46 protein-coding genes and 4 tRNA genes (2 of these 50 only partly in view) are annotated in these 57,671 nt (G+C 63.0%); 22 read left to right on the plus strand and 28 right to left on the minus strand.

What is annotated here, in order from left to right; genetic code table 11:
* The 5 genes from ACGYLO_RS13460 to ACGYLO_RS13480 all read left to right on the plus strand — a co-directional run.
* On the plus strand, positions 1–81 hold the 3' portion of the coding sequence (locus tag ACGYLO_RS13460) for a hypothetical protein (protein WP_067262476.1). It extends 477 nt beyond the left edge of the window; 81 of the gene's 558 nt are visible here — the last part of the coding sequence; its start codon lies off the left edge, out of view; the stop codon is at positions 79–81.
* A 15-nt stretch (positions 82–96) separates the two neighbouring features.
* Positions 97–3,081 (plus strand): helicase-related protein, encoded by a 2,985-nt coding sequence (locus ACGYLO_RS13465; protein ID WP_271689607.1) that lies wholly within the window; start codon positions 97–99, stop codon positions 3,079–3,081.
* A complete protein-coding gene (locus ACGYLO_RS13470; protein ID WP_271689608.1) occupies positions 3,082–3,465 on the plus strand; it encodes an RNA-binding S4 domain-containing protein in 384 nt (127 codons plus the stop codon).
* A gap of 51 nt (positions 3,466–3,516) precedes the next feature.
* A complete protein-coding gene (gene fdxA, locus ACGYLO_RS13475) occupies positions 3,517–3,852 on the plus strand; it encodes a ferredoxin FdxA (protein ID WP_067262482.1) in 336 nt (111 codons plus the stop codon).
* Between the two features lie 313 nt (positions 3,853–4,165).
* Entirely contained in the window at positions 4,166–4,678 is a 513-nt protein-coding gene (locus tag ACGYLO_RS13480) for a CarD family transcriptional regulator (RefSeq protein ID WP_007120274.1), read from the plus strand.
* Positions 4,679–4,729: 51 nt separating this feature from the next.
* Here the strand turns inward: ACGYLO_RS13480 and cobS are convergent, their stop codons facing one another.
* Positions 4,730–5,536, minus strand: a complete 807-nt coding sequence (gene cobS / locus ACGYLO_RS13485) for an adenosylcobinamide-GDP ribazoletransferase (protein WP_271689609.1) — start codon at positions 5,534–5,536, stop codon at positions 4,730–4,732.
* A gap of 79 nt (positions 5,537–5,615) precedes the next feature.
* On the opposite strand from cobS, the gene cobT reads away from it, so the two are divergent.
* A complete protein-coding gene (gene cobT / locus ACGYLO_RS13490) occupies positions 5,616–6,629 on the plus strand; it encodes a nicotinate-nucleotide--dimethylbenzimidazole phosphoribosyltransferase (RefSeq protein ID WP_271689610.1) in 1,014 nt (337 codons plus the stop codon).
* Between the two features lie 37 nt (positions 6,630–6,666).
* Here cobT and ACGYLO_RS13495 read toward each other — a convergent pair whose 3' ends face one another.
* Both ACGYLO_RS13495 and ACGYLO_RS13500 read right to left on the minus strand, forming a co-directional pair.
* Positions 6,667–8,580 (minus strand): monovalent cation:proton antiporter-2 (CPA2) family protein, encoded by a 1,914-nt coding sequence (locus ACGYLO_RS13495; protein WP_271689611.1) that lies wholly within the window; start codon positions 8,578–8,580, stop codon positions 6,667–6,669.
* Between the two features lie 18 nt (positions 8,581–8,598).
* Positions 8,599–9,054 carry an Lrp/AsnC family transcriptional regulator gene (locus ACGYLO_RS13500; protein WP_271689612.1) on the minus strand — a complete coding sequence of 152 codons (456 nt, stop codon included), beginning with the start codon at positions 9,052–9,054 and terminating at the stop codon, positions 8,599–8,601.
* Between the two features lie 137 nt (positions 9,055–9,191).
* Here ACGYLO_RS13500 and hppD point away from each other — a divergent pair, with 137 nt between their 5' ends.
* The gene (gene hppD, locus ACGYLO_RS13505) at positions 9,192–10,286 is read left to right on the plus strand and encodes a 4-hydroxyphenylpyruvate dioxygenase (RefSeq protein WP_271689613.1); all 1,095 of its coding nucleotides are present in this window, start codon (positions 9,192–9,194) and stop codon (positions 10,284–10,286) included.
* A gap of 62 nt (positions 10,287–10,348) precedes the next feature.
* Here the strand turns inward: hppD and ACGYLO_RS13510 are convergent, their stop codons facing one another.
* Positions 10,349–13,156, minus strand: a complete 2,808-nt coding sequence (locus ACGYLO_RS13510; protein WP_271689614.1) for a hypothetical protein — start codon at positions 13,154–13,156, stop codon at positions 10,349–10,351.
* A 151-nt stretch (positions 13,157–13,307) separates the two neighbouring features.
* Between ACGYLO_RS13510 and ACGYLO_RS13515 the strand changes: the two genes are divergently transcribed.
* Entirely contained in the window at positions 13,308–14,009 is a 702-nt protein-coding gene (locus ACGYLO_RS13515) for an SIMPL domain-containing protein (protein WP_271689615.1), read from the plus strand.
* Positions 14,010–14,060: 51 nt separating this feature from the next.
* Here the strand turns inward: ACGYLO_RS13515 and ACGYLO_RS13520 are convergent, their stop codons facing one another.
* Entirely contained in the window at positions 14,061–15,353 is a 1,293-nt protein-coding gene (locus ACGYLO_RS13520) for an O-acetylhomoserine aminocarboxypropyltransferase/cysteine synthase family protein (protein ID WP_271689616.1), read from the minus strand.
* A 76-nt stretch (positions 15,354–15,429) separates the two neighbouring features.
* Entirely contained in the window at positions 15,430–16,434 is a 1,005-nt protein-coding gene (locus ACGYLO_RS13525) for a hypothetical protein (RefSeq protein ID WP_276154439.1), read from the minus strand.
* Positions 16,435–16,526: 92 nt separating this feature from the next.
* Between ACGYLO_RS13525 and ACGYLO_RS13530 the strand changes: the two genes are divergently transcribed.
* Entirely contained in the window at positions 16,527–17,102 is a 576-nt protein-coding gene (locus ACGYLO_RS13530; protein WP_271689618.1) for a hypothetical protein, read from the plus strand.
* 242 nt (positions 17,103–17,344) lie between these two features.
* Here the strand turns inward: ACGYLO_RS13530 and ACGYLO_RS13535 are convergent.
* Positions 17,345–17,428: transfer RNA gene (locus ACGYLO_RS13535), tRNA-Tyr, on the minus strand.
* A 113-nt stretch (positions 17,429–17,541) separates the two neighbouring features.
* Between ACGYLO_RS13535 and rlmB the strand changes: the two genes are divergently transcribed.
* Positions 17,542–18,318, plus strand: coding sequence for a 23S rRNA (guanosine(2251)-2'-O)-methyltransferase RlmB (gene rlmB / locus ACGYLO_RS13540; protein WP_271689619.1), 777 nt, complete (start codon positions 17,542–17,544; stop codon positions 18,316–18,318).
* A gap of 250 nt (positions 18,319–18,568) precedes the next feature.
* Here rlmB and ACGYLO_RS13545 read toward each other — a convergent pair.
* The 5 genes from ACGYLO_RS13545 to ACGYLO_RS13565 form a co-directional block, all read right to left on the minus strand.
* Positions 18,569–18,643 (minus strand) — tRNA-Gly (locus ACGYLO_RS13545).
* A 155-nt stretch (positions 18,644–18,798) separates the two neighbouring features.
* Positions 18,799–18,873 (minus strand) — tRNA-Gly (locus ACGYLO_RS13550).
* A gap of 219 nt (positions 18,874–19,092) precedes the next feature.
* Positions 19,093–20,766 (minus strand): cytochrome c oxidase subunit I, encoded by a 1,674-nt coding sequence (gene ctaD / locus ACGYLO_RS13555; protein ID WP_067261244.1) that lies wholly within the window; start codon positions 20,764–20,766, stop codon positions 19,093–19,095.
* A 186-nt stretch (positions 20,767–20,952) separates the two neighbouring features.
* The gene (lipB, locus tag ACGYLO_RS13560) at positions 20,953–21,633 is read right to left on the minus strand and encodes a lipoyl(octanoyl) transferase LipB (protein WP_271689620.1); all 681 of its coding nucleotides are present in this window, start codon (positions 21,631–21,633) and stop codon (positions 20,953–20,955) included.
* A gap of 46 nt (positions 21,634–21,679) precedes the next feature.
* Entirely contained in the window at positions 21,680–22,360 is a 681-nt protein-coding gene (locus ACGYLO_RS13565) for a DsbA family oxidoreductase (RefSeq protein WP_271689621.1), read from the minus strand.
* Between the two features lie 220 nt (positions 22,361–22,580).
* Between ACGYLO_RS13565 and ACGYLO_RS13570 the strand changes: the two genes are divergently transcribed.
* The 3 genes from ACGYLO_RS13570 (at position 22,581) to ACGYLO_RS13580 (ending at position 29,111) form a co-directional block, all read left to right on the plus strand.
* Positions 22,581–22,666: transfer RNA gene (locus tag ACGYLO_RS13570), tRNA-Leu, on the plus strand.
* Between the two features lie 290 nt (positions 22,667–22,956).
* Positions 22,957–24,771 carry an autotransporter assembly complex family protein gene (locus ACGYLO_RS13575; protein WP_271689622.1) on the plus strand — a complete coding sequence of 605 codons (1,815 nt, stop codon included), beginning with the start codon at positions 22,957–22,959 and terminating at the stop codon, positions 24,769–24,771.
* Positions 24,771–29,111: a translocation/assembly module TamB domain-containing protein gene (locus tag ACGYLO_RS13580; RefSeq protein ID WP_271689623.1), complete on the plus strand. Its 4,341-nt coding sequence runs from the start codon at positions 24,771–24,773 to the stop codon at positions 29,109–29,111. The genes ACGYLO_RS13575 and ACGYLO_RS13580 overlap by 1 nt, the downstream gene beginning before the upstream one ends.
* 32 nt (positions 29,112–29,143) lie before the next feature.
* On the opposite strand, the gene ACGYLO_RS13585 is transcribed toward ACGYLO_RS13580, so the two are convergent.
* Entirely contained in the window at positions 29,144–29,680 is a 537-nt protein-coding gene (locus ACGYLO_RS13585) for a flavin reductase family protein (protein ID WP_394374201.1), read from the minus strand.
* A gap of 260 nt (positions 29,681–29,940) precedes the next feature.
* On the opposite strand from ACGYLO_RS13585, the gene ACGYLO_RS13590 reads away from it, so the two are divergent.
* Positions 29,941–30,447 carry a DUF992 domain-containing protein gene (locus ACGYLO_RS13590; protein ID WP_271689624.1) on the plus strand — a complete coding sequence of 169 codons (507 nt, stop codon included), beginning with the start codon at positions 29,941–29,943 and terminating at the stop codon, positions 30,445–30,447.
* Positions 30,448–30,519: 72 nt separating this feature from the next.
* Here ACGYLO_RS13590 and ACGYLO_RS13595 read toward each other — a convergent pair whose 3' ends face one another.
* On the minus strand, positions 30,520–31,092 hold the full coding sequence (locus ACGYLO_RS13595) for an MOSC domain-containing protein (protein ID WP_271689625.1): 573 nt from the start codon (positions 31,090–31,092) through the stop codon (positions 30,520–30,522).
* 60 nt (positions 31,093–31,152) lie between these two features.
* On the minus strand, positions 31,153–33,108 hold the full coding sequence (gene acs, locus ACGYLO_RS13600; RefSeq protein ID WP_271689626.1) for an acetate--CoA ligase: 1,956 nt from the start codon (positions 33,106–33,108) through the stop codon (positions 31,153–31,155).
* 349 nt (positions 33,109–33,457) lie between these two features.
* On the opposite strand from acs, the gene ACGYLO_RS13605 reads away from it, so the two are divergent.
* From ACGYLO_RS13605 to ACGYLO_RS13615, 3 genes are all read left to right on the plus strand, one after another.
* Entirely contained in the window at positions 33,458–34,474 is a 1,017-nt protein-coding gene (locus tag ACGYLO_RS13605) for a C4-dicarboxylate TRAP transporter substrate-binding protein (RefSeq protein WP_271689627.1), read from the plus strand.
* Positions 34,475–34,571: 97 nt separating this feature from the next.
* The gene (locus tag ACGYLO_RS13610; protein ID WP_067260512.1) at positions 34,572–35,201 is read left to right on the plus strand and encodes a TRAP transporter small permease subunit; all 630 of its coding nucleotides are present in this window, start codon (positions 34,572–34,574) and stop codon (positions 35,199–35,201) included.
* Positions 35,201–36,601: a TRAP transporter large permease gene (locus ACGYLO_RS13615; protein ID WP_209218615.1), complete on the plus strand. Its 1,401-nt coding sequence runs from the start codon at positions 35,201–35,203 to the stop codon at positions 36,599–36,601. The genes ACGYLO_RS13610 and ACGYLO_RS13615 overlap by 1 nt, the downstream gene beginning before the upstream one ends.
* A gap of 6 nt (positions 36,602–36,607) precedes the next feature.
* Here ACGYLO_RS13615 and ACGYLO_RS13620 read toward each other — a convergent pair whose 3' ends face one another.
* The 3 genes from ACGYLO_RS13620 to ACGYLO_RS13630 form a co-directional block, all read right to left on the minus strand.
* On the minus strand, positions 36,608–37,714 hold the full coding sequence (locus tag ACGYLO_RS13620; protein WP_271689628.1) for an AI-2E family transporter: 1,107 nt from the start codon (positions 37,712–37,714) through the stop codon (positions 36,608–36,610).
* 72 nt (positions 37,715–37,786) lie between these two features.
* Complete coding sequence (locus ACGYLO_RS13625; RefSeq protein WP_271689629.1) at positions 37,787–40,387, minus strand: chromosome segregation protein SMC; 2,601 nt, start codon at positions 40,385–40,387, stop codon at positions 37,787–37,789.
* Positions 40,384–41,514 carry a DNA repair exonuclease gene (locus ACGYLO_RS13630; protein WP_271689630.1) on the minus strand — a complete coding sequence of 377 codons (1,131 nt, stop codon included), beginning with the start codon at positions 41,512–41,514 and terminating at the stop codon, positions 40,384–40,386. Before ACGYLO_RS13630 ends, ACGYLO_RS13625 begins: the two co-directional genes overlap by 4 nt.
* Positions 41,515–41,886: 372 nt before the next feature.
* Here ACGYLO_RS13630 and ACGYLO_RS13635 point away from each other — a divergent pair, with 372 nt between their 5' ends.
* The 4 genes from ACGYLO_RS13635 (at position 41,887) to istB (ending at position 48,131) form a co-directional block, all read left to right on the plus strand.
* The gene (locus ACGYLO_RS13635; RefSeq protein ID WP_271689631.1) at positions 41,887–44,766 is read left to right on the plus strand and encodes a response regulator; all 2,880 of its coding nucleotides are present in this window, start codon (positions 41,887–41,889) and stop codon (positions 44,764–44,766) included.
* 854 nt (positions 44,767–45,620) lie between these two features.
* Positions 45,621–45,830, plus strand: a complete 210-nt coding sequence (locus ACGYLO_RS13640; protein ID WP_271689632.1) for a hypothetical protein — start codon at positions 45,621–45,623, stop codon at positions 45,828–45,830.
* Positions 45,831–45,840: 10 nt separating this feature from the next.
* Positions 45,841–47,403 (plus strand): IS21 family transposase, encoded by a 1,563-nt coding sequence (istA, locus tag ACGYLO_RS13645; RefSeq protein ID WP_271689633.1) that lies wholly within the window; start codon positions 45,841–45,843, stop codon positions 47,401–47,403.
* Positions 47,400–48,131: an IS21-like element helper ATPase IstB gene (gene istB, locus ACGYLO_RS13650; RefSeq protein ID WP_394376860.1), complete on the plus strand. Its 732-nt coding sequence runs from the start codon at positions 47,400–47,402 to the stop codon at positions 48,129–48,131. Before istA ends, istB begins: the two co-directional genes overlap by 4 nt.
* Here the strand turns inward: istB and ACGYLO_RS13655 are convergent.
* From ACGYLO_RS13655 to ACGYLO_RS13695, 9 genes are all read right to left on the minus strand, one after another.
* Positions 48,092–48,928 (minus strand): ATP-binding protein, encoded by an 837-nt coding sequence (locus tag ACGYLO_RS13655; RefSeq protein ID WP_331619041.1) that lies wholly within the window; start codon positions 48,926–48,928, stop codon positions 48,092–48,094. The genes istB and ACGYLO_RS13655 overlap by 40 nt on opposite strands.
* A 79-nt stretch (positions 48,929–49,007) precedes the next feature.
* On the minus strand, positions 49,008–49,358 hold the full coding sequence (locus ACGYLO_RS13660) for a helix-turn-helix transcriptional regulator (RefSeq protein WP_271689635.1): 351 nt from the start codon (positions 49,356–49,358) through the stop codon (positions 49,008–49,010).
* Positions 49,355–50,152, minus strand: a complete 798-nt coding sequence (locus tag ACGYLO_RS13665) for an AraC family transcriptional regulator ligand-binding domain-containing protein (RefSeq protein WP_271689636.1) — start codon at positions 50,150–50,152, stop codon at positions 49,355–49,357. Before ACGYLO_RS13665 ends, ACGYLO_RS13660 begins: the two co-directional genes overlap by 4 nt.
* Before the next feature lie 215 nt (positions 50,153–50,367).
* Positions 50,368–50,832, minus strand: a complete 465-nt coding sequence (locus ACGYLO_RS13670; RefSeq protein WP_271689637.1) for an HAD family acid phosphatase — start codon at positions 50,830–50,832, stop codon at positions 50,368–50,370.
* Positions 50,829–51,374 (minus strand): histidine phosphatase family protein, encoded by a 546-nt coding sequence (locus ACGYLO_RS13675; protein ID WP_271689638.1) that lies wholly within the window; start codon positions 51,372–51,374, stop codon positions 50,829–50,831. The genes ACGYLO_RS13670 and ACGYLO_RS13675 overlap by 4 nt, the downstream gene beginning before the upstream one ends.
* A complete protein-coding gene (locus ACGYLO_RS13680) occupies positions 51,371–52,387 on the minus strand; it encodes an MBL fold metallo-hydrolase (RefSeq protein WP_271689639.1) in 1,017 nt (338 codons plus the stop codon). The genes ACGYLO_RS13675 and ACGYLO_RS13680 overlap by 4 nt, the downstream gene beginning before the upstream one ends.
* 51 nt (positions 52,388–52,438) lie before the next feature.
* Entirely contained in the window at positions 52,439–53,488 is a 1,050-nt protein-coding gene (locus ACGYLO_RS13685; RefSeq protein ID WP_271689640.1) for an ABC transporter ATP-binding protein, read from the minus strand.
* Positions 53,476–55,179 (minus strand): iron ABC transporter permease, encoded by a 1,704-nt coding sequence (locus tag ACGYLO_RS13690; RefSeq protein WP_271689641.1) that lies wholly within the window; start codon positions 55,177–55,179, stop codon positions 53,476–53,478. The genes ACGYLO_RS13685 and ACGYLO_RS13690 overlap by 13 nt, the downstream gene beginning before the upstream one ends.
* A complete protein-coding gene (locus ACGYLO_RS13695; protein WP_271689642.1) occupies positions 55,179–56,147 on the minus strand; it encodes an ABC transporter substrate-binding protein in 969 nt (322 codons plus the stop codon). The genes ACGYLO_RS13690 and ACGYLO_RS13695 overlap by 1 nt, the downstream gene beginning before the upstream one ends.
* A gap of 170 nt (positions 56,148–56,317) precedes the next feature.
* On the opposite strand from ACGYLO_RS13695, the gene ACGYLO_RS13700 reads away from it, so the two are divergent.
* A complete protein-coding gene (locus tag ACGYLO_RS13700; protein WP_271689643.1) occupies positions 56,318–57,082 on the plus strand; it encodes a DeoR/GlpR family DNA-binding transcription regulator in 765 nt (254 codons plus the stop codon).
* Between the two features lie 244 nt (positions 57,083–57,326).
* Here the strand turns inward: ACGYLO_RS13700 and ACGYLO_RS13705 are convergent, their stop codons facing one another.
* Positions 57,327–57,671, minus strand: the final stretch of a protein-coding gene (locus tag ACGYLO_RS13705) for a hypothetical protein (RefSeq protein ID WP_271689644.1). 543 nt of this gene lie beyond the right edge of the window; only the last 345 of its 888 coding nucleotides appear in the window; its start codon lies beyond the right edge, outside the window; it ends in the stop codon at positions 57,327–57,329.

A 57,671-nucleotide genomic window follows, 5' to 3' on the forward strand; every position in this document is an offset into this window, starting at 1 on the left:
CTCGCCCTCAACCCGCATCACGAGGACGCCCGCGCGGCCCTTGAAGGGCTGCGCCGGGACGGCATCGGGCGCGAGCTTTAATTCAAGGATAGACAGGTGGCAGGCAACAAGCGCGTCGTGGCCGTTCTCGGCCCGACAAATACCGGCAAGACGACCTATGCAATCGAACGGATGCTGGCCCATCGGACCGGGGTGATCGGCCTGCCGCTGCGGCTTTTGGCGCGTGAGGTCTATGACCGGATCGTCAAGGCGCGCGGGCCCTCGGTGGTGGCGCTGGTCACGGGCGAAGAGCGGATCGTGCCGCCGCGCACGCAGTATTGGGTGTGCACTGTCGAGGCGATGCCGCAGGAGATGGGCGCGGATTTCGTAGCCATCGACGAGATCCAGCTTTGCGCCGATCCCGAGCGCGGCCATGTCTTTACCGACCGTCTGCTGCGCGCGCGGGGCCTGCATGAGACGCTGTTCATGGGGGCCGACACCATGCGCGGCACCATCGCGGCGCTGGTTCCGGGGGTCGATTTCATGCGCCGCGACCGGATGAGCGAATTGATCTATGCAGGTCAGAAAAAGATAAGCCGAATGAAGCCCCGCAGCGCAATCGTCGGCTTTTCTGTTGAGAATGTATATGCCATCGCCGAGCTGATCCGCCGCCAGAAGGGCGGTGCGGCGGTGGTGATGGGCGCACTCTCTCCGCGCACGCGCAATGCGCAGGTGGCGATGTATCAGAACGGAGAGGTCGACTATCTGGTTGCCACCGATGCCATCGGCATGGGGTTGAACCTCGATGTCGATCATGTGGCCTTCTCGGCGCTCAGCAAATTTGACGGGCGGCGGATGCGGCCCTTGGCCCCGAATGAACTGGCGCAGATCGCGGGGCGGGCAGGGCGCGGGTTCAAATCTGGCACCTTTGGCACCACCGGGGACGCGCCTGCGCTGGACGATCACCTTGCCCGCGCGATCATGGATCACAACTTTACCCCGCAGAACAAGATCAACTGGCGCAATCACGCTTTGCAATTCGGCAGCATTGACCGCCTGATCAAGACCTTGGAAATGCCGCCCGAAGACGAGCGGCTGGTCAGGGCGCGGGAATCCGACGATCTGCGCGCGCTCAAGGCGCTGGCGCAGGTGGATGAGGTTTTTGCCCGGGCCACGGATGGCGCTTCGGTGCGGCTCCTGTGGGATGTGTGCCGGATTCCCGATTTCCGCGGCATCAGCCATGCGGAACATGCGGGGCTCTTGGAGACCATTTTCAACGATTTGCACCAGCGCGGATATATCCCCGATGATTGGCTCGCACGACAAATCAAACGAATTGATCGAACCGATGGCGACATTGATGCGTTGTCCAAACGACTCGCGTTTATTCGCACATGGACCTACGTTGCGCAGCGCAAGGGCTGGACAAAGGACGAAAGCCATTGGCGCGACACGACGCGTGTCGTAGAAGACCGCTTGTCGGACGCTCTGCACGAGCGTTTGACTCAAAGATTTGTAGATCGGCGCACGAGTGTATTGCTGCGCCGGCTTGGACAGAAGGAAGCCATGGTGGCCGATGTAAACGAGACCGGTGAAGTCACCGTTGAAGGTGAATTTGTAGGCAAGCTGGACGGGTTCCGCTTTCGGGTGGACAAGGGCGCGGGTGCGGCTGAAGACAAAACGGTGAAAACCGCCGCATTGCAGGCCTTGGCTCCGCAGTTCCATCTGCGCGCCGACCGGTTCTACAACGCCCCGGACACCGAGATTGATTTCACCGAACAGGGCGGCCTCATGTGGGGCAGCGCCGCGGTGGGCAAACTGACCGCTGGCAGCGACGCGCTGAAGCCGCAGGTCGAAGTCTTTGTCGACGATATCGCCGGGCCTGAAGTGGCCGAGAAGGTGAAACGCCGCCTTCAGCACTTCATCGACCGCAAGGTCGCGGCCCTGTTCGAGCCGCTTTTGGGGCTGAGCAAGGACGACACGTTGACCGGCCTGGCCCGTGGCTTTGCTTTCCAACTGGTTGAGAATTTCGGCATTCTGCCCCGCGCCCAAGTGGCCGAGGATGTGAAGGCGCTGGATCAAGATGCTCGCGGTGCGCTGCGCAAACATGGCATTCGTTTTGGCCAGTTCACCATCTTCATGCCGCTGATGCTCAAACCCGCGCCGACACGTCTGCGTCTGGTGCTCTGGTCGCTGGCCAAAGGGCTGAACGAATTCCCAGAATCCCCCCCGCCCGGTCTGGTGACCATCCCGGTCGAAGCCGAAGCGCCTGCTGGGGCCGACACCATGTCGGGCTACCGCAACGCCGGCAAACGCGCGATCCGCATCGACATGCTGGAACGTCTCGCCGATATGCTGCGTGCCGAAGATTCGCGCGGCGGGTTCGAGGCCAAGCCTGACATGCTGTCGATCACCGGCATGACGCTTGAGCAATTCGCCGACCTGATGGAAGGTCTGGGCTACAAGGCCGAAAAGGACGAGCGGACCAAGGTGAAACCCGTCGATGTGGTGATGCCCAAAGACGGCAGCCATGACGCGATGGACCCTTCCGCCGATACCGTGGTGCCAGAGAAACTCGACAGCGATCTGCCCGGTGACGACGCAGCCGACAAGCCGATCATGGATGTCGCCGCCGAGGAACCTGCAGGCGGTATCATCGAAACCCCTTCGGATGAGACTAACCCCGATGACCGCCCTGCGGATGTGGCGCAGATGCCCGACGATGGCATCGCCCCCATGGCCGATGTGGCCGCCGAAGAGCCTGAGGTCGACACCAACATCCCCGAAGTGCCAGCGGAAGAAATCCCGCAGGGCACTGCGCCCGACGCGGATGTCGCCGGGCCGGAGATGGAGACCTATTACATCTTCACATGGGCCCGCAGCCCGCGCGGCAATGGCGGTGGCAACCGTCGCGGCGGGGATCGCAATCAAGGGCAGGGCAAGCCGCGTGGCAAACCTGCCAAGGGCAAGGGGCGCAAGCCCGGCGGTGACAAAGGCGGCAAGTCGCAGAACTTCTCTGCCCGTCCTCCGCGCAAGGAAAAGCAGATCGACCCTGACAACCCCTTTGCCGCCGCGCTGATGGGGCTGAAGGACGACAAGTAAGTGGAGGCGGGCGCGAAACTGCGGCTGGACAAATGGCTGTGGCACGCCCGCTTTTTCAAAACCCGTTCGCTCGCTGCCGCGCAGGTGGCGGGCGGCGCGGTTCGGATCAACGGCACGCCGACGCAGAAACGCGCCAGCAGTGTCGGCCCCGGCGATGTGCTGACTTTTTCGCAAGGCGACCATGTGCGGGTGATCCGCATCGAGGCGATCGGCCATCGCCGCGGCCCGGCCCCCGAAGCGCAGACGCTCTACACCGATCTGTCCCCGCCGCAGCCCAAATCAAAGGACAGACAGCCCGAGAATCCCGGTTTTGAGGGAAAGGGCCGCCCGACCAAGCGCGACCGCAGGCAGCTTGATCTTTCTAAGGCGCGCCACCTTGAATGATCCCGCGCCCCAGTTTAGCTAGTCCCTCACATATCCAGCCAGAGTTTCCGCATGACCTATATCGTGAATGACGCCTGCATCGCTTGCAAATACACCGACTGTGTCGAAGTCTGCCCGGTGGACTGCTTCTATGAAGGCGAGAACATGCTGGTGATCCACCCCGATGAATGCATCGATTGCGGCGTTTGCGAGCCTGAGTGCCCCGCCGATGCAATCCGCCCGGACACCGAACCGGACATGGAAAAATGGGTGGAGTTCAACCGCAAGTATTCCGAACTTTGGCCCGTCATCATCACCAAGAAAGACCCGTTGCCCGAAGCAGAGGAGATGGATGGCAAAGAGGGCAAGATGGAGCTCTTCTCCGAAAAACCGGGCGAGGGCGGCTAAGGCACGGCGATTCGCGCTTTGTTGCGCCTCTGTGACCTCAACTTTAAGTGTTAACCCGCTGAATTGACCGGGAAACCGCCGAGGCTGGCTTGGGGGCGCTTCCGAAAGGCGTGATTCTGTGCTATAGTGTCTTCAAGCTGTAACACACGAGCCTGATAATGTTTCGACCCTGCTGCCAAGGTTGACCTCACATTTCTAACTCAAACGCACCCGAACGCAGACCGCTCAGGCTGCGCTTCGCATGCGTTTTACGTGCTGTTCAGGTGTCTGAGTTAATGGCGGGGCTTCCCCCGCGCGCCAAGGAGCGATCTATATGACCAAATCGAAAAAGCTTGATTTCCGCCCCAATGAATTCGTCGTCTACCCTGCGCATGGCGTCGGGCAGATCGTCTCGATTGAGGAGCAGGAAGTTGCCGGCATCGCGCTGGAGCTCTTCGTAATTTCCTTTGAAAAAGACAAAATGACCCTGCGGGTGCCGACCCATAAGGCGACCGAAATCGGCATGCGCGCCCTGTCGACACCCGATGTGATCAACCATGCGATGAAAACGCTCAAGGGCAAGGCCAAGGTCAAGCGCGCCATGTGGTCCCGCCGCGCGCAGGAGTATGAGCAAAAGATCAACTCCGGCGATCTAATCGCCATTGCCGAGGTCGTGCGCGATCTGCACCGCACCGACGACCAGCGCGAGCAGAGCTATTCCGAGCGTCAGCTTTATGAAGCAGCGCTTGAGCGCCTGACCCGTGAAGTGGCCGCTGTGTCGGGGGGCGATGAACTCGCCGCCGCAAAACAGGTTGGCGACGTGCTGGAAAGCCGTGTGGCCGCCTAAAGATCGCAGGATTTAGGATAATGCCGCGTCCCTTCCGGGGGCGCGGTTTTTTTATGGAATGGCCTGCCAGCCGTAGGCCATCATCTGGCAACCGGTCAGCAGGGCGATCTCGGTCACCTGTTGGGTCGCACCCAAGACATCGCCGGTCTGCCCGCCGATCTTGCGTTTGGCGATCTGGCGGACCACCAGTGCGGCAAGCAGCGCCAAAAGCGCCAAGCGCCATGCGGAATAATCCGGCGCCAGAACGATCACGACCACGCCGATCAGCACCGCCACCGCCGTCGCCAATTCCCCGGGGCGGCCCGTGCGGTCAGACAGCCCATCGCGGCGGGCGGTGGGCAGGCTGTCCATCACCCAGACCATTGCCGCCCGCGATCCGCAGGAGGCGACGACCAGCGCCCAGATCAGCGCCTCATCCGTAATCAATTCGCTGATGAGATACCAACGCAGCAAAAGCGACAGCACCAGCGCCACGACACCATAGGTGCCGATCACGCTGTCTTTCATGATTTTCAGCCGCTTTTCGCGGGTCCAGCCGCCCCAAAACCCATCGGCGCAATCGGCAAGGCCGTCTTCATGGATCGCCCCGCTTAGCATCACCAGCGTCAGTAGCACGAAGGCGGCCACCAGCGGCGGCGTCGCGCCCATGCGCGTCAGCGCCATACCAACGGCTCCGGCAATCAGCGCCAGCACGATCCCGACCAAGGGGTAGGCCCATGCGCTGCGGGCCGGGGGGCGGAGCGGCTCGGTCGGGAAGTGGAAATGCGGCAGGGGCAGGCGGGTCAGCAGGGCAAAGGCTACGGCGATGTCGCGGGGCCGAAAGGCGCGCCTCAGGGCGGTGATGTCGGGAATGGCCATTATTTCGCCCCTTCGGCACTTTCAGCGCCGACAGGCTAAGGCTAGAAACGATTGAATATCAATCCGCAAAGGGCCGCATATGAACACGTCTTTCGCCAGTCTTACCGAATTTCGCAGCCTGCTGCGTGCGATGTCCGCCTGCGACGACGCGGCGATGGCAGAGGCGCGGGCCCATGACGCCATGCTGACCAAACCCCCCGGCGCGCTTGGCCGGTTGGAGGACCTCGCGGTCTGGTATCGCGGCTGGCGCGGCGGTGCGCGCGCCGAGATCGCCGCGCCCCAGATCATCGTGTTTGCAGGCAACCACGGGGTCGCCGCGCGGGGCGTCTCGGCCTTCCCGGCAGAGGTGACGGCGCAGATGGTGTCGAACTTTGAACAGGGCGGGGCGGCGATTAACCAGATCGCGCGGGTCAATGGGGCGAGCCTCGACGTGGTGCCGCTGTCCTTGGACAGGCCCACCCAGGATTTCACGGTCGCGCCCGCGATGGCGGAAGACGAATTCGTCGACGCGCTGCGGGCGGGTTGGGAGGCTGTGAATGCCGAGGCCGATCTGCTTGTCGTGGGTGAGATGGGCATCGCCAACACCACGTCGGCTGCGGCCCTCGCCGCGGCGCTGTTGGGCGGCGGGGCGGAGTTCTGGACCGGGCGCGGCACCGGGGTGGATGACGTGGGCCTGTCGCTGAAGACCGAGGTCGTGGCCGAGGGGGTCGCCCTGCATGCGGACAAGGGCGATGGGCTAGAGCAGCTGCGCCGCCTCGGGGGGCGGGAATTGGCCGCGATGGCCGGAGCTTTGGCGCGGGCGCGGGCCTTGCGCATCCCGGTGATCCTCGACGGTTTCATCTGCTGTGCCGCCGCGCTCAGCCTCGCGCGGACGGCACCCGGCGCGCTGGATCACTGCGTCGCGGGGCATCTCAGCGCGGAAAGCGGTCACCGGCGGCTCTTGGGTGCGTTGGACAAGGAGCCGCTGCTGGAGTTGAACCTGCGTCTGGGGGAAGGCTCTGGCGCGGGCTTGGCGATTGGCATCCTCAAGACCGCGCTTGCCTGTCACGCGGGCATGGCCACCTTTGCCGAAGCGGGCGTCAGCGACGCATAGGGCGGCGCGGGTGGCCCCCCGAAAGGGGCTGCCCGGTTCAGGCGCTTTCCTTGCCCTTGTCCTCGCCAAGGTTGAGAAAGGCGGTCTCCAACTCCTTTTGCAATTCCTTGGCGCGGGCCACATAGGCGGCGTTCTGCGAGGGCGGCACATCGGGCCGCCAAAGCGCCGCCAATTCCCGGACCGAGACCCGGTCGTGGGCGTAGAAAAGCTTTTGTGCCTCATTGGCCTCGAAATCCGAAAGCCCCATGTTTTCCAACACATAGCGCCCGGCCCGAAGTGAGCTGTCGAACATTTCGCGCACGATGTCATTCGACCCGGCCTGATAGTGGCGGTAGACCTCCTCCCGGTCGCGCGCGCGGCTGACGATATGCAGGTTCGGGTTCTCTTTGCGCGCGTAGGAGATCAGAGAGACCGCCGATTTAGGGTCATCAAGGGCCACCACCAAGACGCTGGCCTCTTGCAGCCCCGCTTTGCGCAGGATGTCGGGCCGCGTCGGATCGCCCAGAAACCCCTTAAAGCCAAAGCGCCGCATGACGGCAATGGTCTCGGGGTTGTGGTCCAGCACGACGGTTTGAAATCCGCTGGCTTGGACCATCCGGTTCACCATCTGGCCAAAGCGCCCGACGCCCGCGATGATCACCGGGCCGCTGCTGTCGATCTCATCGGCGATGACGGGACCGCCGTCGTCAAGGCGTCGGCTGATCAGGTCGTGCAGGATGAAAAGCAGCGGCGTGATCAGCATGGTTAGGGCCACGACCAGCAAAAGCGTTTCGCCAATCGGGTCGGGCATGACGCCGGTGGCGAGGGAAAAGCTGACCAGCACAAAACCAAATTCCCCGGCCTGCGCCAGCGCCAGCGTGAAAAGCCAACCGTCGCGGCCTTTGAGGCGGAAGAGGCGGCCCAGTACCATCAGGATCAGCGCTTTGACGATGATGACCAACAGCGCCATGCAGATCAGGATGAGCGGTTTTTCGAATAGCAGGACAAAGTTGATACCCGCCCCCACGGTGATGAAAAACAGCCCCAAAAGCAGCCCCTTGAAGGGTTCGAGGTCGGTTTCCAACTCGTGGCGGAACTCGCTGCTGGCCAGCACCACGCCCGCCAGAAAGGCGCCGAGGGCGGGCGACAAGCCGACCACGGTCATCAGCGAGGAAATCCCCACCACGATCAGCAGCGCCAATGCGGTGTACATCTCGCGCAGCTTGGCGAGGTGGATGTAGCGGAACACCGGACGGGTCAGGTAAATGCCCACGAGGATGATCGCGGCCACGGCCCCGATCGTGACCAGCGTAACGCCCCAGCCCGGCAGGCTTTGCACGAAGGTCTGCGCGGCATGGGCGACCTCTCCGGCGTGGCTGCCCTCGGCCCCGTGATGGGCATTCTCCACCGCCTGCGGGTCGAGCGAGATGGACCCATCGGGCAAAAGCCCGCCCGGAATGCCCGTGGCCAGCAGCGGCAGGAAGGCGAGAATGGGGATCACCGCAATATCCTGCGTCAGCAGGACAGAGAAAACGGAGCGCCCCCCTTGGGTTCGCATCAGCCCCTTTTCCGATAGGGTTTGCAACACGATGGCCGTCGAAGACAGCGCCAGCGTCAGCCCGATTGCTAGCGCCACGCGCCACGGCTGGTCGTAAGTCATGGCGATGGCCATGAGCGCCGCGGTCGACAGCAGCACTTGCAAGCCCCCCAAGCCCAGCAGACGGTGGCGCATGTCCCAAAGCGCGCGCGGCTCCAACTCCAGCCCGATCAGGAAGAGCATCATCACAACGCCGAATTCCGCGAAATGCTGCACGTCCTTCGTCTCGGACCCGACAAGGCCCAGCACCGGCCCGATCAGAATGCCCGCCGCCAGATAGCCCAGCACCGACCCCAGCCCCAATCGCGCGGCGATGGGCACCGCAATCACCGCGGCGGCCAGATAGACGGAGGCTTGGAACAGGAAACCTTCCATTGCGGTCCTCTTTCAGCGTCAGGTGGGCAGCGGCCCGTCCTGTTTCAATTGATCCATGACAATCTGGCTATGCACCCGGCTCACGGCCTGATGGGGCAGAAGAACGTCGTGAATGAGCCGGTTCAGGCTCGGCAGATCGTCACAATAGACCCTCAGGAGGTAGTCCGCATCCCCCGTCATCGTCCAAGCGCTCACAATCTCGGGACGGGTGGCCATGAGCCGGGCAAAGCTTGCCGAATGTTCCGGCCCGTGGGTGCCTAGATGGACCTGCACGAAGCCCTGCACGTTCAGCCCCATGCGCACCGGATCAAGCCGCGCGTGATAGCCGCGAATGTAGCCTTCCGCCTCCAACCGCTGACGCCTGCGCCCGGCTTGGCTGGGGGAGAGGTTCAGCTCTTGCCCCAACTCCTGCGCCGTGAGGTGGGCGTTCTTTTGCAGCGCCGTTAGCAGCCGCCTGTCGATCTCATCGAGCATGATGCGCGTTCTCCGCATGGTTTGGAGGTAATATGCGTCACTTCCGCGAAATTGACCAGTTGAATGCTGCGATACGCGCAATTCGCGCGGCGGTTGCTGCGTAGACTGGGGCAAATCCCAAAGCAGAGGAGACTGACATGGGCCCTTTCCCGCATGACGCCCCGAAATCGCAGATCACGGCAGAGAACCCCGCCGGCACCGATGGTTTCGAGTTTGTCGAATTTGCCAGCCCCGACCCACAGGCGCTGCGCGATGTCTTCACCAAAATGGGCTATGCCCATGTCGCCAACCACAAGACCAAGAAGATAGAGCTTTGGCAGCAGGGCGACATTACCTATGTCCTGAACCACGACCCCGCGAGCTTTGCCGCGCGTTTTGTCGAAAAACACGGCCCTTGCGCCCCCTCGATGGGCTGGCGCGTGGTGGATGCGCAAAAGGCGCTGGAGCACGCGGTAGCGAATGGCGCCGAGGAGTATAAAGGCGATGGCAAGGTGCTCGACGTGCCCGCGATCATGGGCATCGGTGGCTCGCTGATCTATTTCATCGACCAGTATTACGACACCTCGCCCTATAACTGGGAATACGACTGGATCGCCAAATCGAAACCCGAAGGCGTGGGGTTCTACTACCTCGACCACCTGACGCACAACGTCCACAAGGGCAATATGGACGTCTGGTTCAAGTTCTACGGCGACCTGTTCAACTTCCGCGAAATCCGCTTCTTCGACATTGAGGGCAAATATACGGGGCTTACTAGCCGCGCGCTGACCTCGCCCTGCGGGCGCATCCGCATCCCGATCAACGAAGACCGGGGCGAGACCGGCCAGATCGTGGCCTATCTCAAGAAATACAACGGCGAGGGCATCCAGCATATCGCCGTCGGCGCGCGCAACATCTATGACGCCACCGATGCGATTGCCGACAATGGGCTGAAGTTCATGCCCGGGCCGCCCGAGACCTATTACAAGATGTCGAAAGAGCGGGTGACCGGCCACGAAGAGCCGCTGGACCGCATGCAGAAACACGGCATCCTGATCGACGGCGAAGGCGTGGTCGACGGGGGCGAGACGCGCATCCTGTTGCAGATTTTCTCGAAAACCGTGATCGGGCCGATCTTCTTTGAGTTCATCGAACGCAAGGGCGACGACGGTTTTGGTGAGGGCAACTTCAAGGCGCTCTTTGAATCGATCGAGCAAGAGCAGATCGACAATGGTGAGCTTGAGGCCACCTAGTCAGAAGTACATCCGGGGGAGGGAAAAGGGGCGCTGCGGCGTCCCTTTTTATGTGGTGAGACCTAGTTCGGCATCTTCAGCACGACATTCCGACCCCGGCGCACATAGCGCAACTCGCTATCGCCAATGGCCGAGACGCGGCCCCCGTCGATCCGGTCGCCGACCTCAACCTTTTGATAGCGCCCGTTGCTGAGCCGAACCAGAGCGCGGCGGTTCGAGGGCTTGCCATAGACGCCGATCAGATTGACGTCGCGCAGGTTGATCGCATTCTTCACCGTGGCCTGTTTCGCCACGGAGGTTTTCGATGGAAAGCGGGGCTGCACGGCCTTGGGTGCCACGCTCGCGACCTGCGCAGGCGCAGCCCGGCGGGCGGCGCGTTTCACGATCCGGTCGAAATTGCGGGGCCGGGTATCGGGGCGGCGCGACTGGGTTGTGGCCTGTTTCGTCGCGTTCTGGGTTGCGGGCGGCGTGGCGAGGGCGGCGGCGACCGCGCCACTGGTGTCGATGGGGGCAACCTCGGGCTCAGGCGTGGCAGCGGCGAGCGCTTCCTGAGCGATTTCTTGAACGGATTTGGGCCGCAGTTGCGGGCGCAGATCGGCCAATTCGGACCGTGTCAGCCCGCCAAGCTGGGAGCGTTCGGTCGTCTCTGCCAAATCGTCGGGGCGCAGACGGGGCCGGGCCTCGGCCAAGGCACTGTCGACCTCGGGCTCAGCCGGTTCGGCTTCTGGCCGGGTCAGAGTGGCGGGGGGCTGCACGGCGGGGCGTCCGAGGTAGACCAGATGGCCATCGGGGCTAAGCGCCCCCTGCGCCGTGGGTTTGACCAAGCCGCGCGCGTCCAGCGCAAAGCGTGTGCCCGCCGCCGCCGGAGAGCTGACCGCGCCGGGGGCAATGTCGGTGCCGAACCCATCGGCGGGCGGCAGGGCCACGGCATCCGTCGTGCTGCTGATCGGGTCGATGCTGGTGAGGTAGAGATCGTCGATATCAATTGCCGCTGCCGGGGCCGGGGGCACGTCCGGGGCGCGGGCCCAGATGCCGGTGGTGGCATATTTGGCGTCGATCTCGGCCTCGGTCATCTCTGACAGGGGGCGCGGCTCAGGGTCACGCAGCGCGTCGAGGACGGCACCGTCTTCGTCGGTCAGACCGGCGTCCAAGGCGGCGGTTTCGATCGCGTCGGGCTCTGCCGGTTCAGGGGGCAGTACGGCGATGTCCTTCTCGATTTCAGGGGTTTCCGCAGGGGCCAAGGCTTCGGCGGTGCTGCGCGGGCTGCGGTCGCCAAAGAGCCGCGAAAGCGCGCTGCCCTCGTCGAGGAAGATTGAGGCCCAAGCCGCGACACCGGCCAAGAAGACCAAAAGCGCCGCCGTCAGGATCAGGCCAAGGAAACGCGGCTTGCCACCGACTTCGTTCCGGCGGCGCGCGCCGAAAACGGTCATCCGCTCGGCCTCTGTTGCCGGGCTGGCCGCGGCGGGGCTGGCAGGGGCGGTCCGGCGGTCTTTCGACGCTTTCGGTTTGCGGCGGCTGAGGAAGGTGCCGGTGGAGGTGGTCGCCTCGGGCGTCAGCGAGCTGCTGTCGGGCTGGGGGGCTGCAGCCTCTGTCGCGGCGGCGGCTGTGGCCGGTTCGACGGGCATCTGCGGCGCAAGCGGGGCCGCGGCGGGCGAAGGTGCGCCGACGGGCAGGGAGGCTGTGCTGGGGGCGGGCGCGGGCGTCGGTTCCGTTTTGGCGGCAGGCGGGGGCGGGGGTGCCTCCCGGCTCGCGCCGCCAAGGCTGGGCGCGTTGTCTGACCCGCCACGGCGGCTTGCAAAACCGGCGGCAGGGGCGCTGCGCGAGGCCGGTGCGGAGAAATCAACCTTGCGCGAAGGCTCGGGCTGCGGCGTGGCCTGCGTGCTTGCCGCCGCCGCGAGGGGGGCTGCGGATGCCGCAACGCTGCCCGTGGGGGCGGGCGGCGCGTCCGCCTCCGTCTCTTCCGGTTCCTCGCTTGGCGCGGGGGTCTCCAACGCGGGCAGGTCTTCTGCCAACGGCGGTGGGGTTTCCTCTGGAGTGGGGGCCAGTTCGGCCTCTGCCGGGTCTTCCGTCGCCTCCGTTTCCGCCGCAGCGTCCAAGGCGGGCAGGTCTTCGTCCAAGGGCGGTGGCGTGTCTTTGGGGGTCGGCTCCAACGTGGGGGAGGCTTCCGAAGCGCCTTCGGTCGACCCCAAATCCGGCAGGTCTTCCTCTACCGGCGGCGGGGTCTCCTCCGGCGTCGGGGCAAGCTCAGGCTCGGCGACGGGGTTCGTCTCATCCGTGTCCACGACCGGCCCTTCGGGCGCGTTTATCACGCCGGAAATCACGATGGGAGCCGTCTCAGGCTCCACGGTTTCGCCGGGTTCCAGCAGGTCTGACGCGGCTTTCGTCATGCCGAAATGCGGCGCGCCCTCGAAATTTTCATTGGCCGGGGCGGCGGCAAAGCTGACCGGGTGGAAACGGTGCTCCACCGCGAAGGCCTCGGCTTCGTCCAAGGTCTCGCGGGCCACGGCGGCCACATGGCTCTGCCCGCCATCGGCATGCACGTCGAACACCAGATCGGAAACCGGATAGGGCGTGGCCCCCTCCAGCGCCTCTGCCGCTGCCGCACGGCGGGCGGCGGGGTCCATATCCGGCGTGTCGAGGGTGAGGTATTTGATCTGCGCGTCGGGGATCAACAGCAGGCTGCGCAGCCCGCCCGGCTCCAACGCCGTGGCAGTTTTGCGCAAGACCGCCAGTTCCGCCGCCAGATCGGCACTGTCGAGCGCCACTTCACCAACAAGCTGCCATCCGCCCGATGTGCGGTGGAGCAAACGAATGCCGTCGAACGACAGGGAGAGGGTAAAATTCGGCTTCATCGCGGTCGACTTTAGCATGGGGTCGGGCGCACTTACAGACGCGCCGCAGTCATGGCGAAGGATAGAGCAGGAGTTCGCCCAAGGGAAGGGTGCGCACCGTGCGGGTGCTTGTCAGAACCGGGCCGCGATGGGCAAATGGCGGCGCATTGATGCACGGAAAGGAACGAACATGCGACTGATGAATTGGGTGGCGCTGGCGTGGATGGCGGGGGCCGGATTGGTCTCGGCCCAGCAGGGACCGGAAGAGGGGATTATCGTCACGGGCCAAGGCACCATCGCCGCCGCGCCCGACATGGCAACGATCACTCTGGGCGTGACCGAAGAGGCCGAAACCGCCAAGGCCGCGATGGACGGGGTGAATGCCGCCGTAAGCGCGATCCTGACCCAGCTTGATGCGCAGGGCGTCGCGGCGAAGGACCGTCAGACCAGCCGTTTCTACCTGCGCCCGGTGCATGACAACCGCGCGCATAAGGACGGCCAGCCGCCGCGGATCACTGGCTATCAGGCGGGTAACTCCGTCGCCGTCAAGGTGCGCGATCTCGACCGCTTGGGCGCGATGATGGATGCGGTGATCGACGAGGGCGCGAATGATTTCAACGGCTTGGACTTCGGTCTTCAAGACCCGAAAGATGCGCTGGCCGAGGCACGCAAAGCCGCCGTTGCGGATGCCACCGAACGCGCGCGGCAGTTGGCCGAAGCCGCGGGGGTGAAGCTGGGCACGCTGATCCGTATGACCGAAAACTCCCACGCGCAGCCCAAGATGTTCGAATCCGCTCGTATGGGGATGGCGATGGACAGCGCCGTGGCCGAAGGCGAAGTTGAGGTGCGGGCGCAGGTCTCGATGACCTTTGCCATTGCCCCTGGGCAGTAAGTTGCCGCAGATGGAAAACCCCCGCCGAGGTGATCGGCGGGGGAAGGTGGTTTAGCTGGTCGCCTTGGTCAGTGCCTGATCGAGATCGGCGATCAGATCGTCGGCGTCCTCGGTCCCGATGGAGATGCGCACGACGCCCGGACCGGCCCCTGCCGCTTCCTGCTGCTCTGCCGTCAGTTGCCGGTGGGTGGTGGAGGCCGAGTGAATGATCAGCGAGCGCGTATCGCCCAAGTTCGCCACATGGCTAAAGATCTCAAGGCTGTTGACCAGTTTCACACAGGCGTCATAGCCGCCCTTGACCGCAAAGGTGAAAAGCCCGCCCGCGCCCTTGGGACAGACCTTTTGCATCCGCTCGTGATAGGGCGAGGATTTCAGTCCGGCATAGGTAACATACCCAACTCGGTCGTCCTGTTCGAGCCATTCCGCCACCTTCACCGCGTTTTGCACATGCCGCTCCATGCGCAGCGACAGGGTCTCGATCCCCATCAGTGTGTAATGGGCTGCCTGCGGGTTCATCGTCATCCCCAAGTCGCGCAGCCCGATGGCGATGCCGTGGAAGGTGAAGGCCATGGGGCCGAAGGTCTCGTGGAACTTCATCCCGTGATAGGCTTCCTCAGGCTGGCTGAGCGAGGGGAATTTGTCATTCGCGGACCAGTCGAATTTGCCCGAATCCACGACGCAGCCGCCCATGACGGTGCCGTTGCCGGTGAGGTATTTGGTGGTGGAATGCACCACCAGCGTCGCGCCATGCTCAATCGGGCGGCAGAGGTAGGGTGTGGCGCTGGTGTTGTCGATGATCAGCGGAATGCCCGCCGCATCTGCCACATCCGCAATAGCGCGCACATCCATGATATAGCCGCCGGGGTTTGCGATGGCCTCACCAAAGACCGCGCGGGTGTCGTCGTCGATCGCATCGGCCACGGCCTGCGGATCGTCGAAATCGACAAACTTGCAGGACCAGCCGAACCGCTTGATCGTATGGCTGAACTGCGTGACCGTGCCACCATAAAGACGGGTGGAGGCGACGATATTCTTGCCCGGCCCCATCAGCGGGAACAGCGCCATGATCTGCGCCGCATGCCCCGATGAGCAGCAGACCGCGCCGACACCGCCTTCGAGCGTGGCGATCCGCTCTTGCAGGACCGCGTTGGTGGGGTTGGTCAGGCGCGAATAGATATAGCCGACTTCCTCAAGGTTGAACAAAGCCGCCGCGTGATCGGCATCGCGAAAGACATAGGCTGTGGTCTGATAGATCGGCGTCTGCCGCGCGCCGGTGGCCGGGTCGGGGTTGGCGCCTGCGTGGATTTGCAGCGTGTCGAAATGTGGGGTGGGGCTGTCGGCCATTGGTCTGTCCTCTCAGAAAATGGTTCTCGCGCAGCCTAGGCGCAAAGACCCGTCCAGACAACGGGGCAGGCGGGGCTCAGCGCATCCAGAAACCGTTTGATTTGATCCGGTTGCGGATCGCCTGTTCGCGGCGGGGCAGGTTGTCTTGATCGAAAAGCGCGCGCACCTTGGCCCCCCGGCCCTGATAAACCATCCGCTTGATCGCATCGCGCTGCTTGAGCAGCTTTTTCATTCGGTTGGGGGCGGTGATGGCCTCTAGCACCTCGATCGCATGATCGCTCTCTCGCGCGTAGAGCAGGGGCAGAAAACGATAGTGGCAGGAGACCGTGCCATCCAGCAGACCAGCGGGCAGGGCGTCCCGCCCGCCGCCAAGGGCGTGGATCACCAGCGGCAGCACGATTTGGTCGAGCCAAGGGTCAAAGCTCTGCGCGCAAAGCTCGACCGGAGGATCGTCGCGCACCACAAGTGCGTAGCGCAGAAAGAGATCACCGAATTCCCGTGGACAGCGGTAGTAGAAGAACCCTGCGTTAAAATAGAGATAACGCCGCCAATATTCATCCGGTTGGCTCAGGTCGAGGCTGCTGGCGAAGTCGAGGCCGAACTTGTCGTAAAGCGACTTCCACAATGCGCTATAGCCCGGCCCGTAAAGCTGCGGCTTGGGCCATGTGCCCTCGCGTTTGAGAGAGGCCGAGGGGCGGTCAAAATCAAACGGCACCGCCGCCAGATCGCCGGTGATCAGCGTATCGGTGTCAAAGAAAACAAAGGGTTCGCCCGCGGGCAGGGCGCTGAGCATTTCGATCTTATTGCCATTGGGGTAGGCGCTGCCGAAATGCTGATTGTCAAAGGGGACGAACTCCGCCCCAAGCTCGCTCAGCGCCTCGCGCAGGGCGCTGTCGGTGATGCGCGGGTCACTGTCCCAAAGCGGGCCGGGCTGCGGCTCGGCGATCAGCAGGCGGCCTTGGAACTCCGGGCAGGAATGGCGCAGGGAGGCAGCGAAAAGCAGCGCCTCATAGGCCAGCCGCCCCTCTTGGCCCACGATGACGACGTTGAAAATTTGCGGGATACGCGAATTGCGTGTCATACTTAACTGCGGCCTTTGGTTTTCGGCCAGTATAGGGGCAGGGCTCTGTCGGCAAAAGCCAGCAATTTGAGCGGTCTGCGAAAGGGGTTCGAATGTTCGATTTTGTCTTTGCCGTGATCGCGATCAGCTTGGGCGGCCCCTCTGCGCCTTCGGACGGGGTAGGCCGACCGGATGCGCCGATGACGGTGCAGGCTCCGGCACGCCCCGCAGCCCCGGCCAGCCCGGCGGCGCCCCCGGCGCCCGCGGCCCCGCCGCCTGCGTTCTACATGGATGCCGTGCCCCCCGGCTTGGTCGCCGAAGACCAGACACCCACGGGCCGTTTCACCACCGCCGCAGAGGTGCGTCCGATCCTGAACGCCACCCGCGGCAATTGGATCGCCGTGCGGGAGTATGATGGGCGAGACTTCCTCTATGTGACCCACCTGTGGAGCTGGCGCTGCGGGCTGGCCGCCATGGCAATCGCGGTGAACGACGCGCCGATGCGGAACCTGCCGATGCCGCCCTGTCACGATTCATCGCCGACGCCGAATGCGATTCTGGAGGGGGATCCGCAGCCTTACCTGACGTTCGATCTCGGGTCAGTTGAGAGGATTCGGGTTCAACTGGTTTACGACGATTTGGGAATGGCGCTTGAGGGGTTTTTGCGGAGCGATGTGTTGATCCCGTGATGGCCATCGGGCCCGACATTGATTGGTCGCCACGAGCGCGCCTTAACTGCGCATACGAACTATCGCGAGGGGGGAGAAAGTGGTGGGCGACCCTGGAATCGAACCAGGCGTGCGTCTCCGCGAGGGAGCCGCAGGCGGGCCCTGACACATGGCTATTTCGCGCAGGATCGATCCGGGGGATCGATCGGTGGCCATCCGCTCAGCGCCAGCATGTTACGATGTCTGAAAATAGAGGGAGAAAGTGGTGGGCGACCCTGGAATCGAACCAGGCGTGCGTCTCCGCGAGGGAGTTACAGTCCCCTGCCACACCTTGCGGCCTGTCGCCCACTTTGTCCCGGTGCATTGCACCTGACGTGGGGGCGTGATTACAAGCGAGCCAAAGAAGCGTCAAGGCGAATTCCTGAGAAATCTTGGGGAAATCGCACGAAAGGATAAAGAGATGAAGAAACCCAAATGGGTCGTGCAAAAAGAGCAGGACAAGAAGGCCGAAGCGGCGCAAACGGTCTGGCTGTTCGGCCTGCATGCGGTGCGCGATGCGCTGATGAACCCGCGGCGTGAAAAATTGCAGTTGATGGTCACGCCGAACGCGCAGGCGAAGCTGGAAGAGGCCATCGCCGAGGCGGGAATCACGCCGCAGGTCGTGGACCCACGCAAGTTCCGCCCGCCGCTCGATCCAAACTCGGTCCACCAAGGTGCCGTTTTGGAGGTGAAGCCGCTGAACTGGGGCCGATTGGAAGATGTGGCCATCGGTGATTCCGCGCCGCGGCTTTTGCTGCTCGACCGGGTGACCGATCCGCATAACGTCGGCGCGATTCTACGCTCTGCCGAAGTGCTTGGCGCCTCGGCGGTCATCGGCACCAAACACCATTCCGCGCCTGAGACCGGGGCGCTGGCCAAAACCGCCAGCGGTGCGCTGGAGCGCCAGCCCTATCTGAGGGTCCGCAACCTTGCCGATGCCATCCGGGCCTTGCAGGAGATGGGCTATCTTGTGCTGGGGCTTGATGGCGAGGCGACGCAGACCATCGAGGAAACCGTCGAAGGCCGCCGTGACCGCCCCGTGGCGCTTGTTCTGGGGGCCGAGGGGCCGGGGCTGCGGGAGAAGACCCGCGAGACCGTAGACGCGCTAGTGCGGATTGATGCGGTGGGCGGATTCGGCTCGCTCAACGTCTCTAACGCGGCGGCCATCGCGCTTTATGCCAGCCGGGTTGGCGGCTGAGAATCGGCAAGAACTGGCTCAAATGCGAGCAGGGGGCAGGGCGGCCGGGCCCGGCCCCTTTGAAAACGGCCAAGGCTTCCTAAATTTAAGACTGACCGCAGGCCCGGAACGCCTGCCGGCCACCTACTGTCCCTCGTTCCGTACCTTACGCCCCGTGTTCGTCATGGGGCGTTTTTTTATGTAGGGCTAGATACACAAAAGCCGCCCCTAAGGGCGGCTTTGCGTTTCCTACGGGGTGGTAGGATCAACCTGGAGCGGGCGAGGCGATTCGAACGCCCGACCCTAACCTTGGCAAGGTTATGCTCTACCCCTGAGCTACGCCCGCATCCGGTTGGTGAGGGGGGAATACCCATTCCCGCAGGGGGCTGCAAGGGGGAAATGAAGTGATCTAAGCGTCGCGCGGCAATTTTTTTCGCGGTGGTTTTGGGGGCGAAAAACACAAAGGGCCGCATCCAAAGATGCGACCCTGTGAAGTCCAGATGGAGCGGGCGAGGCGATTCGAACGCCCGACCCTAACCTTGGCAAGGTTATGCTCTACCCCTGAGCTACGCCCGCTTACCGTCTGGTGAAGGCGAGATACCTATTGGGGCGGGGGGCTTCAAGAGGGAAATGTGGTTTTTGGCGGAAAAATTTGCGTAAGGCGGGGGCTCTGCCCCCGGACCCCCGAGGGTATTTGAGAAAGGATGAAGTTGGAGGGGAGGGGCGGCTGTCAGAGGAGTGGGGGCAAAAGAAAAGGCCCCGCGGGAGAGCGGGGCCTTTGTGGTTTGGGTCAGCTTAGTGGCTGTGCTGCTTGTCCCAGTCTTCCTGTTTCGGAAGCTGCTCGAAGGTGTGTTCGGGCGGCGGGCTGGGCAGGGTCCATTCCAGCGTATCCGCGAATTCGTTCCACGGGTTGTTTGCTGTGGAGCGCGCGCCGCGGGTCAGCGTGTAGGCCATCACCCCGAAGAAGAAGAGGAAGGAGGCGAAGCTGAGGAAGGCGCCGATCGAGGACCACTGGTTCCAGTAGGCGAATGCCTCAGGATAGTCGATGTAGCGGCGCGGCATGCCCTGACGGCCCAGGAAGTGCTGCGGGAAGAAGGTCAGGTTTGCACCGATGAACATCGCCCAGAAGTGCAGTTTGCCGGCCCATTCGGGGTACATGCGGCCCGTCATCTTGGGCAGGTAGAAGTAGATGCCCGCGAAGATGGCGAAGACGGCGCCGAGCGACATCACGTAGTGGAAGTGCGCCACGACGTAGTAGGTGTCATGGTAGGCGCGGTCCACGGCGGCCTGGCTCAGCACGATGCCGGTGACGCCACCGACGGTGAAGAGGAACAGGAAGCCAAAGGCCCAGAGCATCGGTGTTTTGAACTCGATCGAGCCGCCCCACATAGTGGCGATCCAGCTGAAGACCTTCACCCCCGTTGGCACCGCGATGACCATGGTGGCCAGCATGAAGTAGGCCTGCTGGTTCAGGGTCATGCCCACGGTGTACATGTGGTGCGCCCAGACGACGAAGCCCAATGCGCCGATCGCGATGATCGCCCAGACCATCGGCAGGTAGCCGAAGACCGGTTTGCGCGAGAAGGTCGCGATGACGTGGGAGATGATGCCGAAGCCGGGCAGGATGATGATGTAGACTTCGGGGTGGCCGAAGAACCACAGGATGTGCTGGTAGAGGATCGGGTCACCGCCGCCTGCGGGGTCGAAGAAGGCGAAGCCGAAGTTGCGGTCCATCAAGAGCATGGTGATCGCGCCCGCCAAAACCGGCAGGGACAGGAGGATCAGCCAGCTTGTGACGAAGATCGACCAAGCGAAGAGCGGCACTTTGAACAGGGTCATGCCGGGGGCACGCATGTTCAGGAAGGTGGTGATCATGTTGATCGCGCCGAGGATCGAGGAGGCACCGGAGACGTGCACCGCGAAGATCGCGAAGTCCATCGACATGCCCGCTTCGCGCACCGAAAGCGGCGGGTAGAGTACCCAGCCCACCCCGGAGCCGAGCTGGCCGTTGCCACCGGGTGTCAGCAGCGAGCAGACCGCGAGGGTGGTGCCCGCGACATAGAGCCAGAAGCTGAGGTTGTTCATCCGCGGGAAGGCCATGTCCGGCGCGCCGATTTGCAGCGGCATGAAGTAGTTGCCGAAACCGCCGAAGAGCGCGGGAATCACGACGAAGAACATCATCAGGATGCCGTGGCCGGTGATCAGCACGTTCCACAGGTGGCCGTTTGGCGTACAGGCGGCAGAGCTATCCGCGATGAAACGCGCGCCTTCCATACACATGTATTGAACGCCCGGATCCATGAGCTCGAGGCGCATGTAGACGGTGAATGCCACCGAAATAAGACCGACCAAGGCCGAGACGATCAGGTACAGAATACCGATGTCTTTGTGGTTGGTGGACATGAACCACCGGGTAAAGAACCCCCGGTCGTCGTGATGATCTTGGCCGTGAATGGCTGCGTCTGCCATGCGGTGCCTCCTGCAAATGAATTGGACACATGGCGCCATAGGCGGCACATGCGGTGTCGCGCCCGTTTTAGAGCGACCGTCTCGTGGGGGCAATGGGCGCGATGGTCGCAGGGTGGGTATTTTTTGCGCTGTGGCTGTCGCCGTAAAATCCGGCCTTTGGGCCGCTTGGCGCGTGCTTTGCCGCTGTTAGGGGGTGATGTCGCAGCTGCCTGTGGGGGCGCTGGCAAAGACCTCATCAAAGGTGGCGCGCAGGGCAAGATCGACATCGTCCATCGTCACGGGCAGACCCAGATCGACCAGTGAGGTCACCCCATGGTTCGTGATGCCGCAGGGCACGATGCCGCCAAAATGGCTGAGGTCCGGCTCCACATTGATGCTGATGCCGTGGAAGCTGACCCATTTGCGGAGCCTGATTCCAATGGCGGCGATCTTGTCTTCGGCGGGGCTGCCATCGGGCTGGGCGGGTTTCTCGGGCCGTTGCACCCAAACGCCGACGCGACCGGGGCGGATTTCGCCGCGCAGGTTGAATTGATCCAACGTGGCGATGACCCAATTTTCGAGCTGGCGCACGAAACAGCGCACATCGCGTCCCCGAGCGGCGACGTTGAGCATCACATAGGCCACACGCTGGCCCGGCCCGTGGTAGGTATACTGCCCACCGCGCCGGGTGGGGTAGACGGGAAAGCGGTCAGGCTCTGTCAGGTCTTCGACCCGCGCCGAGGTTCCGCCGGTGTAGAGCGGCGGATGTTCGACCAGCCAGATGCATTCCTCGGCCTCACCGGCGGCGATGGCGGTGGCGCGCGCCTCCATCCACGCCTCGGCGCTGCGGTAATCGGTCAAGCCGTCGGTGATGATCCATTCAACCATGGGGATGCCTTAGCAAGACCCGCGCCGCACCGCCAGAGGCACAGTGTCAGGCGGCGGCGTCGCGTTCCTCCAAGACCTTGCGCAGGATTTGGGCGTAGTTTTCAGCCCCCTGCGCCCCGGTGATCAGGTATTTGCCCTCGAAGATCATCGACGGCACGCCGGAGATGCCGCGCGAAGTCCAGAATTGCTGCGCTTCGCGGGTCTGTTCGGCAAAGCTGCCGCTGCGGAGCACCTCAAGCGCCTCATCCCGGTCCAACCCGACGGAAGCGGCAACATCGGCGAGCACATCAGTGTCGTTCACATTGCGCCCTTGGGTGAAATGCGCGTCAAAAAGGGCCATCTTCAGCGGGTGTTGCAGCCCTTGGGCCTGCGCCCATGTCAGCAGTTGATGCGCGGCAAAGGTGTTTTGCATCCGCGTGTCGTCGGAAAAGTTGAAGGTAAAGCCCAAGTCTTGGCCCATCTGCGTTAGCCGTTTGCGATTCTCGACCGACTGAGCAGGGGTGGAGCCGTATTTCTCGGCCAGATGTTCGGCCATGTTCTGGCCTTCGGCTGGCATCTGCGGGTTCAACTCAAAGGGGTGCCAACGCAGGTAGGCGCCGACGCCAACCGCGCCGAGTGCTTGCTCAAGTTGTTTGTAGCCCACGATACACCAAGGGCACATCACATCCGATACGATGTCGATCTGCACGGTGGGGGTATCTGTGGGGGTGGCGGTGTCTGCGGGCATGGCGTGTTCCTTCTTGCTTGCGTCACAGATGGCCCGCCGAACGCGCGCTTTCAACGGTTGAGCCGTCAGATTGTAGGGCGGTAAGGGGATTGTGATCGGGGGTGCGGCTGCGGAAAATCGGGGGCTGAACCCGCTTTCTGAAACGCATTGAAAAAATTTGCAGATTGCCTCTTCACAAGCCCTTGGTCTTTGGCTAAACCCCGCCCACCAACCATGGCGTGCGGTCGTGGCGGAATGGTAGACGCGCAGCGTTGAGGTCGCTGTGGGGTAACACCCGTGAGAGTTCGAGTCTCTCCGACCGCACCACCATGCTTTGCAATGCAAAGCGATGGTCGGACCCCCTGAAAGAAAAAACGTTTTTGCCCTCGTCTCGGGCCGTGGTCAGCCTACAGTCTTGCTGCGCGGTATCTTGCCGATTCCGCGCGTGACACCTGCGCGGGGCGGGGCAGGCCGTTCTCATTGCGCGATTCCCCCGGCAGAGTGTTTGCAGCCAAGGCGGCAATGCCGTTTAACGGTTGCTAAGAATAAGGCCCGTTTGGGCGGGCAAAGGAGAACCGGCGCGAAAACCGGGGTGACGAACGCAAGGAGGGTAGCGCGTGGCGCAACAAGGGCAGACTCAAGGGGCGGCGCTTTGTCTCGCTCTTGGACTACTTCTTGGCGGGGGGGCTGCGGCACAGGCGGCGGAACTGGCCATCACTGGCATCGCAGCGGATTCGGACCTCTATGCCACCCTGCGCGATGGGTCCTTGTTGGCCGAGCAGACCGATGAGGATGCCGAGCCTGCCACGCCGCAGGAATTGGTCGCCGCGGCGCAGGCCGATTACGGGCGGCTTTTGGCGCTGCTTTACGACAACGGGTATTTCGGGCCGACGCTCAAGATCACCTTGGATGGCGTCGATGCCGCCGCGATTCCTCCTGTGCAACCGCCGCGCCGCATCGACCGGGCCGTGATCACGGTAGACCCGGGGCCGAAGTTCCGCTTTGGCGCGACCCGCATCGCGCCCATAGCCCCGGGCACCGAGTTGCCGGACGGATTTGCCGCGGGGGAGACCGCGAGCCTTGGCGTGCTGAAGGAAACCGTCTCGGCCGGGGTCAGCGGTTGGCGTGACGTGGGCCACGCGAAAGCGGCATTGGCGGATCAAGATCTTGTGGCCAAACACCGTGAGCGCCAGATCGACGCTGCCCTGCGGCTGGCCCCGGGGCCAAAGCTGCGTTTTGGCGTGCTGACTGTGACCGGCAACGAAGACGTGCGCACCGCGCGGCTGATCGAAATCGCAGGGCTGCCACAGGGGGAGGTCTTCTCGCCCGAAGAGTTGGAACTGGCCACCGAACGGCTGCGCCGCACCGGCGCGTTCGACGCCGTGGCGCTCATCGAAGCGGATCGGATTGGCCCCAACGACACGCTGCCCATCACCGCGCAGGTGACCGAAGCGCCCAAGCGGCGCTTTGGCTTTGGTGCGGAACTGTCCTCGCTCGAAGGGCTGACGCTGAGCACTTTCTGGCTGCACCGCAATCTGTTGGGCGGGGCCGAACGTCTGCGCCTCTCGGCTGAGATCGAAGGGATCGGCGGCAATTCGGGGGGGGAGGACTATACGCTCTCTACCCGGTTCGAACGTCCGGCGACCTTTAACGAAGATACCGATTTCTACGCGCTGGCCACGTTGGAACAGCTTGATGAGGTGAATTACTTCTCCCGCCAGTTGGATCTGGAGGCGGGGATCGAGCGGATTGCCAACCAGAATCGCACCTATTCCGCGGGCCTCGGCCTGCGTGTGGCCGAGACCGAGGATGCCTTCGGCACCAACCAATACACCCTGCTGACCCTGCCGCTGGGGGCCGAGTTTGACTACCGCGACAAGGAACTGGACGCGACCGAGGGCTATTACATCGACGCCAATATCACGCCCTTCGTCGCGCTGTCGGGGTCTGAAAGCGGGCTGCGCAGCTATCTTGATGCGCGCTACTACCGCAGCTTCGGGACGGAGCGCCCGGTGACGCTGGCCTTCCGGGGGCAGCTTGGATCGGTTGCAGGGCCGGACCTGTCGGAAGCGCCGGCGGATTACCTCTTTTACTCCGGCGGGGGCGGCAGCGTGCGCGGACAACCCTATCAAACGCTTGGGGTTGAACTGCCGAGCGGCGACACCGTGGGCGGGCGCAGCTTTGTCGGGCTATCAGCAGAGGCGCGCGTGGCCCTGACCGAGAAGATCGGCGTCGTGGGCTTTGCCGATGCGGGCTATATCGGGTCGGAAGAATTCTACGACGGATCAGGCACTTGGCACTCGGGCGCAGGTCTGGGGCTGCGCTATGCCACGGGCATCGGGCCGATCCGGCTGGACGTGGCCGTGCCCACATCGGGGCCGGAAGTGGATGAAGATTTCCAAGTCTATATCGGGATTGGACAGGCGTTTTAATGCGACAGTTTTTGCAGATCCTCACCGCCAGCCTTGTCTATCTGGCCTGCCTCACACCGGCTGCCGCACAGGATGACGACAAGGGCTTTCTCACCCGGACCATTCAAGACGCGCTGAGCGGCGCGGGCCGCACCGTCAGCATCGACGGATTCGCAGGGGCGCTGAGTTCGGAGGCCTCCTTTGATCGGATGACGATTGCGGATGACGATGGCATCTGGCTGACACTTGACGATGTGGTCCTGGATTGGAACCGTTCGGCCCTGCTGCGCGGACGGCTGGAGGTCGAACAACTCACCGCCGGACGGCTCGATGTCGAGCGTCTGCCGGTCAGCAATGAAGTCGATCTGCCCGATGCCGAGGCCAAACCCTTTGCCTTGCCCGATCTGCCTGTCTCCATCGAAATCGCGGATTTCTCGGTGGATGAGATCAACTTGGGCGAGCCGATCTTGGGCGAGGCGGCGCAGCTTTCGGTAAGCGCCAATGCACGGCTGACCGATACGGTCGGCATCGTCGATTTTCAGGCCCGCCGCACCGATGGCAAACGGGGCGAGTTCGACATTCAGGCCGATTTCGACCGCACCGAAAATGCGCTGGACCTGTTGTTGAACTTGACCGAAGATCCCGAAGGCATCGCGTCGAAACTGCTGAACCTGCCGGGGCAGCCTTCGGTGCAGATGACCGTGAAAGGCGCAGGGCCGCTGGATGATTTTGCGACCGACGTGACCATCGCCACCGATGGGCAAGAGCGTTTGGCGGGGCAGGTGACCCTTGGCACGCAGGCCCCACGCCGCGCCAGCGATACACCGGACCGCCGCATTCAAGCCGATATCGGCGGCGACATCACTGCGCTGCTCGCCCCGCGCTACCGCGACTTCTTCGGCGAGGACGTGCGGCTGGCGCTGGATGCACTGCTGGAAAGCAACGGTGCGGTTGAGGTCAGCAGCTTTGCCCTTGCCGCGAATTCCGTCGATCTGCAGGGGCAGGTCACGTTGAACCAAGAGAAATGGCCGACACTGATCGACATCTCAGGCCGGATCGCAAACCCAGATGGCACCTCGACCCTGTTGCCGATTTCGGGTGAGGGCACGCGGGTCGAGGCCGTGACTCTGCGCGTGGACTACGATGCCGCGGATGGCGACCGCTTTGAAAGTGCGTTCGACATCACCGGGCTGGACACGGGCGCGCTGCAAATTGCGCAGACCCAACTGGCGCTCGACGGTATTCTCGAAGGCAACCTTGGCAGTTTGGGGCAATTCTTTGGCGATGTGACCTTTGCCACCGAGGGGCTGACGCTGACCGATCCGGCAAGTGCCGAGGCCGTCGGCGATGCGATCACCGGCAGCGCCGAAATCCGCTTTGTCGAAGGTGAACCGATTGAGATCAACGGGCTGACCCTATCGGGCGAAGACTATGGCCTGACCGGCGAAGCCGCGATCGACGGGGTGGATAGCGGGCTGCTCACCCAGCTGAAGATGACGCTCAAAGCCCAAGATATCAGTCGCTTTTCCGCGCTGGCGGGTCGCGATATCGCGGGAGCCACGGCGCTGGCGCTGAACGGCACGGTCACGCCTTTGGGCGGCATGTTCGATCTGGCGATTGCCGGGGGGACCGATGACCTTGAGATCGGGATCGAACAGGCCGATGCGGTTCTCGCGGGGCGGACCAGCCTTAGCATGGTGGCGAAACGCAACGAGACGGGGACTTTCCTGCGCGATCTTGAGTTAAAGAACGATGCGCTGGACCTGACCGGCGATGTCGAATTGCGCAGCGAAGACAGCCGCGCGGCCTTGGACTTCACGCTCGCCGATGTTGGGCTGGTGCTGCCGCAATACCAAGGGCCCGTTGCGGTCAAGGCCACAGCGGTGCAAGAGCCGCGCGGCTGGGTTGTCGACGCGGTCACCGATGGCCCCTATGACGCGGCGCTGACCGTTTCGGGCTTGGCCACGGGAGAGGATGCGCAAATCGACTTCACCGCCGATATCCCCCGGATCGAAGATTTCCTGCCCGAGGCGGATATCACCGGCCCGGTCACCGCCAAGGGCGCATTGCGCCAGACGCCGCAGGGGTGGGAGATCGACACCGAAGCCAGCGGCCCGTTGGAGGCGCAGGCCTCGGTCGAAGGGTTGGTCACGCCGCGCGTCGATGTGGCCTTTGACCTGTCGCTGCCCGATATCCAACCCCTCGTCCCGCAGATCAACGGCGGGGTGGCGGCCAGCGGCACGGTAGAGCAGACCGAACAGGGGTTTGTCGTCGATACCATCGCCAATGGCCCCTACGACAGCCGCGTCGCGGTCGAAGGCTTGGCGACGGGGCCTGACATGGCGCTGCGCTTTGACCTGACCTTGCCGGATGTCAGCCCGCTCGCCCCCGGGGTGAACGGGCCGCTGGCGGCCCAAGGCACGGTGCGGCAGCAGGAGAGCGGCATTGCCGTGGATGTCGCCGCGCGTGGCCCCTATGGCAGCAGCGCCGTGGTTGAAGGGCTGGCCACCGGCCCGAATATGGCGCTCAGCTTTGACCTCTCAGTGCCCGACGTCAGCCCCCTCGCACCCGGTGTGAACGGCCCGCTTTCGGCCACGGGCGACATCCGTCAGACCGATGACGGAATCGCCGTGGATGTCAGCGCCGATGGCCCCTATGGCAGTAGCGCCATGGTCGAAGGGCTGGTGACCGGAGAGGTCTCTCTTCGGTTCGACGTCTCGGTGCCCAACGTGAACCCGCTGGTGCCCAGCGTCTCAGGCTCTTTCGCGGCCAACGGCGTGGCGCGTCAGACCGAAAACGGCGTGGTCCTCGATGCCAGCGCCAGCGGCCCCTATGGCGCACGGGCGACGGTCGAAGGCTTGGTCACCGGCCCCAATGCGGCGGTCGATTTCCAGTTGAACATGCCTGACATCGGCGCCTTGGTGGAACAGGTAAACGGCCCGCTCAGCGTCGCAGGCTCGGCCCGGCGCGAGGGGGAGGCCTGGCGCATCGACACCAGTGCCAATGGCCCCGCAGGCACGCAGGCGACTGTGGCAGGGCTGGTGAATACCGACGGGACGCTGAACCTCGATATCGCGGGCAATGCGCCGCTTGGGCTCTCGCGTCCCTTCCTCGCCCCGCGTAATTTGCAGGGGCAAGCGCGGTTCGATTTGCAAATCAACGGACCGGCGGCGCTGTCGTCGGTCAGCGGGCGCATTACCACCAGCGGCGCGACCTTCACCGCGCCGAACCTGCGGGTGGCGTTGCGGGGGATCGACGCGGATGTTCAGCTTGGGGGTAACCGGGCGCAGCTCAATGTGACCGGTCAGGCCGTCGATGGCGGAGAGCTGCGCGTGGCGGGGGCGATCACCCTGACACCGGCCTTGCCTGCGGATATCAACGTGACCCTGCGCAACCTCGTCTATGCGGACCCGAGCCTTTACAGCACTACGCTGAACGGCGATCTGCGGCTTGCAGGTCCCTTGAGCGGGGGGGCGCAGATTACCGGGGTGATCAACGCGGGCGAGACGAATATTCAGGTTCCCGCAACGGGTCTGACCTCGATCGGGGACATCCCGCAGATCACCCATGTCAACGCGCCTGCCGATGTGCTGGCGACCCGCCGCAAGGCCGGGTTGGAGGGGGTCGAGGCCGAGGACGACCCTGCGGCGGAGGCGTCCGGCCCCGGGTTCGGGCTGGACCTGCAACTCAACGCGCCGAACCGGATTTACGTCCGGGGCCGCGGGCTGGATGCGGAACTGGGCGGCGCGCTGAACCTCAGCGGCACCACCAACCGCATCATCTCGGCCGGGCGGTTCGAGTTGATCCGCGGGCGGCTCGATATCTTGGGCAAACGCTTCTTGCTCGACGAAGGGTCGATCCAGTTTCAGGGCGATTTCATCCCCTATATCCGGTTCGTCACTTCGACCGATACCGAAGCGGGGGAGGTGCGTGTCATCGTGAGCGGCCCGGCGAATGAGCCGGAGGTCACTTTCGAATCCACCCCCGCCGCGCCGCAGGACGAGGTGCTGTCGCAGCTGCTCTTTGGGCGCAACATCTCGGAAATCTCGGCCTTTCAGGCGCTGCAATTGGCCAGTGCCGTGGCGACCCTCGCAGGGCGCGGCGGCGACGGGGTGATCGGCAACCTGCGTGAGGGCTTTGGCCTCGACGATCTGGACGTGACCACCACCGAGGATGGCGAGACGGCGCTGAGGCTGGGGAAATACCTGACCGACAACGTCTATACCGATGTGACGGCGGCCTCGGATGGCACGGGGGAGGTGTCGCTCAACCTCGATATCACCGAAAGCCTGACGGCCAAGGGCACGTTGGGGTCGGATGGCGACAGCAGCATCGGCATCTTTTTCGAGCGGGATTACTGAGAAACGGGGCGCCTTGCGGGGCGCCCTTTCGCCTAGGCTTCGTCGCGCGGGGTGAAGCGGCCATAGCGGCCTTGGTCGAACATCAGCCCCGCCGCGCCATCCTCGCGCAGGGCGACCTGCTGAACATGACCTAAGATCAGGGAATGATCGCCCGCCGGGTGTACTGCGTAGGTGTTGCAGTGAAAACGCGCGAGGCAGCCCGCGAAAGTGGGCACCCCGGCGGCATCTTCATCCCAGTCAAAACCGGAAAAGTCATGCCCCTGACCAGCGAAACGCTGGGCCAGATCCTCTTGATCCGCGCCCAGCACGTGAATGCAAAAGGACGCCGCCGAGGTAAAACTGTCATGCCGTTTGGATGAGATAGCAGGCGACCACAGCACCAAAGGCGGGTCGAGCGAGACCGAGGCGAAGGAATTCGCAGTCATCCCCAAGGGGCCTTGGGCGGTTTTTACGGTCACCACGGTCACGCCGGTGCCGAAACGCCCGAAGGCACGGCGCAGCGCCGGGGCATCGCCGCTGTCGGGCGCGAAGGGGATCAGATCATCACTCATAGCGACAAGCGGTGCCATGTGGCGGCTGATTTGTCCAGCGGTGCCGGGGCGTTGCGCATCGGCCCTCTTGCGCGGATTTTTGCCCCCGCGGTTGGGCCGAGGAACCGCCGCCAAGGCCCGGCGTTGGGCCAGCGATGAGAGGCATCATCGGCCCCAATTGGTGTCGATGCTGGCTGTCTGAAAGGGGCGGCGCAGGAGGTCTGCGCCGTCTGTCCAAGGCACCCGAATGCCGTTCACAGCAGAAAAGGCGCGTCTCGTCGCGCCGGAAAGTGACAAAGATGATGTATGCAAGCAAACTCACCCTCGGCGCGGCCCTTCTGAGCGCCACCGCCTTCGGCTCCACCGCGATGGCCGATGACAATGAGACCGTCGACCACGTCGAGATCGGCTCCCTGTCTTGCGATGTGGGCGAGGGCACCGGCTTCGTCTTCGGCTCCACCCGTGAGCTGACCTGTACCTTCAACCCCATCCAAGAAGGTCTCGAAGATGAGACCTATGTGGGCGAGATCAACCGCTGGGGCGTCGATATCGGCAAGACCGAGAACGGCCAGATGTCATGGCTGGTGCTGGCCCCGACCGAGCAGGAATATTCCGAAGGCGGGCTGAACGGCAGCTACAAAGGCGTTTCCGCCGAGGCGACCGTCGGTGTCGGCGCGGGGGCCAACCTGATGACGGGTGGTTCCGAGAACACATTGGCGCTTCAGCCGCTGAGCGTGAATACCCAGAGCGGCGTGAACTTTGCCGTGGGCGTGGGTGAGATCAACCTTCAGCGCGTCGAAGGCTAAACCCGCGCGAAAACGCTTGAACTGACGATCCGGGCCGTCCCTTGGGGGCGGCCTATTTCTATGTGAGAGGCGTCAGAGCTTGGTCAGCCGGTCCCCATGGCGAACGGTGCCGTCTTGCACGATTTTGCACAGAACGCCGCGCAGCCGATGCGGGCGGTTTTCCTTTCGGTTGATCCACCGCAGGCTGTCTTGGCCATAGCGGTCGCGCCATTTGACGCAGCCGGTGTTGAACTTATCGCTCACCTCCAGCACCGCAGACCCGGCTTGAAGGCGCGTGCCGACGGGCAGGTTCTCATGGCCGAGGTCCATGTCCACGATCATCGTATCGCCGGGGTGCGGCGTGTTTGCGCGGTCGCGCCAGCAAAGATCCATCACGCGTTTGGGCAGGATGGAGACCTGTATCCGCGGATCGGGGCTTCCGTCAGGCAGGGTCAGCCAAGGTTTCTCGGTCCAACGTTCGCCAAGGATGCCTTGGGCCACCGTCAGATCCAGTTCATCACGGAAATCCCGCTCCCCGTAATCGGGGCGAAAGCAAAGTTCTTCGATCACGGCGCTATCCTTGGGCGCGGCGAGGATATCCGGCAGGGCGGCGTCACATTCCGCAGCGGAGGCGGGCGGCGGCACTTGGGGGGCGGTTTGGTCCATGTCTCTCTTTCTCATGCAACGCGGTGCGGGGGCAGGCAGCCGCCCGCGCCGCGCAGGGTGTCAGCGGTTCATGCGGTTGCCGATCAGATCGTCCACCACGCCGGGGTCCGCCAGCGTCGAGGTGTCGCCCAATGCGCCGTAATCATCCTCGGCGATCTTGCGCAGGATGCGGCGCATGATCTTGCCCGAACGTGTTTTTGGCAGGCCCGGTGCCCATTGGATCAGATCGGGCGAGGCTATGGGGCCGATCTCTTGCCGGACCCAATTGCGCAGCTCGGCCCGCAACTCTTCGGAAGGTTCCTCACCGCTCATCAAGGTGACATAGCAATAGATGCCTTGGCCTTTGACGTCATGCGGGTAGCCGACCACGGCGGCTTCGGCCACTTTGTCATGGGCGACGAGGGCGCTTTCCACCTCGGCGGTGCCCATGCGGTGGCCCGAGACGTTGATCACATCGTCAACGCGGCCCGTGATCCAGTAGTCGCCATCGGCATCGCGTTTGCAGCCGTCGCCGGTGAAGTAATAGCCCGGGTAATCGGCGAAATAGGTCTTTTCGAACCTTTCGTGATCACCCCAGACGGTGCGCATCTGCCCCGGCCAGCTGTCGGCGATGCAAAGCACGCCCTCGGCGGGGTTGCCGTCGATCTCTTGACCCGATGTTGGGTCCAGCACCACCGGTTTGACGCCGAAGAAGGGTTTCATCGCGGCCCCCGGTTTCATGTCATGCGCGCCGGGCAGGGGGGTCATCAGATGGCCGCCGGTCTCGGTCTGCCACCACGTGTCGACAATGGGGCAGCGGTTCTGGCCGACGACCTCGTGATACCAGTTCCACGCCTCGGGGTTGATCGGCTCGCCCACGGTGCCAAGAATGCGCAGCGAGGACAGATCGCTTTTGGTCACATAGTCATTGCCTTGCCCCATCAGCGCGCGGATCGCGGTGGGGGCGGTGTAGAACTGCGTGACTTTGTGCTTTTCGCAGACCTGCCAGAAACGGCTGGCATCGGGGTAGGTGGGCACGCCTTCGAACATCAGCGTGGTCGCGCCATTGGCCAGCGGGCCATAGACGATGTAGCTGTGGCCGGTGACCCAGCCTACATCCGCCGTGCACCAGTAGATGTCGCCGTCGTGGTAATCGAACGTCACCTCATGGGTCAGCGCCGCATAGGTGATATAGCCGCCGGTGGTATGGACCACGCCCTTGGGCTGGCCGGTGGAGCCTGAGGTGTAGAGGATGAAGAGCGGGTCTTCGGCGCCCATCGCCTCTGCTTCGCAGGTCTCGGCGGCATCCTTGATCAGTGCGTTGTAATCACGGTCGCGGGCATCGTCCCATGCCACGTCACCGCCCGTGCGGCGCACCACAAGGCATTGCACGGACGCATCGCATTGCGCCAGCGCCTTGTCGGCATTGGCCTTGAGCGGTGTGGCCTTGCCGCCGCGCGGCGCTTCATCCGCGGTGATCACCACCTTCGCCTCGCAGCCGTTCACCCGCGCGGCCAAAGCATCGGGCGAGAAGCCTGCGAAAACGATCGAGTGAATCGCCCCGATCCGCGCGCAGGCCAGCATGGCATAGGCGGCTTCGGGGATCATCGGCATATAGATGATCACGCGGTCGCCTTTGCCCACGCCGAGATCACGCAGCACATTGGCCATGCGGCAGGTGGCGCTGTGGAGCTCGCGGTAACTGATGTGTTTGGCCTCATCCTCGGGGCTGTCCGGCTCCCAGATGATCGCGGTCTGATCGCCGCGCGTCTCAAGATGGCGGTCGATGCAATTGGCGCTGACGTTCAGCTCGCCATCCGCGAACCAATTGATGCTGACCGACCCAAGATCGAAGTTCACGTCGCGCACTTGGGTGAAGGGTTTGATCCAGTCGATCCGCTGCGCCTGTTCGCGCCAGAACCCATCGGTGTCGGTGACCGATGCTTGGTACATCTTGTCATAGGTCTGCGCGTCCACATGGGCCCGGGCGGCCATGTCGGCGGATGGCGGATAGGTCTTGGCGGTGGCGTCGGACATGGTGGTTCCTCCCTTGATGTTCGCATCGCCACGGGGCGCGGGTCTAACCCGGTGGCCGTGGCGTCCTCCTCAGCCGGATCATAGCGGCCCGTGAAAAGAAGGGAATAAGCAACTGGATTACAAGGGCTTGCCTGTAAAGGTTTTTCCCGATCGGGGCGATTCCTGTAAATTTTTCGCTCTTACCCGGTGATTGGCGCGGTTTTTCAAAGCCTTGCCAGTCAAACTTGGCGCTACTGTCTTGCGGCTGTCGTATTTGCGCGGCATGACGGGGTTGGCAGGCCAGCCCCCGCGGGGTAGCCTGTGCGCCAATCCGCCCACCCAAGGGCGGCAACTATGGGAGAGAGCCATCATGAAAAATCTGCTCAGCGGTGCCGCCGCCTGTGCGCTGACTGTCGCGTTTGTAAGCGAAGCTGCCGCGACCGAATGGAACGCCTCGGTCTGGGGCAAGCGCCGCGCCTTCACCGAACATGTGGAAAAGATTGCCGAACTGGTTTCTGAGAAGACCGACGGCGAATTCACCATCAACGTCAGCTACGGCGGCCTGTCCAAGAACCGCGAAAACCTCGATGGTATCTCCATCGGCGCTTTCGAGATGGCCCAGTTCTGCGCCGGCTACCACGCCGATAAGAACCGCGCGATCACCGTGCTGGAACTGCCGTTTCTGGGGGTGAGCAACCTTGAAGAGGAAGTCGCGGTTTCCAAAGCGGTCTATGACCACCCCGCCGTCGCCAAGGAGATGGCGCAGTGGAACGCGAAAATGCTGATGACCTCGCCCATGCCGCAGTACAACCTTGTCGGCACCGGCGATCCGCGCACCACGCTGGAAGATTTCGACGGCATGCGCGTCCGCGCCACCGGCGGTCTGGGCAAAGCCTTTGAAGCTGTCGGCGCCGTGCCCACATCCGTGACCGCGACCGAAGCCTATAACGCGATGGAATCGGGTGTCGTTGACACCGTGGCCTTCGCCCAGCACGCGCATCTGTCCTTTGGCACCATCAACAAGGCCGACTGGTGGACCGCGAACCTCAACCCCGGCACCGTGAACTGCCCCGTTGTGGTGAACATCGACGCCTATGAGATGCTGAGCGACGAAGAGCGCGAAGCGCTCGACAGCTCGGTCGATGAGGCGCTGGATCACTACCTCGCCAACTATGCGGAACTCCTGGAGAAATGGGATTCCGTTCTCGAAGAGAAAGGCGTGGAGAAGGTTGAGTATTCTCCCGAAGTCATCGCCGAGTTCAAAGAGAAAGCGGCCGATCCCGCGCGCGAAGCATGGATCGAGAACATGGAAGCGCAGGGCATCCCGGGTCAGGAACTCTATGACCTCGTGATGGAGACGCTGGAAAAAGAGCGTGCCTCGAACTAAGCCCAGCCGGGCATGACTGTGAGGGCCGTGCGGATTGACCGCGCGGCCCTTTCGACTTCCAAAACGCAACAAACAGACTTTCTGAAAAGGAGAGCCGATGGCCGGATCATCCGCCGTGCTGGAGGACAGCAGCCTCCTCAGCCGCCTCGACCGGGGCCTGCTGAAGCTGGAAACCTTCTTTGCCCTGATCTCGGGGCTTGCCGTTTTCTCACTGATGATACTGGCCGTCTGGTCCGTGGGAGGGCGCAAGTTCTTTTCCACGCCGCTGGCGGGCTATGTCGACTGGATCGAAGCGGCGATGCCTTTCATCGCCATCATGGGCATCGCCTATACCCAACGCATGGGCGGCCATGTGCGCATGGACATCCTGATCGGCCAGCTCAAGGGCCGCGCGCTTTGGGCGGCGGAACTGCTGTCGGTGGTGCTGATCCTTTTGCTGATGCTGGCGCTGACATGGGGCGCTTGGGCGCATTTCGACCGCAGCTTTGACATGAACGCCCCGATGTGGAGCCGCGACAGTTCGATCGACATCGGCCTGCCGATCTGGCCCAGCAAACTGGTGGTGCCGCTGGCTTTCGTCGTGATCTCTCTGCGGCTCTGCCTGCAAATTTGGGGCTATGGCCGAGCCTTGGTGCTGGGGCTGGAACGCCCCGTGGCCGTGCCGCTGGTGCAATCGGCGGCGGAACAAGCAATGGCCGAGGCCGAACAACTGGATGGACGTGACTGATGGATCCTATTGAAATCGGCCTTTGGGTCTCGGGCGGTATGCTCGTCATGGTGGTGCTTGGCATGCGGGTGGCCTTTGCCGCGGCCATGGCTGGGCTTGTCGGCCTGATCTGGATTTTCTGGGCCAAGAAGGGCATGGAGTGGGACCAGCTTGGCTGGGCGCTGACCGTGGCGATCAAGACCGCGGGCCAAGTGCCGCACTCGAAGGTATCGAGCCAGACCCTCTCGCTTATCCCGACCTTCATTCTGATCGGCTTTCTCGCCTATTACGCGGGCCTGACCAAGGCGATCTTTGAAGCGGCGAAACGTTGGTTCGCTTGGGTGCCGGGCGGTTTGGCGGTCTCGACCGTTTTCGCCACGGCGGGCTTTGCGGCAGTGTCTGGCGCGTCGGTCGCGACGGCGGCGGTCTTTGCCCGTATCGCCATCCCCGAAATGCTCAAGATCGGCTATAACAAGCAATTCGCAGCCGGTGTCGTGGCGGCAGGGGGCACGTTGGCCTCATTGATCCCGCCCTCGGCGATCCTTGTGATCTATGCCATCATCGTGGAGCAGGACGTGGGCAAGCTGTTGCTGGCGGGCTTCGTGCCCGGTGCCTTCTCAGCGGTGGTCTATGCGGTGCTGATCATCGGCATCGCGATGATCTGGAAAAGCGTCGGCCCGCCGGTGCGCGGCTTTACATGGGGCGAGCGTTTTGCCTCGCTCCCCGCTGCGATGCCGATTGTTGCCGTGGTCGTGATCATCATCTTTTTCGTCTACAACCCCTTCGGCGACGCTTGGGGCACCCCGACTGAGGGCGGGGCCGTGGGCGCCTTTATCGTCTTCTGCATGGCCGTCTTCCGTGGCATGCGGCTGGCCGAGTTGAAGGACGCGCTGCTGGAGACCGCGAAGCTGACCGTGATGATCTTTACCATCATCTGGGGCGTGCTGATCTATGTGCGTTTCCTCGGCTTCGCCGATCTGCCCGGTGCCTTCGCCGACTGGATTTCCTCGCTCGAAACCTCGCCGATGCTGATCCTGATCTGCATCCTCTTGGCCTATGCCGTGCTGGGGATGTTCATGGACGCCATCGGGATGCTGCTGCTGACGCTGCCGGTGGTCTATCCGGCGGTCATGGCGCTTAACGGGGGCGAGATGGTCTCGGCCGCCGACAGTGCCTTTGGCATGTCGGGTCCGATGTGCGCGATCTGGTTCGGGATTCTGGTGGTGAAAATGGCGGAGTTCTGTCTGATCACCCCGCCCATCGGCCTGAACTGCTTTGTCGTCGCGGGCGTGCGCCCCGACCTCAGCGTGCAGGACGTTTTCCGCGGCGTGATGCCCTTCTTCATCGCCGACGCGGTCACAATCGGCCTTCTGGTCGCCTTCCCGCAGATCGTGCTCTGGCTGCCGTCCCTCGCGGGATAAGCGGCCCTAGCCACCGCGCTTTTCCGCGGCGGGTTCATCCGCCGCGGTTGCCGCCACATCGGGAGCGGATTTGTCCAGAAAATGCCCGATCATGTTGAGTGCGGTCACGTTCTCGCAGATCACCTTGAAAACCACGAGGAAGGGCACCGCCACCAGCGCGCCCGCGATCCCCCAAAGCCAGCCCCAAAAGACCACGGTGAGGAACACGGCCACCGTGTTCAACTCCAACCGCCGCCCGACGAGGTAGGGGGTGATGAACTGCCCCTCGATCCCGGTGAGGATCTGATAGCCAAGCGGGGCAAGGATGGCATAGCCGACACTGTCGAAGGTCGCGATGGCATAGGCCCCCACCAGCACCGCACCGATCACCCCGCCGATATAGGGCAGGAAGTTCAGCAAGAACGCCGCCAAGCCCCAGACGTAAGGCACGGGCAGCCCAAGCGCGAAGAGGTAGAGCCCCACCGAGATGCCCAGGCCTGCGTTGATGATGGTGATGGTCAGCAGGTAGCGCGACACGCGGCGCTCCACGTCATAGACCGCTTTCAAGGCGCGTTTCTTGCCGGTGAAGGTCTGAAAGGACTGCACGAGTTTGAGGTAGAACAGATCGCCCGAGGCCAGCAGAAACAGCGCCAAGACCAAAGCCACCGCCACGGTGCCCCCGATCCGCGCGCCGGTATTCATAGCGTTGTCCAGCAAGCCGGGCTGTTTGACCACCACCTCTTCGGGCCTCCCGCTGCCATTCTCGGTGCCGATCTGTTCGACCTGTTCAGTGGCCGAGCGGACATCCTCGACCGTCTGCGCCCAGCCCTGCAGCTTGCGCCGTATCTCATTGCCCATGGTGGGAATTTCGTCAGACCAAGTCGCCACGGTGCCCGCCGACAGGCCAGCCAGCACAAAGATGATCAGTCCGACACAGCCAATCAGCAGCACGGCACCCAATGGGGCGGAGATGCCGAATTTCTCGAAAGAGCGGATCAGCGGGCTGAGCGTCAGCGCAAGGAGGAAGCCCAGCAGGATCGGCAGCAGCAGGTCCTTGGCAAAATAGGCCGTCACGAAGAGGGCGATCAGAACCAGCACCTCCAGCAGCCGTCTGATCGCGGCGATATCGTTCAATGTCTTCCCCCCAGATGCCCTGCGCATACGTCAGGAGGCTAACGCCGAACGGGGGGAAAAGTTCATTCGGCGCTAGGGGGGCACCGCTTGCAGACGCAAAGCCTGCCCGCCAAGGGCGCGAAAGGCGCGTTGGCGGCAGGTCAGGACGATGATTTGCATATCCCCTGCCTGCCGGTGCAGCGCGTCGAACATCCGCTCGATCCGGTCGTCATCGGTAAAGACCAGCGCGTCGTCCAAGATTACCGGCGCGATACGCCCCGCCCGGGCGAGCATCCGCGCGAAGGCCAGCCGCACCAGCAGGGCCACCTGTTCCTGCGTGCCGCCCGAAAGCACCTCGATCGGCTCTTCCCGGCCCTCGCGGATCAGCGCATGGGGCAGGAGCGATTCCTCGCCCCATGTCAGTTCCGCATCGGGCCAAAGCAGTTGCAGCAGCGGTTTCAGTTCCTTGACGATGGGGGTGAAATAGCGCTCTCGCGCCTCGTTCCTTGCATCCTGCAAAGCCTCTTGCAGCCGGGTCAGCACCGCGACCTCATGGGCGATCCGGGCAAGGGCCGCTTCGGCGGCTTGCAATTGGTCTTCGGTCTCGGCCAGCCGTTCCTCCATCGCGTCGCCAGAGGCGCGGGTGATGCGTTCGCTCAGCCGGGCGAGCAGGGGGTGCAGGCGGGCGATCTCTTCTCGGGCCTGCGCCTCGACCGATTCCGCGCGGGTGAGCGCGGCTTGAAGGCTGGCCGCATCCGGCGCGTCTTTGGCCTTCTCTGCATGGGCGAGGCGGGCGGCCTCCAGCGCGGCAGCGGTGGTGACGGTTTGGGCGGCGAGGTCTTTTTCTGTGACATTGCCCAGCTTGGCCTGCTGTGCCTCGGCGCGCTGCAGCCGGTCGCTGAGCGAGGCAAGCTGCGCCTCTTTGCCCGCGGCATCGGCCTTGGCATCGGCTAGCGCCTCGGCGGCGGTCTCACGCGCGATGCGGCAGCGCTCATGTACGGTCTGCGCGGTTTGCAGCGCGTCTTCGGCCTGCGCGAGATCCGGCGCGCCCGAGACCTCTTCCGGCGCAGGAATGGCGGCGAGGGCTTGGTGCAGCGCGTCGATCCCATCGGGGGCGAGGCTGGCCAGCACAGCTTTCGCCTCTCCCTGCCGCGCGGCGGCCTCGGCACGGGCAGCCCCGGCGGTGCGGGCCTGCGGCAGATCGGCCGCGCCGATCTCGTCAAGGGCGGTTTGCAACCGGGTCACGGCGGCGTCGACCGAGCCGTCCTCACCGCCGCCCGCGCCCGGCTCGATCTCCAGATCGCCGATCCCGTCGATCCGCAGGGTGGTGCGGCGTGGCAGGGGCAGGGGGGCGCCATCGGCCAAGGGGCCGTCATCGCCGTGGATGGCGCCCGATTGATTGGGGGCGTAGCGGACTGTCACCTGCGGGGCCGCGGCATCGCGGGCGGCGCGGCTGGCAGAGAGTTCGGCGGATAGCCTTTCCAACCGTTGCAGCGCCGCGGCGTCTGGGCCGGATTCGGCGGCGGCAGCTGCGCTCTCCATCCGTCGGCGGGCGTCTTCGGCCTCTTTGATACGTTCTTCGAGCGCTTGGCGTCGGTCAGCACCATCGCTGGCCGCACGGGCGCGGAGGGCGTAGCGGTGGTCATCCTCGGCGGTCTTGAGCGCCGTTCGGGCCTCCGAGGCGGCGGCCTCTGCGGCCTCCAACGTGGCGCGGCGGTCTGACAGGGCGGCGCGGGCCGCTTCCGCCGCTTCGCGTGCTGCGGCCTCGGCGCGGCCGGCGGCCTTTTGCTCGGCCTCTCCCGCGCGGTAGCTGTCGAGACGCGAAGTGGCGCTTTCGGCGTTGAGACGGGCCAGTTCCACGGCCCGGCTCAGCGCTTCCATCTCTTCCGCGTGGCGGGTCGCGGCGGCATGGGCGGCGCGGGCGGCTTCCAGTTTCTCGCGCCGTTCGGCGACGACCTCGGGCGCTTCAAGCTCGGCCAAGGCGCGCCGCGCGCGCTGGCGTTCGGCCAAAGCGTCTTGCAACGCGCGTGCGGTCGCGGCCAATTGATCGCGGGTGGCCATCAGCGCCTCGACCTGATCCTGCGCCTCTTTCCACGGCCCGCCGGTGCGGGGGCGTCCGGTGCTGGTGGCGTATTGGGCAAGCTCCTCGCGGCATTGCGCCAGCGCCTTGTCCATGCGCCGCCCGCCGGTCATCGCCTCCACCTCGGCCCCGACCGAGGTCATCAGATCGCGCCGCGCCTCCAGCGCCAGTTTCTCTTCCTTGGTCGAGCCGCCGGTCAGCGCGGTCATCCCCTGCCGCACCCAGATCAGGCCCGAGGGGCCGCCCGCATCGCCGCCCAAAAGCTGCGCGATCCATGCTTCGGCCTCATCCGCCTGCGCGATCAGCTTGCCCTCGCGGTGCACGGTGGCGAGGGGCTTTTGAAACCAGCGTTTGTGCAAGGCAAAACTGCCCGCCTCGGTCTCGACCTCGATGGTGACCTCGGGCGCGCCGCCCGCATGGGGGCGCAGGGCCGATACCTCTTTGTCGCGCGAACCGAAGGGTTTGAAGAACAGCGCTTGTATCGCATCGAAGAGGGTGGATTTGCCGTGTTCATTCGGCTCGCTCAGCACGTTGATCCCATCGCCGATCCCGGTGACCTGCGCGGGGTCGGTGAAACGGCGGACGTTGTTGAGGGTGATGGCGCGGATTTTCATGTTTTCGCCCCCTGCACATAGGCATGAAGCCGGGCGAGCGCATCGGCGGCCACGTCACGGTCGGATTGAGGAAGGGTCTCGGACTGCGCCTCGCTCACCAAGGTTTCCGCCGCCATACGCAGCGCGCCGCCGCGGTCGATCTCATCAAGGTCCGCGGCCTCATACTGCGTGCCCAGCCCCTCAGTCAGCAATTCGAAATGGGCTAAATCGGGCGCGCAGGCTTGGGCCGCGTGGGCAAGGGCTGCGCGATCGGGAAGGCTTGCCCAGCCCCCCGCCTTGACGCGCAAGAGGTGGTCCCTGCGCCCTGCCTCGGGCAAGAGCGCCTGCAAGGCCGCCGCGACATCTTGCCGGGGATGCAGCGTGACCTCGGCCTCAGACCACAGGAAACTGCCGATCTCGGCCTCTTCGACCTTGGGCCGCGCGCCGGAGCCTGCGAGCTCGACCGCAAGGCAGACGCCACGGCGCCCGTGTTTGAACCGGTCCTGCTCGGGCGTGCCGCAGTAGTGCACCCGGTCAGAGACGGCCATCCGCCCGTGCCAATCGCCAAGGGCGAGGTAGTCGAGCCGCGCGCGCTGGTCCCGGTCCGGCGCGATGGCCTCTCCGCTGTCAGTAAAATCGGTCACCCCGCCATGGGCAAGGCCGATGCGCATATGGCCTTCGGGGCTGTGCATGCGGTCCAGCGGGGCGCTTGGGTCACTGGCGCCCGCGCGAAAGGCGATGGGGCAGGGCAGGAGGCTGACACCCTCGGCCATTTCGATCGGGGCGGCTTCGGTGAGGGCGCGCAGATTGGGCGGCGCATCGCGGGCGATGACCTCCCACAGGGGTTCGGCATCGCGCAGGTTGTCGTGGTTGCCGGGCAGGAGCCACCACGTCACCTCCACCGCCTCGCCCATGGCGGTGAGCGCCTGCCGCAGCACGCTGGCCGAGGGCGTCGCGGTGTCGAATGTATCGCCCGCCAAGAGCACATGCGCCGCCCCGTGTTCCCGCGCGGCCTGAGCCAGTTTGGCAATGGCGCCATGCCGCGCTTCCATCAGACGCCCCCGGATATTGCCGTCAGGCGCTTGCGGAATATTCGCGAATTTGCGCCCGATATGCAGGTCGGACGCGTGGATGAAGCGGAATGTCATGCGGGGGTCCTGAATGGCTTTGGCAAAGGGCGGGGGTTCAATAGGCAGAGGGCAATGGTCGATCGGCTGCGCGGCCAGCCGGGGCGGCCCATCGCTGCCACCCCATTCATCGCAAACTCAGCGCGGAGTGCAAGGCCATGCAAAATATGCGTGAATTTCTGGCCCCCGGCAGATTGCGCGCTAACTATGCCCGAAACGCGTTTAAAACGCAGCGGCGCCATTGCCCAAACCCGACAGTTCCGAGATAGGATAACATGTAGACCCGCATTCTAAATCCGCCCCCGCGTGGCGGGCACCGCTTGTCAGCTGCGGGCGTCCTCGCGCCCTTCGGCCTGTCGATCAGCACTTTCCATTGGATAGAAGACCCCCAAGATGAACCACCACTTTGAAAGAATCCTCCAAGCTGCGCCGTCGCCTTTTGTATTGTTGGACAGTGAGCTTCGGGTGGTCTGGGCCAATGACGCCTATCTGCAGGTCACGGACCGCCAGTTGGAACGGCTTATCGGGAAAGTCCTGTTCGAAGAGTTCCCCTCGGACCCCGAAAGCGAGTCGGGGCGGATGTTGCGGGCGTCTTTCGAGCGGGTGTTTCGCGACGGCACCACCGATCACCTGCCGGTCATTCCTTATCCGATCGACACGGCCGACGGCACGACCGAAGACCGCTATTGGAGTGCGACCCATACGCCGATCTTGAGCCCGGAGGGGGAGGTCGAGTTCCTTCTGCAGCACACGCAGGACATCACCGAGATATACGCCGCCGAAACGCCAGATGACGCGCGCCCAAACCCGGCTCAAGCCGCCGTGCTGCGCCGCGCCCATCAGGTGACCCAGCAGAACCTTGAGCTTGATACCGGGATCAATCTTTTCAAGATGATCTTCGAACAGGCACCGAACTTCATGGTCACCCTCATGGGGCCGAACCACGTCTTCCGCACGGTCAACGCCGCCTATATGCAACTGGTGGGCCAAAGGGATCTCATCGGCAAACCCGTCCGCGAGGCGCTGCCCGAGATCGCGGGCCAAGGCTTCTTCGAAATGCTCGACGAGGTTTACCGGACCGGAGAGGCCGTCAGCCAACATGGGGCCGAGGCATGGGTGCGCCGCAGCGCCGAGGGTCCGGCGGAACGTGTCGTGGTGGATTTCGTGTTCCAACCGCTCGACAACGTCCATGGCGAGACCATCGGCATCATGATCCAAGGCAATGACGTGACCGCCCATAAGCTTGCCGAAACCCGGCTGCGCGAGGCCGAGGAACGGTTCCGCACCATGGCCCATACCATGCCGGTTCATGTCTGGACCGCCACCGCCGATGGGCGTCTCGATTGGATCAGCGATCAGGTCTACGCCTTTTCGGGCGCGGAACCGGGCAGTCTGGTGGGCGACGCTTGGCCGACGATCATTCACCCCGATGACCGCGCGGAGGCGATCGCGACTTGGGCCCATGCGGTGGAGACCGGTACGGTCTATGCGACCGAGTTTCGTCTGCGGCGGGCCGATGGGGCCTATTGCTGGCATCTGGTGCGCGGCGCACCAATCCGGGACGACCAAGGCGCTTTGATGCGGTGGGTCGGCACGAATTCCGACATTCACGAACAAAAAGAACTGTCGCGCCAGTTGGCCGATCTGAACACGACGTTGGAAGAGCGTGTCGAGAAACGCAACCGCGAGCTGGAAGAGTTGCATGACCGATTGGCGCAGAGCCAGCGGGTCGAGGCGGTGGGCAATCTTGCCGGGGGCATCGCCCATGACTTCAACAATTTGTTGCAGGTGATGACCGGCAGTCTGACCATGGCCGCGCGCGAGATCGCCCCAGATTCGCCTGCGCGGGTGCGGATCGATGCGGCGATGCGCGCGGTGGAGCGCGGTGCCTCGCTCTCTTCGCAACTGCTCGCCTTCAGCCGCCGCCAACCGTTGCAGCCCCGCTCGATCGACCTGCGCGATCTGCTGCGGGATATCGACGACATCATGCGCAGCGCCTTGGGCGAGGGGATGGAGGTCCAGATCGACACGCCCGAGGCCCTCTGGCCCGCCTATGCCGATGCCGCCAGCACCCAGAACGCGGTGCTGAACCTTGTGATCAATTCGCGCGACGCGATGGAGGGGCGCGGCAAGCTGAGGATCGCTGTCGAAAACCGGCACGTCGGCCCCGAGGAACTTTTTGGTGAGCCTGACATGGTGGCGGGCGACTACGTCGAGGTCAAAATCAGCGACCACGGGCCCGGCATCCCTGCCGAGACGCTGGCCAAGGTCTTTGACCCTTTCTTTACCACCAAACCCGTGGGCAAGGGCACTGGGCTGGGCCTATCCACCGTCTATGGCTTCGCGCGGCAATCGGGCGGTCGAGTGACCATCGCCAGCCGTCCCGGCGCGGGCACGACGGTGACGTTGCTGTTGCCACGGGCCGAGACGGCGGCGGAGCCTTTGCAGTGGCATGACCCATCGGAGATCGCAGGCGGGAGTGAGACCGTGCTGCTCGTCGAAGACGACGCCGAGGTGCGCGACGCCACCGCCGCCTTGCTGACAGACTTGGGCTATAGCGTGCGCACCGCAGAAAACCCCACCGCGGCGCTCAAATCAGCGCGGCAAGCGCCGGACTTCGACCTTGTTATATCGGATGTCGTCATGCCCGGCAAGTTCAGCAGCCGCGAGATGGCTGAAACCCTTCAGGCCGAGCGGCCCGATCTGCCGATCCTCTTTATCTCCGGCTATTCGCGCGATGCGATCGTACGCGATGGCCGGGTCGACGCCGGGGTGCAGTTCCTTGCCAAACCCTTCACCAAAGACGCTTTGGCGATCAAGGTGCGCGATGCGCTGTCTTCGGCCCCGGTCACCTCGACCAAGACCGAGACCCCGGCGCAGGAGCTGCCCGACCGGCCCCGTCATGTGCTGCTGTGCGAAGACGACGCGCTCATCCGGCTCGATCTGGCGGATATCCTCAGCGGGCTTGGCACCGAAGTCACGGAAACCGCGTCGGGGCAGGAAACCTTGGACAGGCTGCAAGCTGGCGCGTACGACGTGTTGCTGATCGACGTGGGCCTGCCAGATATCTCAGGCGAAGAGGTGGCGACCCGGGTCCGGGCAACGCATCCCGATATGCCGATCATCTTTGCCACCGGCCAAGCGGAAGTGCCCGCTGCCGAGGCTCTGGGCCGCTGCGCCGTTGTGCAGAAACCTTTCGGTGACCGCGACCTCGAACGGGTTTTCACGCGTTTGGGCATTCTGGCACAGACGGAAACGGCGACGGCGGTGTGACGCGGCCAGCCGCCCTTCGCGATATCCCGCGCGGGGGCGGCAGCGGCATAAGAACAGCTTGCGCCACCCCCCGCAAAGCCATGCAGAAGGCCGTGACCCAAAGACGGCGCCCGCCGCATGCGCGACCAAAAACTCACCCACGCCGAGGTTTACCGCGCCGCGCGCCTGAGCGTGGCACCCATGATGGATCGGTAGTACATTCTTTTTCTCGTTTTGCTTCAGTAGCTTACAGGCCATTTCCGAGGTTTTTAGCGCTTTAGTAGCAGAGTTGGGCGCTCAAAGGTTTGAGCTTAGTTTCCAAAATTGATCGCCGCACCGGATGGGGCTCGATGCCGTCGAGGGCAATGGCTGGGGGAGGCTCGTCTGAGGCTTAGAGCAGGAACTCGGCCGGGAAATCGCGATGCGCGCAACATTTTTCTGCGCCGGCGCGGCCTGTGCGGTTTTGCTCACCTACGCATCGGCGATACTCTGGTTGGAATAGTTGAGTGGAACCGTTCTGCCGTTCGCTGCAGGCGCTCTGTTTTCTCTGCGGATGTGAGAACTTGGGGATAGAGGGCAGAAATCCGTCATTCGCTGCGCGCTGCGTTAACGCCGGCTCACAGGACTGAGCGGACTTTCATTACTTCTGCAGCGAAACGTTTGATCAAACTCTTTCTACCATTCGATTGACGCATGATCGTGTCGACGATATCTGCCGTCATATGGAAAACACTACGACCATCGCAATGATTTGGTGGCTGGCCTCCTGATAGGGTGGCCGGATCACTAAACCTATTCCGAGGCCGCCGCACGGGCGGCCTTTTGTTTTCCAAGCTTCCCGACGCGCTGCCTCTCAATTCATGAGAACACGCAAAATGAACAGACCAACCATCCTGACAGGCGATCGCACGACGGGGCCACTTCACATCGGGCACTATGCAGGCTCACTTTCAAACCGGCTGCGCTACCAGGACAGCGATGAACAATTCCTTCTGCTGGCGGATTCCCAGGCCCTGACAGACAACGCGCATGATCCAGAGAATGTGAATTGGCATGCGAAATTGACCCACTTAGGTGGGTTATGAGCGAGTAAAATTGACCCACCTGTTTTCGTTAACATCCGCACAGGAAGTGCGGAGGAAAGAGCAGGTGTTATTGATGGAAAGTGTATCGAAGATCCGTCTGTGGGTGCTGGTTGAAGGGCGCAGCATCCGGTCTGTTGCGCGGGCGACGGGATTATCGCGCAACACGATCAAGAAGTATCTGAAGGATGAGAGCCCGCCGAGCTACCAGCGCCAGGTCCCGCCGGTTCGCCACAAACTGTGCAACGGGTTTGATCTTCGGCTTCAAGATCTGTTCGATCAGGATCAGAAGCGGCCGCGCTGGGAGCGGCGGACGGCTGTGCGGCTTTATGAGCAGCTTGTGTCGGAAGGGTATACCGGTTCCTATTCGCCGGTTCAGCGATTTGTCCGCGATCTGAAGCGGGCCGGTGCCAGTTCGGGCGAGGCTTTTATCCCGCTGCATTTTGCGGCAGGTGACGCGCTGCAATTTGACTGGAGCGAGGAACGGGTTGTCCTGGGCGGTGTCGAGCAGAAGGTGAAGGTTGCCCACTTCCGGCTTTGCCACAGCCGCAAGCCCTTTGTCGCCGCCTATCCCGGCGAGAGCCAGGAAATGGTGCTGGATGCCTTTGTGCGGGCGCTGTCCTTTTACAGCGGGGTTCCGCGTCGGGTGATCATCGACAATCCCAAAACGATGGTGACCTATGTCTCACGCTCGAAGGACCGAGTGTTCCATCCGCGGTTCCTAGCGTTGATGAACCACTATGTCATGGAGCCGGTGGCCTGCACCCCCGCGTCGGGTTGGGAGAAGGGTCAGGTCGAGAACCAGGTCCAGTTTTTACGAGGCCGTTTGTTTGTTCCCATGCCAGCCTTTAATGATCTGGATGCGCTGAACAATTGGTTGCGGCTACGCTGTGAGGAATTGGCAAACCGGCTCCATCCCGAGCAATCGGATCGCACGATTGCACAGTTGTTCGAAGACGAACGCGCCGATCTGCGCCCCCTGGGGCGGGCATTTGACGGATACGTGGAAAAGACCGTTCGGGTTCGCTCCACCTGCCTAGTTCAATATGCCAGCAATCGCTACAGCGTGCCGTCCCGATTCGCGGGGCAACATGTGTCGCTGCGCGCCTATGCAGGCCGGATCGTGCTGGTGTCGGGCCAGGATGTCATCGCCGAGCACAAGCGTCGTTTCACCCGCAACGTCAGCTACTTTGAGCCGTGGCATTACGTGCCGCTGCTGGATCGCAAGCCAGGTGCCTTGCGCAACGGGGCACCCTTCGTGGACTGGCAACTGCCCGATGCCATGCATCGGATCAGGGAGCGCTACATGGTCGGCAAAGGTGGGGATCGGGAGTTTGTCGATCTGCTTCTTCTGGCCCAGGATCACGGGATCGAGGTGGTTGAGACGGCTTGCGAATTGGCAGTGGAACAAAGCACGCTGCGCCCGCCCGCCATCATCAATCTGATCAACCAGTTGGTGGAGCCGGTCATCACGCCGCTCAGCGACGCCTATACCTATCCGCAGCTGACCCTTCGGCCCGAGGCCGATTGCAAGCGCTATGAGACGCTGTGTGCAGCCGGGGCGGTCGCGGCATGAATGCCCTCATCGACCAACCCACCGCCCTGAGGCTGCACGGAATGGCAGCTTGCGCCCATGATTTGCTGTCCGCGCGCAAGCCACCAAGTCTGACCACAGCGATAAAGCAACTGATCGACGCGGAGACTGTAGAGCGGCGGGTGCGCTCCATCCAGTATCAAATGCGCATCGCGAAGTTCCCCCATCACAAGGACTTCGCCACCTTCGATTACGGTGCGGCCGCCGTCACTCAGACCCAGATCGAACCGTTCTGCTCGGGCCAGTTCACCGAAGAGGCACACAACCTCATCCTGGTGGGCGGAACCGGGACGGGAAAAACCCATATCGCCATCGCGCTTGGAACCGCCTTGATCAACAATGGCAAGAAGGCTCGCTTCTTAAACGCGGTCGATCTGATCAATGCCCTGATCAAGGAGCAGGCCGATGGCAATGCCGGGAAGGTCATCCGGCAACTGTCGGCCCTGGATTGCGTTATCATCGACGAGTTGGGCTATATCCCGTTCCCGAAATCCGGCGGCGCACTGCTGTTCCACCTGATCAGCAAGCTCTACGAAAAAACCAGCGTCATCATCACCACCAACCTGGAGTTCGGGGAATGGGTCGCTGTCTTCGGCGATGCCAAAATGACAACCGCGCTGTTGGATCGCGTCACGCACCACTGCGCCATCATCGAGACCGGTAATAGATCCTACCGCTTCGCACAGAGCAAAAGTCGCACAGAAAAATAAACATGCCGCAAGCAAAGCCCCCAGACGGACTCGCTATATGAGGGCGGCCCGCCTGGGGGCTTGCCATCCGATAGGCGGGTCAAAATCAAACGCTGAACCAGGGTCAGTTTTGAACGCTCATTGACCATCCTGCCGCCGCTTGGCGATATTATTGGTGCCGTCTTCGGTCTTGGCGCCATCGCCTGGTTCGTGGCCGTCAGCGTAGCGCTCCTGCGGGTCCGCCGGGAAACGCTCGGCAAGCGGGTCGCCGCCTGACCCTTGGGGCACTGGCCCCGGACGCTTACCGGGCCGGGGCCGGATGGACCTCGATTACGAAAATGGACCTCGATCACGAAACCCTCTTCCGGCGCTGGTGGGACGAAATGGCGCGAGACCTGCCGGAACTGGTCCTCGGTCACAGCGAAGGGATGCAGGCCCTCCTTGTTCCGCGCACTGAGCCGCTCGAGGCAGACCTCTTCCGGCACATCGAGCAGGTGAAGCACATGCGCGGCATTCGTCCCCATGAAGAGGCCGCGCAGCCAGCCTCGCGCCTCGACGGTGTTCGCCTGGAAGTCGAGGACCACTGAGACACCCACTGTCAGCAGGTCCGTGACATGCGGCCCGACGACCGCGCGAACCTGGCCGGCCCTGCGAATGTAGTTGCGCATCGACGTTAACTCCGCACCGTAGAGCGCCTGGAGCCAGTCGTCTTCGCGGATCACCACCGTCCTTGGACCGTGACCAAGCTCAGTCGCCAGCGTGGACTTGCCTGAGGCGATCCAGCCGCAGAGCAGGCGCAGGGTCGGTTGATCGGCCATATTGTCTTCCACTTCTCGTCATACGGGCTGGGCCTGGGGCAGCGCCGTCAGCCCGAAGAGCAGCAGCGCCAAGAGCGGCTCAGGGTAGAAGGCGATCCTTGCGGTAGCTCGCCGGCGTCGTCCCCATCCAGCGCTTGAAGGCGCGGGTGAAGGCGCTCTGCTCGGAAAAGCCCGTCAGAAAGGCGATCTCTGCCAGCGAATGGCGCTCGTCCCGTAGGAGCCCTTCGGCTAGATCGCGCCGCGTCTCGTCGGTCAGGGCGTGGTAGCTCATCCCGTGCTCGGAGAGGCGGCGCTGGAAGGAGCGCGCGGAAAAGCCAAGACCCCGCGCGATCTCGGCCATCTTCGGTGTGCCCTCGCTCAGCGCCTGGGCGATGGCATCCTTCGAGCGGCTCACCAGATCGGGCGCGTTCGAAATCCGGGATAGCTTCACATCGAGATGCGAAATGAGATAGCGAGAGATCCCCTCGTCACCGAGGACGTTCGACCGATCCAGCGTTTCGTTTGCGTAGAGGATCGCGTCGAGATCCGCGCCGAACCGGACCGGGCAGCCGAACCAATTCTCGTGCGCGGCGACGGATTGCGGGCGGCATGTCGCACCAGCACTATCTCGGGCAAGACCGGCTCCGGGCTGACCTGCCGGGCGATCGACACGGCGCTCGCAAGCGTTGCTTCGTTCGACAGCCGCATCCCAAGGCGTCTGTCGCCCGCCCGGTGCAGGATGAAGAGCGTGCCGCCCTTCGCCTGGCGCAGTTCATACTCGACCATGCTGGTCCAGAGCCGGGCATAGCGCTCGATCCGCGCGTAGGATGCGCCGAGCGTTGTCGCCGCCTTGAAGGCGGGCCACAGCGCGCCGTATTCGTCGAGCCGCATGGACGCGCTGGCGCGCATGGGCAGATCGGTGACATCGATCTGCGCGGCCATGCGCTCAAGCATGTTGTAGTAGCGTTCGGCCGGGATCATCTGCCCGGTGTCCCAAGCGCTCTCCGGGTCGATCCCGACCGAGGACAGCATCTCACTGGCGTCGATGCCATCGCCTGCCGCGGCGACAATCTTGCGAGCAAAGAGTGACGTCACATATCCCATGCGCGGCAGTCTACGGCGCGGGTCGGGATCGGCCAAGCTCGACGCTATGCGGATGTCCGATGGGCTCGTTCGATCACGCCCGCCCCCGACCATCAGAAAGTGCTGCACCATAGACGAATGGCCGGTCTGGTGAAGCTGCAACACATCGCTTGACTACATCGGCAAGGGCCGGATTGGGCCGTAAAGCGCCAATGCACCTGATGGTCAGACAGCAATCGTTCGTTGCGTCAAGCAAGAGCATTAGCATAGCGACAGGTCATTCAGCAGGTCTCGCTCTAGTGTCGACCAAATTGCAAGAACCTACTCGAAGTCCGTTGAAAACGAAGGCCAATTGAGTAGCGTCTTTTGACCTAACTCTAAAAGTCCCCCGGAGCGCATTGCAGACATATCAATCCTTCAGCGCGCCATGCCTCGACCACAGAGCTACGATCATCGATCACCAACCAAGGCTTGAAGCCATCCGCCTGCATTTCTTTCAATGCGCGTCGTTTCACTTCGGGATCGGTGGCTTCATCCTGATCTTCGGCGCGCAGGTATATCCCGTCGAAAGGCAGATCGTGTTTGCGCAGCCATGCAATCGTATGTTCAGCCCAGCCCTTTGGCCGTCCGGAGCAAATTAGAATGGTTTCACCGCTTTCTTTTAACCGTCGCATCAACTTTGCGACCGGGCCAATCAGTGCGGCATCTGCCATTGCGAGGTGGAAGTCACCCCAGTGCTTTTCCACGCCATGCACAAGATGGCCCAGACGCTCTGCGTCGAACTCAGCAAGGGTGCCGTCGACATCGAAAACCACACATGGGGTCGCTGCGGTTTGGGTCATAGGGTTTGCTCCAGTAGTTTATTCTCGGCGATTTCGAATAAGAGGGGTGTCGCATTGGGCGGACGTTGGCCAACATCACCCGTCGTCCAGAGCACGCGTGCGGCGCGAATGACACCGGAGTGACATACAAGGACCGGCAAGGCCGTCGGAGACGCTGCGCAAATCCCCCTTATCGCGATCTGTACCCGCTTGAGCATATCGTGCCAGCTTTCGCCTCGGTCCGGAGTGGCTTCCCTGAGGGGCTGATCGCTCAGCGGTCGCCCTTCGAAGACGCCCCAGTCTCGCTCACGCAACCCGTCGTGCAACTCAATTCGCTGACCCGGAAAGGCGAGCCGCGCCGTATCCTGCGCCCGTGACATCGGACTGGCGTAGATCGCAATCGGTTCTGGCCATATTCTTTGTGATAGCAAGCAGGCCTGATCGCGGCCCGCCTCGGTCAGCGGCACATCGGTTACCCCGGCGATGATCTCGTCTGCATTGGCGGTCGTCTCGCCGTGGCGGATCAGGCAAAAGCTGCGCGATGGCAAAGCTGCGGCGGTCATAGGCGCACCCGATCGTGAAAGAATACCTCGGCGTCGAGCCCTTCGACGAGGTAATCTTCGGGCTGGGTGCAAAACGCGGGCGCAAAGCGTTTTGCACCCAGGCGTTCCAGCATCTTGCGCTGATCGCGCAGCGGTGGGTGGACGTTCCAACGCTGAAAATATCCGCCCGGGACGCTGCAGATGCCCCGTGCGTGTGCCGTCATATGGCCTGTGAACACGACATGCGCGTCACGCCCCAGACGCCCGCTTTCATGCCAAGCCCGCACATAGCCCCAAGCGGCACCGCCGTCGGCGTTGGGTGTGTCGCAGATCAAGAACCGCGCCTGCTCCATCGGGCCGCGGTCCAACAGCGGGGCGATGAGGCGGGCCTCGGCACTGACGCCACCGCTGCTGAGTGCAGCGCGCAGCGTATCTTGGCATTCAGGGTCCAACATCACGCTTTCGCAGCCGTAGCGCCGCACAAGATGCAGCGCCATCTCGCCCGCGCGGCCAGAGGGGGGGACGGGCAAAAGCACTTGACCGTCGACCCTGTCGAGTAAGGCATTCAGCGCGTCGAACCGATCCGACTGTGGCACATCATCAAGGTGATAAGAGCAGTCCAAAATCGCGGTCGCCGCAGGGGGTGGCGCATCAAAAGTGAACCAGTCGGATTCCTCCGACCAGTCGCCAGAATAGAACAGCCCTTCGCCCAGATCGAAGTGGAACCAGACGCCGCCCATCGCATGGCCATTGCGCCCGGTGGTGAGGGTCACGCCGTTGATCGCCGTCTGACCCTGTTCGGGCAGCAGATGCACATTGGCCGCGGGCGGCAGGGCTTTGGCCGTTTGCGCCGTGGCATAGATGGGCAGACCCGCTTCAACCGCATGCGACGCGCCGCCGATATGGTCGATGTGATCATGGGTGATGAACACCGCCTCGGCCCCTTCAAGCCACGCGGGATCGAAATGCGCGTTGGCCTCAGGGCCGAAACCGCAATCAAGCAGCCATATCCGATTATCCACGGTCAATTGCATGCACGCGGGGCCTTTGTCCCCGATGCCGGAAAGTAGTCGTATGCTTTGCATTTAATCCTCTGAAAAGGCCCAAGGGGTGGTGATTGTCAGGCCCAGTTGTGCGCCGACGTCAAAGCGGGCGCGGGTTTCTGCAAACAGGCGCGCGCCGCAGTCGGTGACTGTTTCCAACAGGTATTTGCCGCCCATATAGGTGACCCGCGCGACCTTGCTGCGCAGATCGCCACTCTCCGAGATGGTCAGGTTTTCGGGGCGCAGGCAGACATGGCTGACCCGCGTCTCAGCCCTTGCGGACTGAACCGCAACTTCGGCGCCCAGTATCCGCGCCTGACGGGCCTCTCCGGCCTGCGTGACCTCTTGCACCGGCACCACGGTGCCGCGCCCGACGAATTCAGCAACAAAGCGGTTTTTAGGCCGTTCATAGAGGGTTTGCGGTGTGTCGAACTGCTGAATGCGGCCCTGATCCATCACGGCGATCCGATCGGCCATCGCCATGGCTTCGGCCTGGTCATGAGTGACATAGACCATTGTGGCCCCGGTGCGCTTGTGAAAATCGGTAAAGACGCCCTGCATCGTGGCCCGCAACGCCACATCAAGGTTGGCCAAAGGCTCATCCAGCAGCACGGCACAGGGATCAGAGACAAGGCAGCGTGCCAAAGCCACCCGTTGCCGTTGTCCGCCCGAAAGGTCAGAGGGCATGCGATCAGCGTAATTCTCAAGCCCCGTCGAGGCGAGGGCCGCATCGGTGTGTTTTGCTACCTCGGACTTGGAGAACCTGCGGATTTCAAGCGGGTAGGACACGTTGCGCCGCACCGACATATGCGGCCAAAGCGCGTAGGATTGAAACACAAACCCGATGTTGCGCTCTTCGGGCGGCAGGTTCACCCCTGATTGAGCATTGGCCATTTCGCGGCTGCCAATGCGGAGTTGACCGCTGCTGGGCGTCTCGAACCCCGCCAAGATGCGCAGAAGGGTGGTCTTGCCACAGCCCGACGGCCCCAAAAGTGCGATAAATTCGCCGTCGTCGAACCGGGTTGTGATGTCTTGTAGGGCAGGGGTGCCTGCGAATGTCTTGCTGACCGAAGACAGGTTTATGTCTGCCATGGGACAACTCCTTTTGGAAAGCGGCGGGAAAACAACTGGATCAGCGACATGAGGACGATGACCACAAAGACGATGGTCATTGCCAAGGCGCTGGCCATGCCGGTTTCGCCACTGTCATCGAGGTTGAAAATCACCACGCCTAATGTCTCGGTGCCCGAGGACCACAAGAGCGCGGAAACCGTGAGCTCGTTGAACGCGGTGAGAAACACAAGGATCGCCCCCGCCGCTGCCGCTGGGGCCGAAAGCGGAAAGATCACATCGCGTAGCCGCCTGTAGAGCGAGGCACCAACCGATTGCGCGGCCTCATCCATGGCAGGATCGAACTGTTTCAGGCTTGCCTGAACCGGGCGGAACATCACCGCGAAGAACCGCGCGAGATAGGCCAGAAAGATGATCCAAATGGTGCCATAAAGCGTGGCTTCGGTGAAAGGCAGCTTGATCAGCAGCAGGATCATCGCGATCGACAGGACAACACCCGGCAGGGCGTAGGGCAGATCGAGCAGGCTGTCGAACAGCCGCGCGAGCCACGTTTTGCGTCGCTCCATCAGCCAGGCAAGAGGCAGGCAGATTGCTGCCAAAACCGCAGAGGCGCCTGCGGCCAGTCCAAAGGAGTTGGCAAAGGCACGCGAAGTGACAGGTTGGCGGAACAATACCTCGTACCAAGATGCAAGCGTCACAGTATCAAAGCGCAGGGTCACGCCATAGGCAGGCACGAGTGACGTGGCCAAAAGGCCGCACATCGGCAGGACGAGGATGGCAAAGACCACGGCCCAGAGCACGATTTCAACCGGCAAACGGGCCGCCCTCAAGGGCAGGGCCAGCGGCCGCGAGGTGCTGCCCACAAGATGCAACTTCTGGCGCGATTGACACAGGCGCTGCAATAAGATGCCCGCCACGGCGACCGCCCCGATCAGCATGGCCAGAACTGAAACCTCGGCCAGAACGGTCGTGCCCATGCCGGCCAGCTTTTGATAGACCAGCGTCGGCAGCGTCGCATAGCCTGCAGGAATACCCAACATCGCGGGAATGCCAAAATTGCCAAGCGCGGTGACAAAGGTAATTGCCGTGCCCGCCGCGAGACTGGGCAAGGTCAGGGGCATGACGACCTGCCACCATGTGCGCAGCCCTCTGGCACCGCTGATCCGGGCGGCCTCTACCACATCTTGCGGGATGGATCGCAGGCCCGCGCGAAGGGTCAGGAAGATGATCGACATATGCTGGATGCCCAGCAACAGGATGATGCCCTCGGGCGAGTAAAGTGGCTGGGGCGCGCCAAGCGGGGGGGCAATGCCCAATGTCTTTAGCAAAACCGAAGACGGCCCCATGATCTGGGTCCATGATAGTGCGGTGATCTGCGGCGGGATCATCATCGGGATCATCAGGCAAAAGACCAAAGCCGCCTTGGCCCGCAGGTCTGTCAGCGCCACCAAAAAGGCAAAGGCCGCGCCAAGCACCAGCGACACCAAAGTGCCAAAACCCGCCGTGACCAGCGAATGCTTAAGCGCGCTTAGAGTTGAGGGTTGCGCCAGTACATCGCGCATAAGGGTCAGACTGGGGCTGCCTTGATCGGTGACACCCTCGACAAAAAGGCGCAGGACCGGCGCAAGCGTCAGACAGATGGCGACAATCAGAATGGCAGAGAGCAGCCGGGCCTCGGTCCGGCTGCCTCCAGTTTGTTGTGCGGCACTCATCATTCAGCGCCGAAAAGCTCTGCGAATTTGGCCTTGTTGGTGTCGGCATTTGCGAGGGCCTCGGCAGGATCGAAGGCCATCAGTTTGATGTCTTCGCGGGCGGGGAACCCTTCGGGTACGCCCATGCCGTCACGAGCAGGGATATAACCCATGTCCAGAACCAATTCTTGGCCTTCAGTGCTGAGCAGGAAGTCGACGAATTTCTCGGCACCTTCGACGTTCTTGGCAGAAGACATGATCGCCACCGGCTCGGTCACATAGGAAACGCCCTCTTCGGGAAAGACGAAATCAACCGGGGAGCCTTCAGCCTTGTTGCGGATCGCCAGAAAGTCGACGACCATCCCATAAGGCTTCTCACCCGAAGCCACGGCTTTGAAGGTGCCGCCGTTGCCACCCTGCGCGCGGGCCTCATTTGCGGCGAGGTTCTCGTAATACTCCCAGCCCAAAGTCTCATCGCCGGTCAGCGTGGCAAGGTGGATTAGCGCGGCACCGGAATAAAGCGGAGAGGGCATCGCGATTTGCCCTTTGATGGCTTCGTCCGAGAGGTCGGTCCACGCGGTCGGCGCGGTCTCGACACCTGTGTTGTAAACGATCCCGGTGGTGATCAATTTGGTCGAGTGGTAATAGCCTTCGGCAGAATGCAGCGCCGCGTCATAGTCACCGGCTTCGGGCGATTGATAGGCGGTCAACAGACCCTCTTGCGCCATGCCCTCCAGCGTCACAGTATCGGCGATCAGCAGGACATCGGGCTGCGGGTTGCCCGCTTCGATCTCGGCGCGCAGGCGGGCCATAAGTTTGGTTGTGCCGTCGCGGACCCAATCAACTTCGGTGCCAGGGTTGGCAGCCATAAATGCGTCCACGGTCCTCTGCGCATCCGCATTCGGCTGCGATGTGTAGAGGGTGATCGTATCGGCCATGGTCGTGCTGGCCAAAAGCGCGAAAGCGGTGGATGTAACGAAGGATTTCATGGAACTCTCCTAGGGTTTTTACTTTCGAACGAAAGCAGTTCACGAGAGCCTTATCCCTGAGTTTTCTGACCGTTTTGTAACGGTTCTTTGAAACTTTTATTTATATTGCGGGGCCTGAGTTCATTTCCTAACCTATTAGAAAAAATCATTATTTTTCGAAGGAAATGACCGTGCGACGGGATATTACCCAGAGAAGAGACGAGATTATTGCCCTACTCTCCAAGCGCGAAACGCTGTCGGCAGCCGAGCTTTCGTCCGAGCTTTCGGTTTCGGTACAAACCATACGAGCCGACCTGCGCGATCTTGACGAAGCGGGACTTGTCCAGCGCCGCAACGGCTATGCCCGGCTGCGTCAGCAGAGTGAGAACATCGGCTATCTGCCCCGCGAAGGCATCGCGCGACAGGAAAAGCAGCGCATCGCATTAGCAGTAAAGGGTCTCATTCCCGATGGCGCACGGGTGGCCTTGGGCACCGGCACAACGGTAGAAGCCTGCGCGCGGTTCTTGGCTTCGCATAAAGACCTTTTCGTCGCGTCAAACAGCATTCACGCTGTCTGCGCCCTGCAACAAGCCCCTGGCGTTGCTGTCGAACTGGCAGGCGGAACCGTAAGAATGCGCGATTTGGATATGATCGGCACGTCAGCGCTCAATTTCTTCTCACGGTATCGGGTTGATTATGCGGTGTTCAGCTGCGGCGGCCTTTCCGAAGAGGGCGAGGTACTGGATTACAACGCCGACGAAATGTCCGCCCGCAAGGCCATTGCCGGCTGTGGGAAGAAGAGCATTCTGGTGGTGGACAGCACGAAGAACGGCTTGGACCTGCCTTTCCAGATGGGTCACGCTTGGGACTTTGATGTGATCGTGACAGGGGCACGTTTTTCAGCATCGGTAATTGATAGCTGTTCGCGACATGGATGTCAGATTGTGCAAGTTTGACACCCTCGTTCGCTGGCTAACCTGCACGTCAGCCCGTCACATCCTCTGGAAGAGTATTGGCACGGATCAATGTCCGCTTGCAGGTGCTAAGGCGGCATCCGGGCTATCTTGGGAGGTCGGTTTAGGGCCGTTCGCGTCGGCGCTCCCTCATGTAGGAAGGGCGGTTTGCCGACATTCACTGCAGGTGCGTAAGGCGGTGCCAAAGTGCATGATCGGCAGGTGGAACCATAAAGTTGAAGCCGCGTCAGCCGCCAAAACCAGCAACCGAACCGGACGTCACCCATGCGCTAGAGCACTTGCCGTCATAGGCAACATTCGGTGGCCAGCTAGCCTCGTTCAGGCCGCAGGCGACAAGACGTGCGTCGAAATCGAGCATGGACCACGGAAGGTCATCGCCGCGCTTGTCCCTATCCGGCCAGACGATGCCGCTGAAACCGTTTTCATTCCAGCATTCGAAGGCTCCCGTGGCGTCGTAGGGGCTGAGATACCCCATGATCGCGGCGCCCTCAAAGGCGGCGGTGTAAAGCGCGATTTGACCCGCGTCAGAGCCTTCCTTACTTTCGACTAGACCGACTTCGCGGCAAGCATA

It is taken from the genome of Sulfitobacter sp. 1A13353, from assembly GCF_043557255.1.
Classification (GTDB): Bacteria; Pseudomonadota; Alphaproteobacteria; order Rhodobacterales; family Rhodobacteraceae; genus Sulfitobacter; species Sulfitobacter faviae.

Coding starts and splice junctions, on each gene's coding strand:
- fdxA (WP_067262482.1), top strand. CDS start 3,517: ATGACCTATATCGTGAATGACGCCTGCATCGCTTGCAAATACACCGAC.
- ACGYLO_RS13480 (WP_007120274.1), top strand. CDS start 4,166: ATGACCAAATCGAAAAAGCTTGATTTCCGCCCCAATGAATTCGTCGTC.
- cobS (WP_271689609.1), bottom strand. CDS start 5,536: ATGGCCATTCCCGACATCACCGCCCTGAGGCGCGCCTTTCGGCCCCGC.
- cobT (WP_271689610.1), top strand. CDS start 5,616: ATGAACACGTCTTTCGCCAGTCTTACCGAATTTCGCAGCCTGCTGCGT.
- ACGYLO_RS13495 (WP_271689611.1), bottom strand. CDS start 8,580: ATGGAAGGTTTCCTGTTCCAAGCCTCCGTCTATCTGGCCGCCGCGGTG.
- ACGYLO_RS13500 (WP_271689612.1), bottom strand. CDS start 9,054: ATGCTCGATGAGATCGACAGGCGGCTGCTAACGGCGCTGCAAAAGAAC.
- hppD (WP_271689613.1), top strand. CDS start 9,192: ATGGGCCCTTTCCCGCATGACGCCCCGAAATCGCAGATCACGGCAGAG.
- ACGYLO_RS13510 (WP_271689614.1), bottom strand. CDS start 13,156: ATGCTAAAGTCGACCGCGATGAAGCCGAATTTTACCCTCTCCCTGTCG.
- ACGYLO_RS13515 (WP_271689615.1), top strand. CDS start 13,308: ATGCGACTGATGAATTGGGTGGCGCTGGCGTGGATGGCGGGGGCCGGA.
- ACGYLO_RS13520 (WP_271689616.1), bottom strand. CDS start 15,353: ATGGCCGACAGCCCCACCCCACATTTCGACACGCTGCAAATCCACGCA.
- ACGYLO_RS13525 (WP_276154439.1), bottom strand. CDS start 16,434: ATGACACGCAATTCGCGTATCCCGCAAATTTTCAACGTCGTCATCGTG.
- ACGYLO_RS13530 (WP_271689618.1), top strand. CDS start 16,527: ATGTTCGATTTTGTCTTTGCCGTGATCGCGATCAGCTTGGGCGGCCCC.
- rlmB (WP_271689619.1), top strand. CDS start 17,542: ATGAAGAAACCCAAATGGGTCGTGCAAAAAGAGCAGGACAAGAAGGCC.
- ctaD (WP_067261244.1), bottom strand. CDS start 20,766: ATGGCAGACGCAGCCATTCACGGCCAAGATCATCACGACGACCGGGGG.
- lipB (WP_271689620.1), bottom strand. CDS start 21,633: ATGGTTGAATGGATCATCACCGACGGCTTGACCGATTACCGCAGCGCC.
- ACGYLO_RS13565 (WP_271689621.1), bottom strand. CDS start 22,360: ATGCCCGCAGACACCGCCACCCCCACAGATACCCCCACCGTGCAGATC.
- ACGYLO_RS13580 (WP_271689623.1), top strand. CDS start 24,771: ATGCGACAGTTTTTGCAGATCCTCACCGCCAGCCTTGTCTATCTGGCC.
- ACGYLO_RS13585 (WP_394374201.1), bottom strand. CDS start 29,680: ATGGCACCGCTTGTCGCTATGAGTGATGATCTGATCCCCTTCGCGCCC.
- ACGYLO_RS13590 (WP_271689624.1), top strand. CDS start 29,941: ATGATGTATGCAAGCAAACTCACCCTCGGCGCGGCCCTTCTGAGCGCC.
- ACGYLO_RS13595 (WP_271689625.1), bottom strand. CDS start 31,092: ATGGACCAAACCGCCCCCCAAGTGCCGCCGCCCGCCTCCGCTGCGGAA.
- acs (WP_271689626.1), bottom strand. CDS start 33,108: ATGTCCGACGCCACCGCCAAGACCTATCCGCCATCCGCCGACATGGCC.
- ACGYLO_RS13605 (WP_271689627.1), top strand. CDS start 33,458: ATGAAAAATCTGCTCAGCGGTGCCGCCGCCTGTGCGCTGACTGTCGCG.
- ACGYLO_RS13610 (WP_067260512.1), top strand. CDS start 34,572: ATGGCCGGATCATCCGCCGTGCTGGAGGACAGCAGCCTCCTCAGCCGC.
- ACGYLO_RS13615 (WP_209218615.1), top strand. CDS start 35,201: ATGGATCCTATTGAAATCGGCCTTTGGGTCTCGGGCGGTATGCTCGTC.
- ACGYLO_RS13625 (WP_271689629.1), bottom strand. CDS start 40,387: ATGAAAATCCGCGCCATCACCCTCAACAACGTCCGCCGTTTCACCGAC.
- ACGYLO_RS13630 (WP_271689630.1), bottom strand. CDS start 41,514: ATGACATTCCGCTTCATCCACGCGTCCGACCTGCATATCGGGCGCAAA.
- ACGYLO_RS13635 (WP_271689631.1), top strand. CDS start 41,887: ATGAACCACCACTTTGAAAGAATCCTCCAAGCTGCGCCGTCGCCTTTT.
- ACGYLO_RS13640 (WP_271689632.1), top strand. CDS start 45,621: ATGAACAGACCAACCATCCTGACAGGCGATCGCACGACGGGGCCACTT.
- istB (WP_394376860.1), top strand. CDS start 47,400: ATGAATGCCCTCATCGACCAACCCACCGCCCTGAGGCTGCACGGAATG.
- ACGYLO_RS13655 (WP_331619041.1), bottom strand. CDS start 48,928: ATGGCCGATCAACCGACCCTGCGCCTGCTCTGCGGCTGGATCGCCTCA.
- ACGYLO_RS13670 (WP_271689637.1), bottom strand. CDS start 50,832: ATGACCCAAACCGCAGCGACCCCATGTGTGGTTTTCGATGTCGACGGC.
- ACGYLO_RS13675 (WP_271689638.1), bottom strand. CDS start 51,374: ATGACCGCCGCAGCTTTGCCATCGCGCAGCTTTTGCCTGATCCGCCAC.
- ACGYLO_RS13680 (WP_271689639.1), bottom strand. CDS start 52,387: ATGCAATTGACCGTGGATAATCGGATATGGCTGCTTGATTGCGGTTTC.
- ACGYLO_RS13685 (WP_271689640.1), bottom strand. CDS start 53,488: ATGGCAGACATAAACCTGTCTTCGGTCAGCAAGACATTCGCAGGCACC.
- ACGYLO_RS13690 (WP_271689641.1), bottom strand. CDS start 55,179: ATGAGTGCCGCACAACAAACTGGAGGCAGCCGGACCGAGGCCCGGCTG.
- ACGYLO_RS13695 (WP_271689642.1), bottom strand. CDS start 56,147: ATGAAATCCTTCGTTACATCCACCGCTTTCGCGCTTTTGGCCAGCACG.